The 56,028-nt window shown below is 68.8% G+C and carries 53 protein-coding genes, 1 pseudogene and 1 riboswitch (1 of these 55 running past the window's edge); of the genes and pseudogenes, 15 read left to right on the plus strand and 39 right to left on the minus strand.

The window, feature by feature from the left end:
• Positions 1 to 114 precede the first annotated feature (114 nt).
• The 8 genes from trxA to ACZ5BU_RS13385 all read right to left on the minus strand — a co-directional run bounded on the left by trxA (position 115) and on the right by ACZ5BU_RS13385 (position 6,232).
• Positions 115 to 450 carry a thioredoxin gene (trxA, locus tag ACZ5BU_RS13350; protein WP_465698519.1) on the minus strand — a complete coding sequence of 112 codons (336 nt, stop codon included), beginning with the start codon at positions 448 to 450 and terminating at the stop codon, positions 115 to 117.
• Positions 447 to 812: a MerR family transcriptional regulator gene (locus ACZ5BU_RS13355; RefSeq protein WP_465698521.1), complete on the minus strand. Its 366-nt coding sequence runs from the start codon at positions 810 to 812 to the stop codon at positions 447 to 449. Before ACZ5BU_RS13355 ends, trxA begins: the two co-directional genes overlap by 4 nt.
• A gap of 87 nt (positions 813 to 899) precedes the next feature.
• Complete coding sequence (locus ACZ5BU_RS13360; RefSeq protein WP_465698523.1) at positions 900 to 1,448, minus strand: nucleosidase; 549 nt, start codon at positions 1,446 to 1,448, stop codon at positions 900 to 902.
• Positions 1,449 to 1,475: 27 nt separating this feature from the next.
• On the minus strand, positions 1,476 to 1,670 hold the full coding sequence (locus ACZ5BU_RS13365; protein WP_465698525.1) for a hypothetical protein: 195 nt from the start codon (positions 1,668 to 1,670) through the stop codon (positions 1,476 to 1,478).
• Positions 1,671 to 1,692: 22 nt separating this feature from the next.
• Positions 1,693 to 2,844: a flavodoxin-dependent (E)-4-hydroxy-3-methylbut-2-enyl-diphosphate synthase gene (ispG, locus tag ACZ5BU_RS13370; protein ID WP_465698527.1), complete on the minus strand. Its 1,152-nt coding sequence runs from the start codon at positions 2,842 to 2,844 to the stop codon at positions 1,693 to 1,695.
• A gap of 21 nt (positions 2,845 to 2,865) precedes the next feature.
• Positions 2,866 to 4,173, minus strand: coding sequence for a M50 family metallopeptidase (locus ACZ5BU_RS13375; RefSeq protein WP_465698529.1), 1,308 nt, complete (start codon positions 4,171 to 4,173; stop codon positions 2,866 to 2,868).
• Positions 4,170 to 5,381, minus strand: a complete 1,212-nt coding sequence (gene dxr / locus ACZ5BU_RS13380; RefSeq protein WP_465698531.1) for a 1-deoxy-D-xylulose-5-phosphate reductoisomerase — start codon at positions 5,379 to 5,381, stop codon at positions 4,170 to 4,172. Before dxr ends, ACZ5BU_RS13375 begins: the two co-directional genes overlap by 4 nt.
• 17 nt (positions 5,382 to 5,398) lie before the next feature.
• On the minus strand, positions 5,399 to 6,232 hold the full coding sequence (locus ACZ5BU_RS13385) for an FHA domain-containing protein (RefSeq protein WP_465698533.1): 834 nt from the start codon (positions 6,230 to 6,232) through the stop codon (positions 5,399 to 5,401).
• A 101-nt stretch (positions 6,233 to 6,333) separates the two neighbouring features.
• Between ACZ5BU_RS13385 and ACZ5BU_RS13390 the strand changes: the two genes are divergently transcribed.
• From ACZ5BU_RS13390 to ACZ5BU_RS13405, 4 genes are all read left to right on the plus strand, one after another.
• Positions 6,334 to 7,026, plus strand: coding sequence for a type 1 glutamine amidotransferase (locus tag ACZ5BU_RS13390; RefSeq protein WP_465698535.1), 693 nt, complete (start codon positions 6,334 to 6,336; stop codon positions 7,024 to 7,026).
• 36 nt (positions 7,027 to 7,062) lie between these two features.
• Positions 7,063 to 7,638 (plus strand): DUF1707 SHOCT-like domain-containing protein, encoded by a 576-nt coding sequence (locus ACZ5BU_RS13395; RefSeq protein ID WP_465698537.1) that lies wholly within the window; start codon positions 7,063 to 7,065, stop codon positions 7,636 to 7,638.
• Positions 7,639 to 7,683: 45 nt separating this feature from the next.
• On the plus strand, positions 7,684 to 8,847 hold the full coding sequence (locus tag ACZ5BU_RS13400; protein ID WP_465698539.1) for an acyl-CoA dehydrogenase family protein: 1,164 nt from the start codon (positions 7,684 to 7,686) through the stop codon (positions 8,845 to 8,847).
• A gap of 69 nt (positions 8,848 to 8,916) precedes the next feature.
• A complete protein-coding gene (locus ACZ5BU_RS13405) occupies positions 8,917 to 9,297 on the plus strand; it encodes a nuclear transport factor 2 family protein (protein ID WP_465698541.1) in 381 nt (126 codons plus the stop codon).
• A gap of 101 nt (positions 9,298 to 9,398) precedes the next feature.
• On the opposite strand, the gene ACZ5BU_RS13410 is transcribed toward ACZ5BU_RS13405, so the two are convergent.
• The 7 genes from ACZ5BU_RS13410 to recA form a co-directional block, all read right to left on the minus strand.
• Positions 9,399 to 9,851: a GNAT family N-acetyltransferase gene (locus tag ACZ5BU_RS13410; protein ID WP_465698543.1), complete on the minus strand. Its 453-nt coding sequence runs from the start codon at positions 9,849 to 9,851 to the stop codon at positions 9,399 to 9,401.
• Positions 9,852 to 9,886: 35 nt separating this feature from the next.
• Complete coding sequence (gene rny / locus ACZ5BU_RS13415) at positions 9,887 to 11,527, minus strand: ribonuclease Y (RefSeq protein WP_465698545.1); 1,641 nt, start codon at positions 11,525 to 11,527, stop codon at positions 9,887 to 9,889.
• 1,018 nt (positions 11,528 to 12,545) lie between these two features.
• Entirely contained in the window at positions 12,546 to 12,905 is a 360-nt protein-coding gene (locus ACZ5BU_RS13420) for an antitoxin (RefSeq protein ID WP_465698547.1), read from the minus strand.
• Positions 12,906 to 13,062: 157 nt separating this feature from the next.
• A complete protein-coding gene (locus ACZ5BU_RS13425; protein WP_465698549.1) occupies positions 13,063 to 13,455 on the minus strand; it encodes an MmcQ/YjbR family DNA-binding protein in 393 nt (130 codons plus the stop codon).
• A 10-nt stretch (positions 13,456 to 13,465) separates the two neighbouring features.
• Positions 13,466 to 13,789 carry a GNAT family N-acetyltransferase gene (locus ACZ5BU_RS13430; RefSeq protein WP_465698551.1) on the minus strand — a complete coding sequence of 108 codons (324 nt, stop codon included), beginning with the start codon at positions 13,787 to 13,789 and terminating at the stop codon, positions 13,466 to 13,468.
• A 123-nt stretch (positions 13,790 to 13,912) separates the two neighbouring features.
• Positions 13,913 to 14,407: a regulatory protein RecX gene (locus ACZ5BU_RS13435; RefSeq protein WP_465698553.1), complete on the minus strand. Its 495-nt coding sequence runs from the start codon at positions 14,405 to 14,407 to the stop codon at positions 13,913 to 13,915.
• Positions 14,408 to 16,073: 1,666 nt separating this feature from the next.
• A complete protein-coding gene (recA, locus tag ACZ5BU_RS13440; RefSeq protein ID WP_465698555.1) occupies positions 16,074 to 17,144 on the minus strand; it encodes a recombinase RecA in 1,071 nt (356 codons plus the stop codon).
• 250 nt (positions 17,145 to 17,394) lie between these two features.
• Between recA and ACZ5BU_RS13445 the strand changes: the two genes are divergently transcribed.
• Complete coding sequence (locus ACZ5BU_RS13445; protein ID WP_465698557.1) at positions 17,395 to 18,186, plus strand: hypothetical protein; 792 nt, start codon at positions 17,395 to 17,397, stop codon at positions 18,184 to 18,186.
• Positions 18,187 to 18,226: 40 nt separating this feature from the next.
• On the plus strand, positions 18,227 to 18,787 hold the full coding sequence (locus ACZ5BU_RS13450) for a GrpB family protein (RefSeq protein WP_465698559.1): 561 nt from the start codon (positions 18,227 to 18,229) through the stop codon (positions 18,785 to 18,787).
• A gap of 34 nt (positions 18,788 to 18,821) precedes the next feature.
• Here the strand turns inward: ACZ5BU_RS13450 and ACZ5BU_RS13455 are convergent, their stop codons facing one another.
• Together ACZ5BU_RS13455 and ACZ5BU_RS13460 are read right to left on the minus strand one after the other, a co-directional pair.
• Positions 18,822 to 19,016, minus strand: coding sequence for a DUF3046 domain-containing protein (locus tag ACZ5BU_RS13455; protein WP_465698560.1), 195 nt, complete (start codon positions 19,014 to 19,016; stop codon positions 18,822 to 18,824).
• Complete coding sequence (locus tag ACZ5BU_RS13460) at positions 19,013 to 20,218, minus strand: LppM family (lipo)protein (protein WP_465698562.1); 1,206 nt, start codon at positions 20,216 to 20,218, stop codon at positions 19,013 to 19,015. Before ACZ5BU_RS13460 ends, ACZ5BU_RS13455 begins: the two co-directional genes overlap by 4 nt.
• 133 nt (positions 20,219 to 20,351) lie before the next feature.
• Here ACZ5BU_RS13460 and ACZ5BU_RS13465 point away from each other — a divergent pair, with 133 nt between their 5' ends.
• The 3 genes from ACZ5BU_RS13465 to ACZ5BU_RS13475 all read left to right on the plus strand — a co-directional run bounded on the left by ACZ5BU_RS13465 (position 20,352) and on the right by ACZ5BU_RS13475 (position 26,339).
• Positions 20,352 to 24,986 carry an ATP-dependent helicase gene (locus ACZ5BU_RS13465; RefSeq protein ID WP_465698564.1) on the plus strand — a complete coding sequence of 1,545 codons (4,635 nt, stop codon included), beginning with the start codon at positions 20,352 to 20,354 and terminating at the stop codon, positions 24,984 to 24,986.
• A 4-nt stretch (positions 24,987 to 24,990) separates the two neighbouring features.
• Positions 24,991 to 25,776, plus strand: coding sequence for an Fpg/Nei family DNA glycosylase (locus tag ACZ5BU_RS13470; RefSeq protein WP_465698566.1), 786 nt, complete (start codon positions 24,991 to 24,993; stop codon positions 25,774 to 25,776).
• Between the two features lie 101 nt (positions 25,777 to 25,877).
• Positions 25,878 to 26,339: a DUF4262 domain-containing protein gene (locus tag ACZ5BU_RS13475; RefSeq protein WP_465698568.1), complete on the plus strand. Its 462-nt coding sequence runs from the start codon at positions 25,878 to 25,880 to the stop codon at positions 26,337 to 26,339.
• 8 nt (positions 26,340 to 26,347) lie between these two features.
• Here ACZ5BU_RS13475 and ACZ5BU_RS13480 read toward each other — a convergent pair whose 3' ends face one another.
• The 10 genes and pseudogenes from ACZ5BU_RS13480 to ACZ5BU_RS13525 all read right to left on the minus strand — a co-directional run bounded on the left by ACZ5BU_RS13480 (position 26,348) and on the right by ACZ5BU_RS13525 (position 35,756).
• Positions 26,348 to 26,638 carry a helix-turn-helix domain-containing protein gene (locus tag ACZ5BU_RS13480; protein ID WP_167213467.1) on the minus strand — a complete coding sequence of 97 codons (291 nt, stop codon included), beginning with the start codon at positions 26,636 to 26,638 and terminating at the stop codon, positions 26,348 to 26,350.
• A gap of 163 nt (positions 26,639 to 26,801) precedes the next feature.
• On the minus strand, positions 26,802 to 27,311 hold the full coding sequence (locus ACZ5BU_RS13485) for a CinA family protein (RefSeq protein ID WP_465698570.1): 510 nt from the start codon (positions 27,309 to 27,311) through the stop codon (positions 26,802 to 26,804).
• Between the two features lie 89 nt (positions 27,312 to 27,400).
• Entirely contained in the window at positions 27,401 to 27,730 is a 330-nt protein-coding gene (locus ACZ5BU_RS13490; protein WP_465698572.1) for a hypothetical protein, read from the minus strand.
• A gap of 48 nt (positions 27,731 to 27,778) precedes the next feature.
• Positions 27,779 to 28,402 (minus strand): CDP-diacylglycerol--glycerol-3-phosphate 3-phosphatidyltransferase, encoded by a 624-nt coding sequence (gene pgsA / locus ACZ5BU_RS13495; protein WP_465698574.1) that lies wholly within the window; start codon positions 28,400 to 28,402, stop codon positions 27,779 to 27,781.
• A complete protein-coding gene (locus ACZ5BU_RS13500) occupies positions 28,399 to 30,222 on the minus strand; it encodes a MiaB/RimO family radical SAM methylthiotransferase (RefSeq protein WP_465698576.1) in 1,824 nt (607 codons plus the stop codon). The genes pgsA and ACZ5BU_RS13500 overlap by 4 nt, the downstream gene beginning before the upstream one ends.
• 98 nt (positions 30,223 to 30,320) lie before the next feature.
• Positions 30,321 to 31,082, minus strand: a complete 762-nt coding sequence (locus tag ACZ5BU_RS13505) for a RodZ domain-containing protein (RefSeq protein ID WP_465698578.1) — start codon at positions 31,080 to 31,082, stop codon at positions 30,321 to 30,323.
• A gap of 129 nt (positions 31,083 to 31,211) precedes the next feature.
• Positions 31,212 to 31,778, minus strand: a complete 567-nt coding sequence (locus tag ACZ5BU_RS13510) for a hypothetical protein (protein WP_465698580.1) — start codon at positions 31,776 to 31,778, stop codon at positions 31,212 to 31,214.
• A 4-nt stretch (positions 31,779 to 31,782) separates the two neighbouring features.
• Positions 31,783 to 34,395 carry an FtsK/SpoIIIE family DNA translocase gene (locus tag ACZ5BU_RS13515; protein WP_465698582.1) on the minus strand — a complete coding sequence of 871 codons (2,613 nt, stop codon included), beginning with the start codon at positions 34,393 to 34,395 and terminating at the stop codon, positions 31,783 to 31,785.
• Between the two features lie 51 nt (positions 34,396 to 34,446).
• Positions 34,447 to 35,214: pseudogene (locus tag ACZ5BU_RS13520) on the minus strand (DUF4184 family protein).
• A 2-nt stretch (positions 35,215 to 35,216) separates the two neighbouring features.
• A complete protein-coding gene (locus ACZ5BU_RS13525; protein WP_465698584.1) occupies positions 35,217 to 35,756 on the minus strand; it encodes a DinB family protein in 540 nt (179 codons plus the stop codon).
• Positions 35,757 to 35,920: 164 nt separating this feature from the next.
• Positions 35,921 to 36,034, plus strand: a riboswitch (SAM riboswitch).
• A gap of 16 nt (positions 36,035 to 36,050) precedes the next feature.
• Between ACZ5BU_RS13525 and ACZ5BU_RS13530 the strand changes: the two genes are divergently transcribed.
• Complete coding sequence (locus tag ACZ5BU_RS13530; protein ID WP_465698585.1) at positions 36,051 to 37,415, plus strand: aminotransferase class V-fold PLP-dependent enzyme; 1,365 nt, start codon at positions 36,051 to 36,053, stop codon at positions 37,413 to 37,415.
• Positions 37,416 to 37,428: 13 nt separating this feature from the next.
• Here ACZ5BU_RS13530 and ACZ5BU_RS13535 read toward each other — a convergent pair whose 3' ends face one another.
• The gene (locus tag ACZ5BU_RS13535) at positions 37,429 to 39,477 is read right to left on the minus strand and encodes a prolyl oligopeptidase family serine peptidase (RefSeq protein WP_465698587.1); all 2,049 of its coding nucleotides are present in this window, start codon (positions 39,475 to 39,477) and stop codon (positions 37,429 to 37,431) included.
• A 121-nt stretch (positions 39,478 to 39,598) separates the two neighbouring features.
• On the minus strand, positions 39,599 to 41,122 hold the full coding sequence (locus tag ACZ5BU_RS13540; protein ID WP_465698589.1) for an alkaline phosphatase D family protein: 1,524 nt from the start codon (positions 41,120 to 41,122) through the stop codon (positions 39,599 to 39,601).
• Between the two features lie 196 nt (positions 41,123 to 41,318).
• Here ACZ5BU_RS13540 and ACZ5BU_RS13545 point away from each other — a divergent pair, with 196 nt between their 5' ends.
• The 3 genes from ACZ5BU_RS13545 (at position 41,319) to ACZ5BU_RS13555 (ending at position 44,393) form a co-directional block, all read left to right on the plus strand.
• Entirely contained in the window at positions 41,319 to 42,398 is a 1,080-nt protein-coding gene (locus ACZ5BU_RS13545; protein WP_465698591.1) for a fatty acid desaturase family protein, read from the plus strand.
• A 75-nt stretch (positions 42,399 to 42,473) separates the two neighbouring features.
• On the plus strand, positions 42,474 to 43,520 hold the full coding sequence (locus ACZ5BU_RS13550) for a fatty acid desaturase family protein (protein WP_465698593.1): 1,047 nt from the start codon (positions 42,474 to 42,476) through the stop codon (positions 43,518 to 43,520).
• Between the two features lie 21 nt (positions 43,521 to 43,541).
• Positions 43,542 to 44,393: a hypothetical protein gene (locus ACZ5BU_RS13555; RefSeq protein WP_465698595.1), complete on the plus strand. Its 852-nt coding sequence runs from the start codon at positions 43,542 to 43,544 to the stop codon at positions 44,391 to 44,393.
• Here the strand turns inward: ACZ5BU_RS13555 and ACZ5BU_RS13560 are convergent.
• From ACZ5BU_RS13560 to ACZ5BU_RS13575, 4 genes are all read right to left on the minus strand, one after another.
• Positions 44,347 to 45,378 (minus strand): LacI family DNA-binding transcriptional regulator, encoded by a 1,032-nt coding sequence (locus ACZ5BU_RS13560; RefSeq protein ID WP_465698596.1) that lies wholly within the window; start codon positions 45,376 to 45,378, stop codon positions 44,347 to 44,349. The two genes, ACZ5BU_RS13555 and ACZ5BU_RS13560, sit on opposite strands and share 47 nt — an antisense overlap.
• A 33-nt stretch (positions 45,379 to 45,411) precedes the next feature.
• Complete coding sequence (locus ACZ5BU_RS13565) at positions 45,412 to 47,106, minus strand: ribonuclease J (RefSeq protein WP_465698598.1); 1,695 nt, start codon at positions 47,104 to 47,106, stop codon at positions 45,412 to 45,414.
• Complete coding sequence (gene dapA / locus ACZ5BU_RS13570) at positions 47,103 to 48,029, minus strand: 4-hydroxy-tetrahydrodipicolinate synthase (protein WP_465698600.1); 927 nt, start codon at positions 48,027 to 48,029, stop codon at positions 47,103 to 47,105. Before dapA ends, ACZ5BU_RS13565 begins: the two co-directional genes overlap by 4 nt.
• Positions 48,030 to 48,245: 216 nt before the next feature.
• The gene (locus ACZ5BU_RS13575; protein ID WP_465698602.1) at positions 48,246 to 49,091 is read right to left on the minus strand and encodes a metal-dependent hydrolase; all 846 of its coding nucleotides are present in this window, start codon (positions 49,089 to 49,091) and stop codon (positions 48,246 to 48,248) included.
• 87 nt (positions 49,092 to 49,178) lie between these two features.
• Here ACZ5BU_RS13575 and argG point away from each other — a divergent pair, with 87 nt between their 5' ends.
• The gene (argG, locus tag ACZ5BU_RS13580; protein ID WP_465698604.1) at positions 49,179 to 50,612 is read left to right on the plus strand and encodes an argininosuccinate synthase; all 1,434 of its coding nucleotides are present in this window, start codon (positions 49,179 to 49,181) and stop codon (positions 50,610 to 50,612) included.
• 160 nt (positions 50,613 to 50,772) lie between these two features.
• On the opposite strand, the gene ACZ5BU_RS13585 is transcribed toward argG, so the two are convergent.
• Genes ACZ5BU_RS13585 through paaA form a run of 6 tightly spaced genes read right to left on the minus strand, consistent with a single transcriptional unit; the run spans position 50,773 to position 54,909 of the window.
• Entirely contained in the window at positions 50,773 to 51,381 is a 609-nt protein-coding gene (locus ACZ5BU_RS13585; RefSeq protein WP_465698606.1) for a hypothetical protein, read from the minus strand.
• 26 nt (positions 51,382 to 51,407) lie between these two features.
• On the minus strand, positions 51,408 to 52,493 hold the full coding sequence (gene paaE, locus ACZ5BU_RS13590; protein ID WP_465698608.1) for a 1,2-phenylacetyl-CoA epoxidase subunit PaaE: 1,086 nt from the start codon (positions 52,491 to 52,493) through the stop codon (positions 51,408 to 51,410).
• Between the two features lies 1 nt (position 52,494).
• Positions 52,495 to 52,980 (minus strand): 1,2-phenylacetyl-CoA epoxidase subunit PaaD, encoded by a 486-nt coding sequence (gene paaD / locus ACZ5BU_RS13595; RefSeq protein ID WP_465698609.1) that lies wholly within the window; start codon positions 52,978 to 52,980, stop codon positions 52,495 to 52,497.
• A complete protein-coding gene (gene paaC / locus ACZ5BU_RS13600) occupies positions 52,974 to 53,708 on the minus strand; it encodes a 1,2-phenylacetyl-CoA epoxidase subunit PaaC (RefSeq protein ID WP_465698611.1) in 735 nt (244 codons plus the stop codon). Before paaC ends, paaD begins: the two co-directional genes overlap by 7 nt.
• The gene (gene paaB / locus ACZ5BU_RS13605; RefSeq protein WP_465698613.1) at positions 53,705 to 53,986 is read right to left on the minus strand and encodes a 1,2-phenylacetyl-CoA epoxidase subunit PaaB; all 282 of its coding nucleotides are present in this window, start codon (positions 53,984 to 53,986) and stop codon (positions 53,705 to 53,707) included. Before paaB ends, paaC begins: the two co-directional genes overlap by 4 nt.
• A complete protein-coding gene (paaA, locus tag ACZ5BU_RS13610; RefSeq protein WP_465698615.1) occupies positions 53,983 to 54,909 on the minus strand; it encodes a 1,2-phenylacetyl-CoA epoxidase subunit PaaA in 927 nt (308 codons plus the stop codon). The genes paaB and paaA overlap by 4 nt, the downstream gene beginning before the upstream one ends.
• Before the next feature lie 162 nt (positions 54,910 to 55,071).
• Between paaA and ACZ5BU_RS13615 the strand changes: the two genes are divergently transcribed.
• A protein-coding gene (locus ACZ5BU_RS13615; RefSeq protein ID WP_465698617.1) for a DUF418 domain-containing protein crosses the window boundary here: on the plus strand, positions 55,072 to 56,028 show its 5' portion. Its footprint extends 228 nt past the window's final position; only the first 957 of its 1,185 coding nucleotides appear in the window; its start codon is at positions 55,072 to 55,074; its stop codon lies off the right edge, out of view.

A 56,028-nucleotide genomic window follows, 5' to 3' on the forward strand; every position in this document is an offset into this window, starting at 1 on the left:
GTGTTTGGGAAGACCGACTTGGGGGGGTGTTTGTTCGCTTCCCAGCAAAGTCCTGCCTTGGTGCCTGGGTTGGAAGTTCCCCCCCCCCTCCCCCCCCCCCCCCCCCCCAGGACACTAGACGGCAGTCAGTAGCGCGTCGTCGAGTTCCTTGAGGAGCTTGTGCTTCGGGCGGGCGCCGACCACCGACCAGATGAGCTCGCCGCGGTGGAAGAGTGCGAGCGTGGGCAGCGCCATCACCCGGTAGTTCGCGGCGATGCGCGGGTTCTCGTCGGAGTTGAGCTTCACCACGGTCAGCTGGTCCTCGCGTTCGGCAGCGATCTGCGCGAGGACAGGCGCGATCTGGTGGCACGGCGGGCACCACTGCGCCCAGAAGTCCACCAGTACGGGCTTCTCGGAACGCAGCACCTCCTGGCGGAAGGTGGTCTCGTCAACGCTACGCAGGTCGGTCATGGTCGGTTCCTCCAACTCTCGGCATCGGACAGGAGGTCGGTCAGCCGCGCCCGCAGGTCGGTCAGCTCGGCGATCCGCCGGTCCACGTCCGCGATGCGCGTCCGGTACGCCGTCAGCGACGCCGGGCAGACGTCCGCACGGTCGTTGCCGGCCCGCAGGCACTCGATGAACGGGTACGTCTGCTCCGCGGTCAGCCCGAGGCTCAGCAACGCCTTCACCTCACGCACCACGACCACGTCGTCCGCGTCGTACGCCCGGTACCCGTTGGACTCCCGCCGCGGCTTGAGCAGCCCCTGCGACTCGTAGTACCGCACGGCCTTCACGGTCACACCGGCCTCGGCCGCCAGATCGCTGATCCGCATCCCGCCTCCTTCACCCCGACGCTAAACCTTGCCCCCAGGGTCAAGGTCAAGCCAGCATAACCAGCTGCCCAGGATCTGGAACGGGTCTCAGCGCGCGTTCTCGCTGACCCACTCCCCCAGCACCTTGGCGCTGGCGTCCACGAGGGCCGGCCAGTCGAGTGCTGCCTCGTCGGCGGAGTCCGACACGTGCTTCACGACGCGTACGGGTACGCCGTACGCCTGGCACGCGTACACCACGCCGTACGCCTCCATGTCCACGAGGTGCGCCCGCGCCGCCAACCGCGCCCGTACGTCGGGATCCGTCACGAACACGTCCCCCGACGCCAGCACCGTCCCGTCCCCACCCTCGACGTGCAACTCGTCCTGCGGATCCAGCCCGATCGCCCGAACCGCTGCCGCGTTCACGTCGTGGTTGATCACGGTACTGGGCAGGAACAGCCCAGACAGTCCGTCCCGCAACGCTCCAGTTGTACCGACATTCAGCACCACAAGATCGCCGACGTCCCGCCCAGCCAACGCCCGACTCACCGCAACAGCAGCCGCCGTCTTCCCCACCCCGGTAACCACCACCGGAATCCCCTCCGGCACATACCGAGCCTCACCAGCCACCGCACTAACCACCAGATACTCCGCCACGCCCAGCAGGCTATCTCGTGCCAGCAGCTAGTCCGTGCTCTCCCGAGCCCGCTCAACGAATCGGCTCAGGTCCCGTCCACCGCCGTACCGCCAGGCGCCGGCCGAGCCGGTGAAGTCCAGCTGCACCTCGTTGAGCGTGGCGATCAGCGCCTCCGCCCGAGCGACCTCCTCGGATGTGGGCGCCGTCACGGCGGCGCCATCAGCTGGCACAGGTGTCTCCATCGGCGCGCTCCTGATCGACCGGTCAGCTGACGCTGACGGTGGGTTCGCCGGATTCGCCGGTGGTTTCCATTTGTTCGGCGATGCGCATGGCTTCTTCGATCAGGGTTTCCACGATGGCGGACTCGGGGACCGTCTTGATGACCTCGCCCTTGACGAAGATCTGGCCCTTGCCGTTGCCGGAGGCGACGCCGAGGTCGGCCTCGCGGGCCTCGCCGGGGCCGTTCACGACGCAGCCCATGACGGCGACGCGCAGCGGGACCTCCATCCCCTCGAGGCCGGCGGTCACCTGCTCCGCGAGCGTGTAGACGTCGACCTGGGCGCGACCGCACGACGGGCAGGAGACAATCTCGAGCTTGCGCTCCCGCAGGTTCAGCGACTGCAGGATCTGCAGGCCGACCTTGACCTCCTCGACCGGCGGCGCGGACAGCGAGACCCGGATCGTGTCACCGATACCGCGCGACAGCAGCGCACCGAACGCAACCGACGACTTGATCGTGCCCTGGAACGCCGGCCCGGCCTCGGTGACGCCGAGGTGCAGCGGCCAGTCGCCGCGCTCGGCGAGCATCTCGTACGCCTGCACCATCACGACCGGGTCGTTGTGCTTGACCGAGATCTTGAAGTCGTGGAAGTCGTGCTCCTCGAACAGCGACGCCTCCCAGACGGCCGACTCGACCAGCGCCTCCGGCGTCGCCTTCCCGTACTTCTCCAGCAGCCGCTTGTCCAGCGAACCGGCGTTCACGCCGATCCGCAGCGACGTACCGTGGTCCTTCGCGGCCTGCGCGATCTCCTTGACCTGGTCGTCGAACTTGCGGATGTTGCCCGGGTTCACCCGGACGGCGGCACACCCGGCCTCGATCGCCGCGAACACGTAGCCCGGCTGGAAGTGGATGTCCGCGATCACCGGGATCTGCGAGTGCCTCGCGATCTCCGCCAGCGCGTCGGCGTCCTCCTGCCGCGGGCAGGCGACCCGGACGATGTCGCAACCGGCCGCGGTCAGCTCGGCGATCTGCTGCAGCGTCTTGTTGACATCGTTCGTCGGCGTCGTCGTCATCGACTGCACCGACACCGGAGCGTCGCCGCCGACCAGCACGCTGCCGACCTTGATCTGACGGGTCTTCCGGCGCGGAGCGAGGGTGGGTGGCGGCAGCGCAGGCATGCCCAGGTTGATGCTCATGTGTCCTTTATCCGTTGACAGCTATCCGTTGAACAGCTTGATGGGGTTGACGATGTCGGCGATGACGAGCAGCACACCCATCACCACGATCACACTGGCCGCGACGTACGCGATCGGCAGCAGCTTGGCCACGTCGACGTACCCGGGGTCCGGCCGGCCGAACAGCTTGGCCAGACCGCGCCGGATGCCTTCCCAGATCGCGCCGATCATGTGCCCGCCGTCCAGCGGCAGCAGCGGGATGAAGTTGAACAGGGCAAGGAACAGGTTCAGCGAGGCAAGCAGCATGATCAGGCTCGCGAACTTCGCGCCGACGTCCAGGTTGCTGGCGGCGATCTCGCCCGCGACGCGGCTGGCGCCGACCACGCTCATCGGGCTGTCCGCGTCCCGCTTGCCGCCGACGATCGACTTCGCGACGCCGACCAGCTTCTCCGGGAACCGGCCGAGGGCCTGCACCGTGGCGACCGTGTAGGTGCCCATCTGGTCGAACGCGTAGCCGACGCTCTGCCGCTCGAGCTTGTTCACCGGGGAGACGCCGAGGAACCCGACCGAGACGTACTTGTCCGACGCGGGCGTGTCCAGCACCTGGTTGACGATCGTGTTGGTGTGCAGGGTGAGCTGCTGACCGTTGCGCTCGACAACGATCGTGGCCGCCTTGTCGGTGTTCGCCCGGATCAGCGGGGTCAGCTGGTCCCAGCTCTCGATCGTGGTGCCGTTGAACGAGACGATCCGGTCGCCGACCTGGAATCCGGCCTGCTTGGCGGGTGACACCTTGTCCCCGTCCTGGCACTTGCGCTCCGGCTTCGCCTGGTTCGCCGGGATCACGCAGTCGGTGACGGTGGAGATCGTGGTCTGCGGAACCCGCGCGCCGTACAGCGTGAACAGGCCGGTGAACAGCACCGCCGCGATCAGTACGTTGACCAGCGGCCCGGACGCCATCACGATCAGCTTCTTCCACCACACCTTCTGGTAGAAGAGCCGGCCGTTGTCCCCGGGCGCGATCGTCTCGTACTCCGCGGTGCGCGCGTTCTCGACCATCGACTGGATCGGGCCGGTGTTCGCCTTCCGCACCTTGGTCGGGTCCTGGCCCTTCGCCGGCGGCATCATCCCGATGATCCGGACGAAGCCGCCGGCCGGGATCGCCTTGATGCCGTACTCCGTCTCGCCCCGCTTCACCGACCAGACGGTCCGCCCGAAGCCGACGAAGAACTGCGTGACCTTCATCCCGAACGCCTTCGCCGGGATCATGTGGCCCATCTCGTGCAGCGCCACGGAGATCAGCACCCCGAGCACGAACAGCACGATGCCGAGGATGGTGAGAAGCACGCTCATGCCTGGTGGATCTCCTGTACGCCCGTGATCTCGCGAGCCCGCTGTCGGGCCCACGCGTCCGCGGCGAGCACGTCGTCGACGGACAGTTCCTCATACGAGGGTACGTCGTGATCGGTCACGACCCGGGCCACCGTGTCGACGATCGCGGTGAACGGCAGCCGGCCGTCCCGGAACGCCTGGACGCAGACCTCGTTCGCCGCGTTGTACACGGCCGGCGCGGTGCCACCGCGGGTACCGGCCTCGCGGGCCAGCTCCACCGACGGAAACTCGGCGTTGTCGACCGGCTGGAATGTCCAGGTGCTGGCCTCGGCGAAGTTCCACGGCGGGGATGCGTCCGCTATCCGGTCGGGCCAGCCGAGCGCGAGCCCGATCGGCACTGTCATCGTCGGTACGCCGACCTGCGCGATGGTGGCGCCGTCGGTGAACTCGACCATCGAGTGGATCGCCTGCTGCCGGTGGATGACCACGTCGATCCGGTCCATCGGGATACCGAAGAGCAGGTGCGCCTCGATCAGCTCCAGGCCCTTGTTGACCAGCGTGGCCGAGTTGATCGTGACGACCGGGCCCATCGCGAAGTTCGGATGGTCGAGGGCCTGCTCGACGGTGACGTTCGCCAGCTCGCTGCGCGGCCTGCCGAGGAACGGGCCACCGCTCGCGGTCAGTACGAGCTTGCGGACCTCGTCCGGGGACCCCCCGCGTAGGCACTGCGCGATCGCACTGTGCTCGGAGTCGACCGCGACGATCTGACCGGGCTTGGCGCGCCGGGTGACGATCGGGCCGCCGATCACCAGCGACTCCTTGTTGGCCAGCGCGAGCGTGTTCCCCGCCTCCAGCGCCGCCAGCGTCGCGTGCAGACCGACCGATCCGTTGATGCCGTTGAGCACTACGTCACACTTCGTCGCCGCGAGCTCGCTGGCGGCGTCCGGCCCGGTGAGGATCTTCGGGATCCGGAACTCGCCCTGCGCGTACCCCTTCCGCTGCGCCTCGGCGTAGAACGCGAGCTGCAGGTCCTGCGCGACGGTGGCCTTCGCGACCGCCACCACCTCGACGCCGAACTCGAGCGCCTGCTCAGCGAGCAGGGCGACGTTGTCGCCGCCGGCGGACAGCGCCAGGACGTGGAAGCGGTCCCGGTTCCGTCCGATCAGCTCCAGCGCCGTAGTACCGATCGAGCCGGTCGAGCCGAGGATGACGACGCTGCGCGGGTTCACGGCGCCATTGTTCCAGGTCAGGCGAGCAGCAGGCGGAACGGGAGCGCCCCGAGGCGGATCTCGTCGCCGTGGCGGACCAGTGCGGTCTGGATCGGTTCCCCGTTCACCGTTGTCCCGTTCGTCGAGCCCAGGTCACGTAGCTCGTAGCTGGTCGCGTCGATCCGCAGGAGCTCCGCGTGGTGCCTGCTGATCTCCTGACGGTCAAGAATCAGGTCACAGTCCGGGGCGCGGCCTATGCGTACCAGATCCAGCAGCGGCACGACGTCGCCGTCAAGGCTGACCAGTGCGGGTTGCGGACCAGTCTCGAGCGCCGCAGCGATCTCTGAAACGCCCGCGGTCCGGATGGACATTGAGACGATCAGGTCGTCTCCCTTGTCCACGTGCAGGTTGTGCTGAGCGCCGTACCCCTGCAGCAGCTCGCCGTACTCGTCTATGACCACCGCGGACACGTGGTAGTACCCCGGGGGCAGCTGTGCGTACGTCGCTGCGCCCAGCGAGGTGGTCAGTACGACAGCGTCGTACTCGCGGTGACTCACGTCGGTGATCGTGACCAGCACGGGGTTGTTCGCCGTGAGGTGCGCCTCGGCACCGGTGTCGCCCGGGGTGAACTCGACGGTGATCATCGGCGCCGGACGGATCTCGTCCAGCCCGACGAGCCGACCGACCGCGGGCACGGTGCCCGTCGGGACGGAGAGTGGTACGTACTGGCCGTGCGACCGGATGAGCAGGTCGACCTGCGGCCGCGTCAACCCGTTGCGCCGGGCGAGCAGGTACGCGGCGACCATGCCCTTGGCGAAGATGAACGCCACATCTCCGACAACGGCGCGCACGAATCCACTGACTGGCTCCATCGGCACCCCCAGTGCATCAGTATCCAGGAATCGCGACTCCGGTAGGCCGGAGCGCAGCGTGTCATCAGTGCCGCCCGTATGCCGCCCGTACCGTTACCGGGGTGACCACCGTCTTGATCATCGAGAACGACCGCGACAGCGGACCGGGGCGGCTGCTCGACTGGCTGGACCACCGTGGGTTGTCTCCTGTCGTCGTCCGGGCCTGGGACGGCGAACCCGTACCCACCGGCGTGGCCGGGCATGCGGCGCTGGTGCTGCTCGGCGGCGGGATGCTGCCCGACGAGGACGAGCGCTCGCCGTGGCTGCCGGATGAGCGCTTGTTGCTGCGGGCGGCGCACGGGCAGGTGCCGGTGCTCGGGATCTGTCTCGGGGCGCAGTTGCTGGCGCATACGTTCGGTGGAGAAGTGCGGGGGAAGTACGGGCTGCCCGAGAAGGGTGTGACGTCGCTGACAGTGCTGCCGGCTGCCGGGGATGACGTACTGCTCGCTGGGCTTCCGTCGGTAGTACGAGCTGTGGAGAGTCATCAGGACCAGATCACGCGGTTGCCGGACGACGGGGTGTTGCTGATGTCCAGTGAGCGCTGCCCGAACCAGATGCTGCGGATAGGGCAGAGCTGGGGTGTGCAGTTCCATCCAGAGGTTTCAGCGGATCGCGTACGGCGGTGGGACCCGGAGCGGCTGCGTTCGCTGGGCTTCGACCCGGACGAGGTGGTGGCCGACGCGGAACGGTACGCCGTCGAACTCGACAAGACCTGGTCGACGGTCGTCGGGCGCTTCCTCGACCTCGTCGGGTAGTACTCCTCGGACCTGTAGCGGCGCTACCTTTGGGGAATGAGTCTGGAGCAGCCGCCGCCATCACACCGGGCATCCGACAACGACCGTGAGCGTGCCGCCGCCGTGGTCCAGGAAGCACACACCGACGGGCGGCTGGACTTCGAGGAACTCGACGAGCGGCTCACCCAGATCTACACGGCCAAGACCCAGCTCGAGCTCCGCAACGCGACGGCCGACCTGGTGCCGGTAGCGCACGGCAGCGCCCAGGAACTCACCCTTCGAGCCCGGCACAGCGCGCAGAAGCGGGAGGGCGCGTGGGTCGTTCCTGAACGGCTCACCGCGATCGCGGAGCACTCCTCGGTCAAGCTCGACTTCACCGACGCTGTCGTCCACTGGCCCGACATCCACGTCGACGCCCAGGCCATCCACAGCTCGGTCGTGATGATCATCCCCGAAGGCTGGAGCGTCGACCTCGACCAGGTGGAGGCCAACCACAGCAGCGCCAAGAACCGCGCCGTAGCCCCCCGCCCCGGCGGAGTCCGCCTCCACATAACCGGCCGGGCCCACCACGCCAGCGTCATAGTCCGCCACCCCCGCAAACACCACTGGTGGTGGCCCTGGTACCGCAAGTGAGCTGCTGCACAGCCTCGTCGGTGTTGCAGCCGTTAGCGTGAGCACATGACCGTTTCGCTGGATCTTGTGGACGTTGACTCGCTGCTGACTTCGGAGGAGGTCGACGTGCGCGAGGCGGCTCGACGGTTTGCGGATGAGCGGTTGCGGCCTTCGTTGCCGGAGTGGTTCGAGACGGCGTCGATTCCGGCGCGGGGGCTGGCGAAGGAGCTGGGTGCGCTCGGGTTTCTCGGGATGCACCTGACCGGGTACGGGTGCGCGGGGCTGGGGCCGGTTGCGTACGGGCTCGCCTGTCTGGAGATCGAGGCGGCCGACTCGGGGATGCGATCGCTGGTGTCCGTGCAGGGTTCGCTCGCGATGTACGCGATCTGGAAGTACGGCAGCGACGACCAGAAGAACGAGTGGCTCCCCCGGATGTCCGCCGGTGAGGCGATCGGCTGCTTCGGCCTGACCGAGCCCGACTTCGGTTCGAACCCCGCGGGCATGCGGACCAACGCGCGCCGCGACGGTGCCGACTGGGTGCTCAACGGCTCGAAGACGTGGATCACCAACGGTTCGGTCGCCGACGTCGCCGTGGTCTGGGCGCGGACCGACGACGGCGTCCGCGGCTTCGTCGTACCGACCTCGACGCCCGGTTTCTCCGCGCCCGAGATCAAGCAGAAGATGTCGCTGCGCGCCTCGGTCACGTCCGAGCTGGTACTGGACGACGTACGGCTCCCGGCCTCCGCGATGCTCCCCGAGGCGCGCGGCCTGTCCGGCCCGCTCGGCTGCCTGAACGAGGCCCGGTTCGGCATCATCTTCGGCGCGATGGGCGCGGCCCGGGACTGCCTGGAGACGGCGATCGCGTACGCCGGCGAGCGGATCGTGTTCGACAAACCGCTGACGGCGTACCAGCTGACCCAGGCGAAGATCGCGGACATGGCCGTCGAGCTGAACAAGGGCATCCTGCTCGCCGTCCACCTCGGCCGCCTGAAGGAGAAGGGCGCGCTGCGTCCCGAGCAGGTGTCGGTCGGCAAACTCAACAACGTCCGCGAGGCGATCGCGATCGCCCGCGAGTGCCGGACGATCCTGGCCGCGAACGGCATCAGCGGCGAGTACCCGATCATGCGGCACGCCAACAACCTCGAATCGGTCCTCACCTACGAGGGAACGTCGGAGGTCCACCAACTCGTCATCGGCCAGGCCCTGACCGGCCAGTCCGCCTTCCGCTGACGCATACCGGTTCCCCGGACGGATCTTTGAGCAGGTAGTCGCGCTCGCCGGCCGGGTGCACCATGAGGTATGGACCGCAACCGCGAACTGCTCGAACGCCTGTGGCCGTCCGACGACCGGCTCGCGCTGTCGGCCGAGGCGGAGCACGACGTTCGGGCTGACGACTACGTCCTGGAGATGCCTCAGTCGGGTGAGCGCATCGTCGGGCGCGACGCGATGCGTGCGATGCAGCAGGAGTACCCCGCGCCGCCGTCGATCCAGATCATCCGGATCACCGGCGCCGGCGACCATTTCGTGGTCCTCGGCCGCTCGGAGTACGGCGACGACGTCTACTACGTGGCGAACATCGTCGAGTTCCGCGACGGCCGCATCGCCCGCGAGACACGCATCTACGGCGCCCCCTTCGAGCCACCCGCGTGGCGCGCGAAGTACGCCACGTCGCACGAATGACATCTGCTCGGCCTGGGCACGGGGAGCAAGCAACTAGTGCTGCCGCAGGAACGTATCGCCGACGAGCCGATCGACGTCACGCCGCTGCAGCACCGCGCGGGTCACAGGCGCTTGAGAAGATAGTCGCACTCGTCGGCGTAACTGCGGACAACTGTCCCGTCGGCCGCCTGCTCGGTCCATCGATCGATGACCCGCGGCCCGGACCACAGCACGTACCCGAGCCGCTCGTACAGCTCGCGCGCCCGCGCGTTGTCGAGCGCAACACCGAGCCCGATCGCCGTCCGCCCCCAGTCCACCGCGACCCCCTCGGCGGCCCGGATCAGCGCCGTACCGATGCCCTTCCCCGGTACGAAGGCGTGCAGCGCGTTGATCTCCGCGGGATCGGCAGCCGCGCGCACCTCGTCGTACTTCGAACTCCGCAACACCATGGTCCGCCCAACGAAGTCGCCGTCCTCGACGGCAACCAGGAGCAGACCCTCGTCTCGTTGTTGGACATCCCAACGATTGCGGACGTGGTACTGCGCGGCCGGCTCCCCCGCCAGCTCCGCGATCATCCGCTCGAAGTCGGCGTCGACGGCTGTCCTGACGTCTATTTCGCGACCTCGGTGGCGCGGGACTCCCGGACGACGGTGACTCGGATCTGACCCGGATACGTGAGCTCTTCCTCGACCTGCTTCGCGATGTCGCGGGCCATCACCTGTGCGGCGATGTCGTCGACCGCGTCCGGGAGCACCATCACGCGGATCTCGCGGCCGGCCTGCATCGCGAACACCTTCTCGACGCCGTCGTGGTGCATCGCGATCTCCTCGAGCCGTTCGAGTCGCTGTACGTACGCCTCCAACGACTCCCGCCGCGCACCCGGCCGGCCGCCGCTGACCGCATCCGCCGCCTGCGTGAGAACGGCCTCCACGGTACGGACCTCGACCTCGTTGTGGTGCGCCTCGATGCAGTGCACGACGTCGTCGTTCTCGCCGTACTTCTTCGCCAGCTCCGCCCCGACGATCGCGTGACTGCCCTCGGACTCGTGCGTGAGCGCCTTCCCGATGTCGTGCAGGAACGCGCCGCGCTTGCACAGCTTCGGATCCAGCCCGAGCTCGGCGGCCATCATCCCGGCGATGTGCGCCGACTCGACAAGGTGCTTCAGTACGTTCTGCCCGTACGACGTCCGGTACCGCAGCAGACCCATCGTCCGGATCAGCTCCGGATGCAGATCGGTGATGCCAACGTCGGCCATCGCGTCCTCCGCGGCACGCTCGCACAGCTCCGCGACCTCGCCCTTGGAACGCTCGTAGATCTCCTCGATCCGGCTCGGGTGGATCCGCCCGTCGAGCACCAACGAGTCCAGCGTCAGCCGTGCCGTCTCCCGCCGTACCGGGTCAAAGCAGGACAGCAGCACCGCTTCCGGGGTGTCGTCGATGATCAGGTTCACGCCGGTGGTCTGCTCGAACGACCGGATGTTGCGGCCTTCGCGCCCGATGATCCGGCCCTTCATGTCGTCACTCGGCAGGTGCACGACCGACACCACCGACTCACTCGTCTGCTCCGACGCAAGCCGCTGCACCGCCCCGGTGATGATCTTGCGCGCCTTCGTCTCGCCTTCGTCGAGCGCCTGCCGCTCGATGTCGCGGACGATCGCGTGCGCATGCCGCTTCGCCTCGTCCTCGATCGACGCGACCAGCTCGGCCTTCGCCTGCTCGCTGGTGAGGTTCGCGACGCCTTCGAGGATCCGGCGGCGCTCGTCCTCGAGGTCCTTGATCTGCTGCTTGCGCTGCTCGAGTTCGGCGAGCTGGGCGGCCAGCTCGGTCTGGCGTTCCTCGATCGCGCGGTGCTGCTCGTCGAGCCGCTCCTCGCGTTCGGTCAGCCGGTGGTCGCGGCGCTCCATCTCCAGGCGCTGCTCCCGCAGGTCGTCCCGGATCGACTGCGCCTCCGCCTCGGCCTCCCGCCGTACGTCTGACGCCCGCTGCTCCGCGTCCCGCCGTACCTCCGACGCCCGGTCCTCCGCGGCACGGCGGATCTCCTCGGCGCGACGCTCGGCCGCCTCGGCACGGGTCCGCAGCAGCCCGGCGTCCTCCTCGGCCTGCCGGCGGACCAGCTCGGCCGCGGCCTCGACCTCGTGATGGGCGGTGGCGGTGTCGACGGCCTTCCGGCGGGAGAGGGTGAGGCCGATCCAGGCCAGCAGTCCGGCGATCAGCAGTCCGATCAGGGTCAGGCCAACGTACATCGCGGTCATCGGCGTCTCCCCTCTCCTTCGAGTCCCACGGCGGGACTTTGGCCATCGGTCGAAGGGAATCCGGAGACGGTACGGCGAACTGGGTGCGGCTGTGCCGGACTGAACGGCGGAACCACACCGATGATTCGGGGTACGCACGATCCGCGGACCCCCGTCCGCCGACGCGCCTACTTGCGCAGTGTGCGTCGCCGCTGAATCCTCGGCGACCACCACGGCCCCGCCCACTTCTCGCTGCGCGGGTCCTGCCTATTCGACGGCGTTCGCGGCGCCGTCGCCCTTCCTCCAGCTCGGTCGAGCGTGTTAGCGATCTGTTCCCGGCCGGCCGTCTCACCGGCCCGCCGACCCGTATGTCCGCCACCGAAACGGTGGATTCGTCCCTTCCTGATGCCGAGGCTAGGCGCGCCCCACCACCCGGTCAAGACGGACACTCGTGCACGCCCACGCCGATACCACTCCACAACCTGGTCCAGTCCACCGAACCCCAGGACCCGGCTCCCGTTCAGCCCCTACCCACCGTAAAGACCTTTCCCCTGCGCCAGCCGATACCGGTACAACCTACCCTCCGCCAACCACACCGCCCCGTCCGCCGACAAGGCGGCCTGGTCAGCGTTGGTCCGCACCACTGGGTTCCGCCAACACTCGTTGCACCAGCACTGGTCCGCTCAGCGCTCGTCGCGTCAGCGCGCTGGTCCGGTCAGCGCAACGTTCCGCCAGCATTAGTCCGCTCAGTGCTGGTTCTTGTCAACGCCGGGTCCGGTCAACGCCGGATCCCGTCAGCGCGGTCCCGTCAGGACTGCGCTCCGCCAGCACTGGTCCGGTCAGCGTTCATCCCACCAACGCTCGTTCCGTCCTCGCTCGTCCTGTCAGCGCTGGGTTCCGTCAGCACTGGTCCGGTCAGCGCCGGGTCCCGTCAGCGCTGGCTCCGGCCAGCGCTGGCTCCCCGTCAGCGCGGTCCCGTCAGCGGTGCGCTGCGCCAGCACTGGTCCGATCAGCGCTCGTCCGATCAGCGCTCGTCCCGTCAGCGCTGGGTTTCGTCAACGCTCGTCGCGTCCGCACTGGTGCTGGGGGCGCTGGTGCCAGGGGCGCTCGATCCGGCGGTGTCTGTGCTCGATGCCGCGTCCGGCGTGGTGCTGCCCGTGGCAGCATCGGTGGTTCCGCCCGGCTCGGTGGATTCCGCGGCGGGCGTGTCCTCGGAGGTCTGCTTGTCGACGAACGTACCGACCTTCTGCTGGACCGCGTCGACCTTCTCCGCGTACTTCCCGCCGGTCTGCTTGTCGATCAGGTCGCCGGCCTTCTCGACGCCGGCCTTGATCTTGTCCGGGTTCTGCTTGACGACATTCCGGAGCCAGTTCTTCGCCTGTTCCTGGAAATCGTTCATTGCACCCTCCGCGGTGTCTGGGGCGGATCGACGGAAAAATCCCAGCGTACGGACCGGCCCAAGTACCGGTCCTACTTCGGATAACACACCGTCACGCCCCACCCGTCAACGCCCCTCGCCGCACCCCACCCCCGGAATCCGGTAACGCTCCGTAGCGCTAACTGTTCTCCAGGTGCGCTTTCGCGACGGCAGCCGGCGCATGAACCAACCACGCGTCGAGCAACACTTCCTGCAAAACACTCTCGGACAGCTTGTCCAGCTGCACGAGTACGGCGGCGTACCCGTTGAAATGCGGAATCGTGAAGAACCCGTCCCCCACCCGCGCCGCGAGCACGGCCTCCTTCTCCGCCAGGTCCTCCACCGACAACGCGAGGATCGGCCCGTCCGGCGGCGTCTCGTCCCCGAACCGCTTCAAATCCGCCTTACTGAACGGCCGCACCCACGCGTACGCCTTCCCCCCAACCTTCCACGTCTGCAACCCGTGCCGAGACGTCTCCTCAGTCTCCGGCAACCCCGCAACCACCCGCTCCACATCCCCCAAACTCACCATGCGGCCCACGCTACTCCCGCACCGTCGCAGTGCCGGCCCACGACCACGGGCCGACGCAACGTGTGAACCCGCGACGCACGTAGAACTCCGCGGCCTCCTCACCGACCGCCGACACGAACACCACCTCGGCCCCGGCCTGCGCCAGCCATGTTCGGCACTCGTCAAGCAGGGTCGCCCCGATCCCAGCTCCACGTCGCCCGGGCGCCACCACCAGTTCCTCGACCATCCCGTACGGCTCATGCCCGTAATCGACACACGTCCCGACCACGACTCCAACTACCTCGCCGTCATCGACGGCGACAAATGTCTGTGCTGCCTGTCGGACGTAGGGCAAGGTCGTAGCGTCAGCCGCCACACCGTGCAGCTCGCGCAGCAGCCGCCGTATCCCCGCCCGGTCCTCCGCCGCACCGCGACGAACCTGCGCCTCGCCAGCAGGACGGTGTTCCACCGTGCTCGCTTACTCGGGCCCGAGACCCGACGAATCGAGGAGTGGGAACTCGTCGTGATCGGCATCGAGTTCTTGTTTGACGATGGTCATGGCCAGGCCGCCCGGATATCCCTTGCGGGCAAGCATTCCAAGCAGCCGGCGCATCGCCACCTGGCGGTCGAGCGAACGCATCGAGCGCAGCTTCCGCCGTACCAGCTCCCGGGCCGTCTGCTCCTCCTGCTCGGGATCAAGCTCCTCGAGCGCATCCCGCGCCAACTGGTCGTCCACCCCACGCCGCCGAAGCTCCTGCGCCAGTGCCCGCTTCCCCAGCCCGCGCCCGCGGTGCCGCGACTCCACCCACGCGTTCGCAAACGCCGCGTCGTCGATCAACCCGACATCGGTGAACCGGTCCAGCACCTCATCGGCAACCTCGTCCGGAATCTCGCGCTCGGCCAGCACATCAGCCAACTCCGCCCGCGTCCGCGGCTGCCCCGTCAACTTGTCCAGCAAGATCGTCCGAGCCACCGAATACGGATCAGCCTCCTGATCCACGCCCCGATCGAACTCAGGCTCATCACCGGTACGCGACTTCCGCCGCCCAAACCCCCCACCAACCCGCCGCCCCGAAGCCTGCCGCCCCGAGGCCCGCCGCCCACGCGGCCGCTCCACCCCGGCGTCCTCCCCCGCCGAACCCGCCGAACCCGCCGAAGCACGGTCGCCACGCGTGATGAGCTGGTCAACAGGCGTCCCGCATACAGGATCTGCGGCTCGAGCCGGCTCTTCCGCAGCCGACCCGTAGGTCAGCTCACCGGTCGCCGACGCAGACCTCTCACCACGAGCCCGGCGCTCACCGGTCACTGAGGGGCTCGATGAACCGTGGCCCACAGCCGCATCATCCGAATCCGCCCACGGATCAAACGCCGACTCAACCGCCCCATCGCGCGCCCCGCCGGCCTGCCCATCACGCCCGCGGCTCTCGTCAAGCCGGTCACGTCCGTCGGCAGACAGCCCACCCGCAGCCGTTCCAGTGGAATCGTCGACCTCCGCCCATGGATCGACGGGGTCGGAAACGATGCGACTGGTGCCTCCGGGCTCGCCTTCGACGCCGGCGGACGACGACTCGCCTTCGGACGCCCCCGGGGAACCCGCGGCACCAGCGCCAACCGACGCACCCCACGCCCCATCAGCAGACGTGGTCCCAGGCGCAACAGACGTGCCCTCGAGCTCAGCGGACGCGCCGTCAGACTCGACGGACGTGACCGCAGGCTCAGCTGGGGTCGCCTCGAACGAGGCGGACGTAGCCGCAGGCTCAGCGGCGGTCGCCTCGAGCGAGGCGGACGTGGCCTCGTGCTCAGTGGGCTCCCTGTAGAAGGAACGGTTGCTGGGCAACGGTTGGTCATCGGCGAAGGCGCGGGCCGCGGCCAGCCGGTCCTCGGCTTGTGCCTTGAAGGTTCGTACGGTCTGAGCGTCGTCGTCGCCCCACGGGTCAGTCGGATCTGCCTCCGGCACGACCCGACGGCCCGTCTCCCGAACCTGCTCATGCTTCGACGGCGACCCCCAAACATCCCGGCCTTCTGGGTCCTCGCTACCCGCCCCAGCATCCTGACGGGCAGAGTTCTCAACAGGCTGCTCAGCACGCCGGCGTACAGAATCCTTGCCGGGCCGCGGCTCAGCAGTCTCACGGGAAGAACCGGTGCGACCCTGGGACTTCTGTCGACCGCGCTCACCCGGGTTTTGAGGCTGGTCCGATGAAGGCTCGTCCCACGGGTCGACGTTGCCGGCCGTTCGTTTGATGGAGCCTGGGCGCGGGCGTGCGTTGTTCCGGTCGCCGTCCTCCAAGAAGTCCTCGGAGTCCGACCGGGCCGCGCCACGACCGCGTGTACTACGTGCGCTTCGCCGCCTGGCGGACGGCTCGTCGTCCGATCGCGCCGACCGACCCGCCGAGGCTCTTGACGGATCGTCGTTCTCGCCCGCGGTGATGGACCCCGGCGTGCCCCGTTCCTCGGCTGCTCGTTGAGTTGTCGTACGGCGGAACGATGTCCGCTCTCCAGCGGGAGCCGCCGACGTGCCGTCAGCCAGGAGTTTGCGGGCCAGGGCGAGGCGTTCGTCGTGGGGCAGGGACAGCGCCGCGGGGGCAGCGTCGTCGGCAGCTGAGAGCTGCCGGGGGACGCTGCCGTCCGCGGAGGGTCGATCAGAAGTCGACATCGACCTCGGCCGCGGCCGCGTCGGCCGGCTGGTCGAGCGTCGGGCCGATGCCCATCTTCTCCTTGATCTTCTTCTCCAGCTCGTTGGCCAGATCGGGGTTGTCGCGGAGGAAGTTCCGCGCGTTCTCCCGGCCCTGGCCGAGCTGGTCGCTCTCGTACGTGAACCAGGCGCCGGCCTTGCGGACGAAGCCCTGGTCCACACCGAGGTCGAGCAGGCTGCCCTCACGGCTGATGCCCTGGCCGTAGATGATGTCGAACTCGGCCTGCTTGAACGGCGGGGCCACCTTGTTCTTCACGACCTTGACGCGGGTCCGGTTGCCGACCACGTCGGAGCCGTCCTTGAGCGACTCGATCCGGCGAACGTCCAGCCGCACCGACGCGTAGAACTTCAGCGCCTTACCACCGGTCGTCGTCTCCGGGGAGCCGAACATCACGCCGATCTTCTCGCGCAACTGGTTGATGAAGATCGCGGTCGTGTTCGTCCCGCTCACCGCACCGGTCATCTTCCGCAGCGCCTGGCTCATCAGCCGGGCCTGCAGACCGACGTGACTGTCGCCCATCTCGCCCTCGATCTCGGCGCGAGGCACCAGCGCGGCCACCGAGTCGATCACGACGATGTCGATCGCGCCGGAGCGGACCAGCATGTCGGCGATCTCCAGCGCCTGCTCGCCGGAGTCGGGCTGCGAGACCAGCAGTGCGTCGGTGTCGACGCCCAACTTCCGCGCGTACTCCGGATCGAGCGCGTGCTCGGCGTCGATGAACGCCGCGATGCCGCCGGCCCGCTGGGCGTTCGCGACCGCGTGCAGGGCGACCGTCGTCTTACCGGAGGATTCCGGGCCGTAGATCTCGACCACGCGGCCGCGCGGCAGACCGCCGATCCCGAGCGCGATGTCGAGCGAGATCGAGCCGGTCGGGATGACCTCGATCGGTGGCCTGTTCTGCTCCCCGAGGCGCATCACCGATCCCTTGCCGCACTGCCGCTCGATCTGCGTCAGCGCGGTCGCAAGCGCCTTCTCGCGATCGGCCACCGCGCGCTCCGCACTCGCTGCACCCGCCATGTGACTGCCACCTGACCCATCTGATAATCCGGGGCAGCGCACCGGCCGCCCGAAGGAACTTCGTTGTCGCCAGAGAAGGTATTCGTTGCCTCCGACAGTTTTCGCCGCCACTTCGAATCTGTGGACAACTCGGCCGTCGTGACACCTTCCGGAGACCAAAGTATCCCGAACACGTGTTCGAATCACAACTGACACGCCGAAGCCTGACCGGACAGCCGTCCTGCCCCATCGGATCCCTACCCTTGCGGGTGTGACAGACCGGCCCGACGTCCCCGATTCCGCCGTGGTCCTCGCGATCAGCCGCGTCGAACTCGGCATCGACCACGTCCTCGACGCGCTCCGTACCCAGGACCCCTTCGGCATCCGCAGCTACCTCACCGAGTACTCCGAGCAGGAGCAGCCGAACCTCGCCGAGAAGGGCCTGATCCTCGCGATCGACCGCCTCCTGCAGATGAAGGTACCGGGTCACGAGGAGTGGCCGACGCTCCCGCTGGCCAAACGCTGCGACTGGTGGGTCGAGCGTCTCGGCGGGTTCGCCGCGGTCGTCGCCGGACTCCCCCGGCTCAGCGGCGCGGCGGCGGACCGGCTGCCGATGAAGGACACCCTCGGCGCCGCGGTACAGGCGATGGTGATCGGGGCGGTCTGCCGCGAGTACGGCGTGGAGGAACACGCCGACCGTACGGCGATCATCGCCCGGGTACTCACCGATCGGCCGATCACCCCCGACGAGGTCTTCAAGTACGACGATCCCGAGGTCGCCGGCAAGGACGTCGCCGAGCAGCTGGGCCTCGACGAGGTTTCGAAGGACATGGGCCTGCGCAAGGGCGTCCGGTTGGTGTGGCGGCTCAGCAAACTGTTCGGCGGGCTCAGCGAGGTGTTCGAGGAGCGTCCGCGGGGCAGTCTCGGCGCCAGGTTCATCGGGAAGTTCCCGGGCGTCGGGGTCGTCGGCGGGTTCTTCGACGAGCGCAAGGGGATCAAGAAGGCGGCGTACGAGGCGGCGGACCTGCTTACCGACAGCACGTTCCGGGTCAAACCGATCTGACCGCTGGGCCGCTCACCTCACTCCTGAGATGATTCTGAGCATGACTGGGATCGTCATCGTGCGGCCGGACGAGACCTGGCCCGCGCAGTACCAGAAGACCGCGTACACGATCGGTGGTGTGCTGGGCGACCTGGCGCAGCGGATCGACCACATCGGGTCCACCTCGGTGCCAGGCCTGCCCGCCAAGGACATCCTCGACATCCAGGTCACCGTCGCGACCGAGCCGGAACTGGACGACGTGGCGCAGCGGATGGTCGCCGCTGACTGGGAGCTCCGCCCGCCGCGGCGCGATCACCCGGTACCGGGCCTGCCCACGGACGAGGGCCAGTGGGTGAAGCGGATGCTCGTCGAACCGATGTACCGGCGCAGGGTCAACCTGCACATCCGCGTGGCCGGCCGCGCCAACCAGCGGTACGCGCTGCTGTTCCGCGACTACCTGCGCAGTCATCCGGAGACGGCCCGGGCGTACGGCGCGTTCAAGCAGTACGCGGCCACGCTCCGGCTCGAGATCGGTGACTACAGCGACCTCAAGGACCCGGTCTGCGATCTCGTCTATCTACCTGCCGAGGAGTGGGCCGCCCGCACCGGATGGACCGGCTGACGGGCGGCACCCACCACGTTCGTTGCCTTGGGCATCAGCGTTCGCTGGGCGGAAGGTTCAGGTGCGCCCACACAGCGCGCCACACCACCTTGGCGGTCTCACCGTCGGCCAGGGCCTCGACGACCGTACGGCCGTTGAGCTCCTGGACCACCTGGGTCTCTGCCCAGGTCCGTGCGTACGCGGGACCGAGATGGTGATCCATCCGTGCCCAGAATTCCGTCAGTCTCATGCCTGCCCGTCGTCATCCTTCGGCGGTCCCCAGCCGCCCTGCTGCCCCTGCTGAGGCGCCGACGGACCACCCTGCTGTTGCTGACCCCAACCACCTTGCTGCGGCGGCTGCCCCTGCTGAGGTGGCTGCCCCTGCTGCGGCGGCTGCCCCTGCTGAGGTGGCTGCCCCTGCTGAGGTGGCTGCCCCTGCTGAGGTGGCTGCCCCTGCTGAGGTGGCTGCCCCTGCTGCGGCGGCTGCTGCTGAGGCGGACCCCACTGCCCCTGCTGAGGCTGCCCAGGGTACTGCGGCCGGCCAGGCTGACCAGGCTGACCGCCGTACGGCGGCTCCCCCTGCTGCGGCTGGCCCGGGTACTGCCCCGGCTGGCCCTGCGGTCCGCCGTACTGCCCCGGCTGGCCCTGCGGTCCCCCGTACTGCCCAGGCTGACCCGGGTACTGCCCGCCAGGGCCTGGCTGACCGTACTGCTGCTGGCCGTACCCCTGCTGGTACTGCCCCTGCGGACCCCCGTACTGCCCAGGCTGGCCCGGGTACTGCCCTGGGAACGGCTGGCCGTACCCCTGCTGCCCCTTGCTCTTGCGGCTGCGCAGAACGAAGAACACGACCGCGGCGATCACCAGCAACAGCACCACGATGATCAGGATCAGCGCCCACGCCGGGAACCCGCTGCTGGCCTCGGAGGTCAGCGAGATCTTCGCGAGCTTGTCGAGGCTGTCGTACGTCGCCGTCCGGCCGCTGACCTTGGCACCGTCGTCGTGCTCGAGGATCCTGCCCGGCATGGTGATCTTGAAGTTCACCTCAGGCTGGCTGCTGCCCGCCGGCAGGTTGCCGACGTTGCCGCCGTTCACCGAGACCTTGACCTTGTCGCCCTCCTTGCGGAAGCCGACGCCGTCCTCGCTCGCGCCGCCCATCTTGTCGAAGGGCACGTTCGAGAAGGTGCAGTCCGAGCCGACGTACTTGCTGTCCTCGTAGGACTTGCAGGTGACGCCCTCGGTCGCGGACGTCTTGATGCTGCTCTCGATCTCCTGGCGGATCTTGTCCAGGGACTGGCCGCTGGACTGCAACAGCTGCTTGTCCACGCCGATCTTCATCGAGCCCGAAACCGTCTCGTTCGACCCGACCTTCAGGTCCCCGTCGATCTTGACGCACCCGGTCAAACCGACCAGGCAGGCCACGACGACGAGGGCTGCACGTACGCGGTTCATCATGTTGCCGATCATTCCAGACGACGGGGACAAAACGCGCACCGGACGGAAACCGCGTGCTCACGGTCGGCGACGGACGCCCGATCGGGCGGTGGACGGAACCAGCACGTGAAAACTGTCGGAGGCACCCGGCAAGATGGTCGGCGTGAAGAAGACCAGCGCGTTGAGCCGGTTCTCGCCCGCGACCCGGGCGTGGTTCGGCGACGTCTTCGAGGCGGCCACCCCGGCCCAGCTCGAGGCGTGGGACGCCATCACCGCGGGCCGGGACGCGCTGGTGGTCGCCCCGACCGGCTCAGGAAAGACGCTGGCCGCCTTCCTGTGGGCGCTGGACCGGCTGGCGACGACGCCACCACCGGAGGACCCGAAGCTGCGCTGCCGCGTGCTGTACGTGTCACCGCTGAAGGCGCTCGCCGTCGACGTCGAACGCAACCTCCGCGCGCCGCTGATCGGCATCCGCGAGACCGCGCGCCGGCTCGGAGAGGCCCCGATCGACGTCGAGGTCGCCGTTCGGTCCGGCGACACCCCGGCGAACGAGCGGCGCCGGTTCGCCACGCGGCCCTCCGACGTACTCATCACGACACCCGAGTCCTTGTTCCTTCTCCTGACGTCACAAGGCCGCGAGTCGTTGCGCGGTGTCGAGACCGTCATCGTCGACGAGGTCCACGCGGTCGCGGGGACCAAGCGGGGCGCACATCTCGCGCTCACTCTCGAACGGCTCGACGAACTGTTGCCGAAGCCGACGCAGCGGATCGGTCTGTCGGCGACGGTGCGACCGGTGGAGGAGGTCGCGCGGTTCCTCGGCGGCGAGCGGCCGGTCACGGTCGTGCAGCCCAAGTTCGTGAAGCAGTGGGACCTCAGCGTCGTCGTACCGGTCGAGGACATGGCCGAGCTCGCCGCGACCGAGGTGGAGACTTCGGGATCGGCGGCCGGGCCACAGCAGCACGCTTCGATCTGGCCGCACGTCGAGGAGCAGGTCTTCGATCTGATCAGCCGGCACAAGTCCACGATCGTCTTCGCGAACTCACGCCGTCTCGCCGAACGCCTGACCGCCCGGCTGAACGAGATCGCCGCGGAGCGCGCCGAGCTGGAGCTCCCGGAGCTCGGTTCGCCCGCTCAGTTGATGGCCCAGTCAGGCGGCTCGCTCGCGGCGCCGCCGTTGATCGCGCGCGCCCATCACGGCTCGGTGAGCAAGGAGCAACGGGCGCTGATCGAGGCCGATCTGAAGTCCGGCCGGCTGCCGTGCGTGGTGGCGACGAGCAGCCTCGAGCTCGGGATCGACATGGGGGCGGTCGATCTGGTGATCCAGGTCGAGGCGCCGCCGTCGGTGGCCAGCGGGCTGCAGCGCGTCGGCCGGGCGGGTCACCAGGTCGGTGCCGTCTCGCGTGGCGTGCTGTTCCCCAAGTTCCGCGGCGATCTGATCGACACCGCGGTCGTCGTCCAGCGGATGCGCGACGGCCTGATCGAAAGCCTGCACATCCCGGCGAACCCCCTCGACGTGCTCGCCCAGCAGATCGTGTCGATCGTGTCCCTCGACTCGATCAACGTGGACGACCTCTTCGCTCTGGTACGGCGTTGCGCGCCATTCGCGACGCTGCCGAGATCGGCGTACGACGGCGTGCTCGACATGCTGTCCGGCCGCTACCCGTCGGACGAGTTCGCCGAGCTGAGGCCCCGGATCGTGTTCGACCGGGTCAGTGGCGAGATCTCGGGGCGGCCGGGTGCGCAGCGGCTCGCGGTGACGAGCGGCGGCACGATTCCCGATCGCGGTCTGTTCGGTGTGTTCCTGGTCGGCGAGTCGACCAACCATCGCGTCGGCGAGCTCGACGAGGAGATGGTGTACGAGTCACGCGTCGGCGATGTGTTCACGCTCGGCGCGTCCAGCTGGCGGATCGAGGACATCACCCACGACCGGGTGCTGGTCTCCCCCGCGCCGGGTCAGCCGGGCAGGCTTCCGTTCTGGAAGGGCGATGCCGTCGGGCGTCCGGCGGAGCTCGGTGCAGCGACCGGGGCATTCGTCCGCAAGATGGCGTCACTGCCTGCGGCCAAGGCCGTCGAGCGCGCGCGGACCGCGGGCCTCGACGAGTACGCCGCCAACAATCTCGTCTCCTATCTCGCCGAGCAGCGCGACGCGACCAGCCGCGTGCCGGACGACGTGACCATCGTGGTGGAGCGGTTCCGTGACGAACTCGGCGACTGGCGCGTCTGCGTGCACTCGCCGTACGGCGGTCAGGTACACGGGCCGTGGGCGCTGGCGATCGCCGCGCGGCTCCGCGATCGCTACGGGATGGACGCGCAGTCGGTCTCGGGCGACGACGGGATCGTGCTGCGGCTGCCCGAGACGGACGAGGCGCCGCCCGGTGCGGAGCTGGTGTTGTTCGATCCGGCCGACATCGAGGATCTCGTCACCACCGAGGTTGGTGGGTCGGCGTTGTTCGCGGCGCGGTTCCGGGAATGTGCGGCGCGGGCGTTGCTGTTGCCTCGGCGCAATCCGGGCCGGCGATCACCGCTGTGGCAGCAGCGGCAGCGGGCGTCACAGTTGTTGAGTGTGGCGAGCAAGTTCGGCTCGTTCCCGATCGTGCTGGAGACGCTGCGCGAGGTCTTGCAGGACGTGTACGACCTGCCCGCGCTGAAGGATCTGCTGACCGGGATCAGCGAACGCCGGATCTCCGTCGTCGAGGTCGAGACGGCCGAGGCGTCGCCGTTCGCGAAGTCCTTGCTGTTCGGCTACGTGGGCGCGTTCATGTACGAAGGCGACAGCCCGCTTGCCGAGAAGCGTGCCGCGGCGCTCGCACTGGACCAGAGTCTGCTGGCCGAGCTGCTCGGCCGGACCGAGCTACGTGAACTGCTCGACGCCGAGGTCGTACTGCGTACCGAGGCCGAGCTGCAACGCCTGGCGGAGGACCGTCGTGCCCGTGATGCCGAGGGCCTGTTCGACGTACTGCGCATCGTCGGGCCGCTGTCGTTGCCGGAGGCTCTCCAGCGCTGCGTCGACGGCTCGGACGCGGAAACGTGGCTGACGTCCTTGGCGGCAGCGCGCCGCGTCGTGCGGGTGCGGATCGCGGGTGAGCACCGGTGGGCGGTTGTCGAGGATGTTGCGCGATTGCGCGACGCTCTCGGCGTCCCGCTGCCGCCCGGGGTTGCCGAGGCGCATGCCGAGCCGGTCGCCGATCCGCTCGGCGACCTCGTGTCCAGGTATGCACGCACGCACGGCCCGTTCCGGGCGATCGATCTCGCGACGCACCTCGGGATCGGCGTCGCGGTCGTCAGCGAGGCTTTGCGGCGTCTGGGTGCGGCCGGCCGAGTCGTCGAGGGCGAGTTCCTGCCGGGCGGGATCGCGCTCGAATGGTGTGACAGCGAGGTGCTCAGGCTCCTCCGGCGGCGGTCGCTCGCGGCACTGCGCAAGGAGGTCGAGCCGGTCGATCCGTCGGCGCTGGCCCGCTTCCTTCCCGCGTGGCAAGGCATCACCAGCGGGCGCGGCCGTGGCTACGACGTGCTCGTCGCCGCGGTCGAGCAGCTCGCCGGATGCGCCGTGCCGGCGTCCGCGCTCGAGTCGATCGTGCTGCCGTCGCGGGTGCCTGGGTATCAGCCGTCGATGCTGGACGAGCTGACGGCGACCGGCGAGGTGGTGTGGGCCGGCTCGGGTTCGCTGCCTGGGACGGACGGTTGGGTGTCCCTGCACCTCGCGGACAACTGCGACCTGACGTTGCCGGACCCGGATCCGGCGTTCGAGCTGAGCGAGACTCATCAGGCAGTGCTCGACGCCTTGTCGGGGGGCGGAGCGTTCTTCTTCCGGCAGTTGAGCGACGTGATCGGGGCGAGCTCCGGCGTTGTGGACGACGAGGCGCTCGTCACCGTCCTCTGGGATCTCGTCTGGGCCGGGTATCTGACGAACGACACGTTGACGCCGGTCCGATCGCTCGTCAGCGGCGGACGCGGCAGCCATCGGACCCGCCGTACGACGCCACGCGCGCGGCCGGGACGCCCGCGACCGGGGCGTCCGTCGATGCCGTCGCGAAGCGGTCCGCCGACGGCGGGTGGACGGTGGTCGTTGCTTCCGGCCCGCAGTTCGGATGCGACCCGGCGCGCGCATGCCGCGGCCGAGACGCTGCTCGACCGCTACGGGATCGTGACGCGTGGATCGGTCATCACCGAGCGCACGCCTGGCGGGTTCGCGGCCGTTTACAAGGTGCTCAGTGCCTTCGAGGAGTCCGGGCGGTGCAGGCGCGGGTACTTCGTCGCGGGGCTGGGTGCGGCGCAGTTCGCCTTGCCCGGCGCGGTCGACCGGCTGCGCGCGCTGGCAGAATTACCTACGCCCAAGGCCGAAGGGCCGTTCGGGCCACCGGGTCGGTTCGGACCAGGTACCGGCGGAGCGAGTCGCGGCCGGAAGGACGACGAGCTGACCGTGCGTGCCGTCGTACTGGCTGCGTCCGATCCGGCGAATCCTTACGGTGCTGCTCTGCCGTGGCCTGAGCGGGAGAACGCCGGCGGACACCGCCCGGGCCGGAAGGCCGGCGCATTGATCGTGATGGTCGACGGGCAGCTGATCGTGTACGTCGAACGTGGCGGGCGGACCGTGCTGAGTTTCACCGAGGACCCTGACCTCTTGCAGCCGGCCGTCGACGCGCTGGCGCTGGCGATCCGGGACGGTCAGCTCGGCAAGCTGAGTGTGGAGACGGCCGATGGTGAACAGGTGCGGCACACGGCGTTCGGGGATGCTCTGGCCAAGGCCGGCTTCCACGCGACGCCGCGTGGGCTACGGCTCCGGGCGTGAGTAGATGCCCGAGGGAGATACCGTCTGGCGGGCGTGCAAGCGGCTGAACCAAGCCCTCGCCGGCCAGGAGCTCACCCGCACGGACTTCCGGGTGCCCTCGCTCGCGACGACCGATCTGAGCCGGCGAACAGTCCTGGAAGTCGTTGCGCGCGGCAAGCACATCCTGATGCGGCTGTCCGGCGGGCTGACGCTGCACAGTCACTTCCGGATGGACGGCAGCTGGCATCTGTACCGGCCTGGCGAGAAGTGGCGTGGCGGGCCCTCGCACGAGATCCGGGTGGTTCTCGACACTGAGCCTTGGACGGCGGTCGGCTATCGGCTTCCGGTGCTCGACCTGGTCGCTACCGACGACGAGGGCAGCGTGGTCGGGCATCTCGGCCCGGATCTGCTGTCGCAGACGTTCGACCGCGCGACGGCGATCTCGAACGTTGAGTCCGATCCTGGACGGACCGTCAGCGAGGCCCTGCTCGACCAGCGCAACCTGGCCGGAATCGGCAACTTCTACCGGACCGAGGTGTGTTTCCTGCTCGGGCTGCACCCGTGGCGGCCGGTCTCGGCGGTCGACGTACCGGCCGCGATCGATCTGAGCCGGAAGCTGATGAAGGCCAACGTCCGTAACGGCACTCAGGTCAGCACCGGAGTCGACCGCCCTGGCCAGCGCTCCTGGGTGTTCGAGCGGGCTGGCAAGCCCTGCCGCCGCTGCGGCGCGACGATCCTCACTGGTTCGCTCGGGGAACCAACCCGCGAACGCGTCACGTACTGGTGCCCGGCCTGTCAGCCCGAGGCCTGACCGGCTGGAAATTGCCCTGTGGACAACGTCTCCACAGCGGCCGTACGCGGATACCTTCTCTGGCGCATCGAACAACTGTTCGACGCGGAGAGGAGATGGCGATGTGCGATCTGTGTGGCGGCCTGACCGACGAGCAGTACGCCCAGGAGCTCGAGCAGAAGATCCAGACCTACGGCTGGGCGATGGTTTACGTCTCGGGCGACGGCGCCCGAAATCCCGCCTTCGGATACACGCTCGGTCTCAGTCTGTACGAGCATCCGGAAATCATCATCTTCGAGGAGGAGCCGGCGTACGCGCACCTCAGCCTCAAGCCGCTGGCCTGGGCGGTGATGGACGGTGCCGAGTTCGACGAGGGCGACGACCTGTCCTGCTTCTTCCCGCCGCCGGACACCGCCGCGCTACTGCGATTCCCGGACTCGGCCACCCACCTGTTCACGGCGAACACGATGTTCCGGCAGCCCGGCCGGCCTCCGTTGCCCGCGCTGCAGCTCGTCCGGCCGGGGCGGACGCCACTCTTCCGGCCGACCGACATCCGGCGGACTCCGTACGGAGGAGCCCGATGAACCGCGACTCAGGCGGCCGAGGCCACGACCTCGGGCTCGATGGCCGGATGCGCCAGCACCAGTGCCTCTTCGCGGGCCAGATCCTCGCTCACCTCGGCGAAGACCGTCGACAGGGGTACGTCGAGCGCCATGCAGATCGCCGCCAGCAACTCACTGGAGGCTTCCTTCTGGCCACGCTCGACCTCGGACAGGTAGCCGAGGCTGACGCGGGCGTCGGCGGATACCTCGCGCAGAGTGCGCCCCTGGCGCAGCCGCTTACGCCGCAGCACGTCGCCCAGCAGGCCACGAACCAGCACCATGAGGTTTCTCCCTTCCGCCTGTCCGGCCGTGTCTACCCGCACGGTAGCTCGGCCGTAGGAACCAACGGTACCTGCTGCTGGGTCACTACTTCCCGCAATGTCCACCTTCGGTGCGCCGTGCCAGTCTTCCTTACCTGTCACCATGCTGGTACCAACACCCCGTTCAGTCGAGTTCTTCCGCCACAACCGCGGCTCCGAGTTCCAGGACCGCCTGCACACTCCCCCGCCGGACAGCCGTACGATCTCCGGCCAGTTGCAGCTTCCGCACCTTCACCGAGCGCGGGCCGGCCGCCGCGACGTACACGGTCCCGGCTTCGACACCGGCCTGCGGGTCAGGACCGGCCACACCGGTCGTCGCGAGGCCATAATCCGCCTCCAGACGCTCCCGTACGCCGCTGGCCAAGGCGGCGGCCGTGTCCGGATGCACCGGCCCCACAGCGGCCAGCAGGTCCTCCGGCACCCCGGCGAGCTTGGCCTTCAGGTCAGTCGCGTACACCACGACACCGCCCCGATACACAGCCGACACCCCCGGCACATCAGTCAGAACCGCACCCACCATCCCACCCGTCAACGACTCAGCCGTCGCCAGCGTCACGCCGCGTTCCAACAACAAGCCGACGAGTCGGCCGACCGCCGCATCAAGCCCGTCCCCAGCCACCCGGCACCTCCACATCGCAACCAGTACCTGTACTCAACACCAGGAGCTGGCTGACACGCACGGCGACGGGCTGCGCGGCTGCTCGCCGTACCGGACGGTGCCGGTCAGTAGCCGGCAGACACGGTGCGGTCGGCGAGACGTTCGAGATCGGCGATGAGTTGCTCGGCGTCGTGCGGTTCGAGGCAGTCGGAGGCCGCCGCGGCATCGCTGATGGCCTCGAGACGGTTCCGGGCCTCGCGGCCGAGAGCGGTGAAGCTTTGCTGGGAACGCGAAAAGTGGTGGCGCGGGCGGTCGCTCGCGCGGGTGTACCGGCGATTCGGGGAAGGCGAGGGCGCGAAGCTTTCGCCGGTGTACGGGCGCGTCGCGGTTGCGTTGAGTGAGTCAGCCAAGGCGCTGCAGGTCATCGAGTCCGGTCCGGCTCTGACGTCCCGCAACGCTGATCCCCCGGTAGCTCTGGGCTCCTGGCGCGCGGCTGAGCGCGTTTACGGGAGGGGGCGTTTGGCGGCGGCTCGGAGGTGGAGGGCTCGGGACAGGTAGTCGACGCCGGTGACGACTGTTACCAGGACTGCGGCGGCCATAATTGCTACGGCAGGCCAGTGGACTACGGCGAGGTGTTGCCATGGGAGTAGGTAGAGGCCCAGGGCGATGGCCTGAAGGACGGTTTTGAGTTTGCCGCCTCGGCTGGCGGGCATGACGCCGTGGCGGATCACCCAGAAGCGGAGCGCGGTGACACCCCATTCGCGGACCATCACCAGGATCGTGACCCACCACGGGAGTTCGCCCAGGTAGGAGAGGCCCAGGAAGGCGGCTCCTGTGAGGGCTTTGTCGGCGATCGGGTCGGCGATCTTGCCGAAGTTGGTGACCAGGTTCCAGCGACGGGCGATATCACCGTCGAATCGGTCCGTGACGATCGCGACCACGAACGCCCCGGTCGCGAGGAGACGGTCGCCGGTGGCGTGACCACCGTCGCGGAGCAGGAGCCAGACGAAGAGCGGGACCAGAACCAACCGCAGGACGGTGAGCGCGTTCGGCAGGTTCCAGGCGCTGGGCGCGTGGAGTTGTCCGCCTGCTGCGCGCGGCGCCGGGTTGGTCGGCGGGTTGGTCACGCGGTCAGATTAGCTGCCGGGCGGGTGTCTGGCGTGTCCACGAGTGCCGCGAACTCGGCGATCAGGTCGACACCGTCGCTCGCCACCACCTTCGCGGACACCAGATCGCCTACCCGGATCCCCTCCGGAAGTCCCGTCACCGTCGTCGTACCGTCCACCTCGGGACCCTGGTGCGCCGCCCGCCCCTCGGCCGTCAGCCCAGCGGACGTCGGCGCGGCGGAAGTCGTCGCGGCGTCTATGGGGTCGGCGGGGGGTTCGATGGTTTCCACCAGGACCTCGATGAGTTCGCCGATTCGGGATTCGGCCCGGGCCGAGGTGAGGTCCTCGGCCAGGCGGGTTACCCGGTCGAGGCGGGCGGCGATGGTGTCTTCGTCGAGTTTGCCGTCGTACGTTTCGGCTTCGGTGCCGTCCTCGTCGGAGTAGCCGAAGACGCCGATCGCGTCCAGGCCGGCGCGGCTGAGGAAGTCGCAGAGGATCTCGACGTCCTCCTCGGTCTCACCGGGGAAGCCGACGATGACGTTGCTGCGGATGCCGGCGGTCGGGGCGGCGGCGCGGACCTGGGCGATGAGCTCCAGGAAGCGTTCGGAGTCGCCGAAGCGGCGCATGCGGCGCAGTAGCGGACCGGAGGCGTGCTGGAAGGAGAGGTCGAAGTACGGGACCACGCCGGGAGTGGAGGTCATCGCGGCGATCAGCGTCGGGCGCATCTCGGCGGGTTGCAGGTAGGAGACCCGTACGCGGGTGATGCCGGGCACCTGGGCGATCTCGCCGACGAGGGTTTCGAGGAGGCGGAGGTCGCCCAGGTCCTTGCCGTACGAGGTGGAGTTCTCGGAGACGAGGAACAGCTCGCGTACGTCGTTCTCGGCCAGCCACTCGGCTTCGCGGAGTACTTCGGCGGGGCGGCGGGACATGAACGCGCCGCGGAACATCGGGATCGCGCAGAACGCGCAACGGCGGTCGCAGCCGGAGGCGAGTTTGAGCGGGGCCATCGGGCCGCCGTCGAGGCGCCGGCGCATCACCCGCGGTCCGCTGGCGGGAGCGGTCGCGAGGTCGGGCGCGTCGATCTTCAGCTCTTCCGGAGCGCCGGTGACGAACCGCCCCTTCAACCCGCTCGCCGCCGCACTACCCACAGGCCGCAGCGCCTCCGGAATGTGCTCCCCAATCCCAGCACCCCCGGTTGCCACAGCGCCGGGCGTTGCGGCGGGGCCGGTCGTCCCGGTGGCGGTACCCGCGGCGGTGGCGCCGGTGGCGGTATCTGTCGAGGTTGCGGAGGTGCCCGTGACGGTGGTGGCGCTATCTGCGGAGGTGGCGGCGCTACCGATGGTGCCGGTGGTGGGGGTTGTGGGGGTGTCGCCGTGGCCGGGGAGGGAGATGGCGGGGGCTGTGTGCCGGTCGGCGGGGGCCAGGGGGAGGAGTTTGCGGCGGTCTCGGGGGGTGTGGGGGTGGTGTTTGTTGCCGGCGAGGATCGCTCGTAGGCGGTCCGAGATGTCGGTGTAGTCGTCGAAGCTGAGGACTGCGTCGGTCTCGGGGAGGGCTTCGGCGAGTTGTTCGCCGTAGCGTTCGGCCAGGCAGCCGACTGCGACTACGGCTTGGGTGCGGCCTGAGTCCTTGTAGTCGGCGGCGGCCAGGAGGGTGTCGACCGAGTCCTTCTTGGCGGCTTCGACGAAGCCGCAGGTGTTCACCACCACTGTGTCTGCCTCGGCGGCGTCGTCGACGAGGCGGAAGCCGCCGGCTTCCAGGCGGCCGGCGAGTTCTTCGGAGTCGACATCGTTGCGGGCACAGCCCAGCGTGACCAGGGCGACGGTGGTGGGTGGCGTGTTCATCCCCACGAGTATGACGCGCCGTACACGTCGGCACCTAACTCAGTACGTCACACACCCGCAGCCCACGAAGCGCTCACACAGGACGCTGGAGGGTGGGTTCAGGAGTTGGGGGTGGTTTTGGTGAGGGTGCCGTTGGGGTGGGCGGTGAACTTGGTGAGGGTAGTGGGGATTCGTTTGCCGTTCAGGACGACGATCAGGTTGTTGGGGTTGGCGACCTGGACGCGGATGTCGCCGGCGCTGGTGACGGACTGGGCGATGCCGGGGCTGAGGCGGCCCTGGAAGAGCTTGCGGTTGGTGCGGTCGCGGACCGTCAGGTAGGTGCCGTCGTTCTTCGCCGTCATGGTCAGCTCGGCCTTGAGGACCGGCGGCTTGGCTGACGGCTTCTTGGTGGGCTTGGCGGTCGGCTGCGGCGCCGGCTTCGGGGTCGGCGTCGTCACCGTGGCGGTGGTGGTCGTGGTTTTCGACGCGTTCGCCTCGATGTCGCTGGGGAGCGTGAACAGGCGGACCATCCCCCAGCCCATCAGGCTGACCAGGATCGCGCCGACGACGACGGCCCAGCGGGGACGGGCCGGGTTGAGCTTGGGTTTCCGGATCGCGGCGCGTTCCTCGCGGCGGGACTTCTCCTCCTCGGCGGCGTGTTCGGCGTCGAAGGTGGCGAGCAACGGAGCAGGGTCGGCCTTGACCACGCGGGCGATCGAGCGGATGTGGCCGCGGGCGTAGAAGTTCCCGCCGCAGCGGGAGAAGTCGTCGGCCTCCATGGCGATCAGCAGCCCGGTTCTGATCCTGGTCGCGGCGCTCAGCTGCTCGATCGTCATGTCGGCCCGTTCACGGGCCGCCCTGAGATCGCTGCCGATGCTCACGTCCCACCGTCCTCTCCTGGTCGTCCGAGCTGCAGGTCATCGGTCATCGGACCGCCGACACCATGTCCCTGAGGGTCCATCAGGGGTCCAACAGGTCAACGGTCTCGGTACGGCGGGGTCACGCGCGGGTCAGAGTTGCTCTCTGACCGGGCACCGGGCATCCGCGAGCATGTGCAGCGCCTGGACCACTTCCCCGTTCGACGGCCGGGCCGTCAACCCGAACGGTATCGCGAGTGAGGACCCAGTCAGTCGGCGGTTCGCGTCGGTCGTCTTGCGGGCCGAACTCGGCATCGCACCGAGGATCGGCCCGGGGTCCTGCAGATGTACGGCGATCCGCCCGTCGTCGAGCGGGTGCCGGCGCTGCAGGACCGTCACCTCTTCGATGTCCTCCCACCGGGTACCCACCCACTCGTCCCCGATGCGCAGCCGGATGCCGACCTGGTCGGCGACCAGCATGTCCCCCACGGTCAGCGCCCGCGCGCAGACCACCGCGAGGACCGCGAACGCGGCCGCCACGATCCAGCGCAGGATCCCGGCCGGGCTGGTGGATCCCGACGCGGCGAAGCCGATCGCGACCAGCGCCGCGCCGACGGCCAGCCCGCCGTGCACCTTCTGGGACGCGCGCACGGTGAATGGCAGCGGCTCGGGATCCAGGTCGAATCGGTCCTGCCTGGGCAGTGCGCTCGCGGCGGTCACGGTCTCACTCTCCTCGGAGGGTGCTGATGAAGTCCTCTAGATCGTCGGGTTTGACCAGGACGTCCCGGGCCTTCGAACCTTCGCTGGGACCGACGACGCCGCGGCTCTCCAGGATGTCCATCAGCCGACCGGCCTTGGCGAAACCGACGCGGAGCTTACGCTGCAACATCGACGTCGAGCCGAACTGGGTGGAAACGATCAGTTCGGCAGCCTGCACCACCAGGTCGAGGTCGTCGCCGATCTCGTCGTCGAGATCCTTGCTCGGGCCGGCCGCGACCGTGACGTCCTCGCGGTACGTCGGCTCGAGCTGCGTCTTGCAGTGCTCGACCACTCCGCGGATCTCGGATTCGGTGACCCAGGCCCCCTGGATCCGCATCGGCTTGCTCGCGCCCATCGGCAGGAACAGGCCGTCACCCTGACCGACCAGCTTCTCCGCGCCGGGCTGGTCGAGGATGACCCGGCTGTCAGCGAGCGACGAGGTCGCGAACGCGAGCCGGGACGGGACGTTCGCCTTGATCAGACCGGTGACGACGTCCACCGACGGCCGCTGGGTGGCGAGCACCAGGTGGATGCCGGCGGCCCGCGCGAGCTGGGTGATCCGGACGATCGAGTCCTCGACGTCGCGCGGTGCGACCATCATCAGGTCGGCGAGCTCGTCGACAATCACCAGCAGGTACGGGTACGGCGTGAGCACGCGCTCCGACCCCGGCGGCGGCTTCACCTTGCCGCCGCGCACCGCCTTGTTGAAGTCGTCGACGTGCCGGAACCCGAACGCCGCGAGGTCGTCGTACCGCATGTCCATCTCGCGGACGACCCACTGCAGCGCCTCGGCGGCCTTCTTGGCGTTGGTGATGATCGGCGTGATCAGGTGCGGGATGCCCTCGTAGTTGTTCAGCTCGACCCGCTTCGGGTCGACCAGGATCATCCGTACCTCGTCGGGCGTGGCGCGCATCAGGATCGAGGTGATCAGCGAGTTGACGAACGACGACTTGCCGGAACCGGTCGCGCCGGCGACCAGCAGGTGCGGCATCTTCGCCATGTTCGCGACCACGAAGCCGCCCTCGACGTCCTTGCCCAGGCCGGCCACCATCGGGTGGTGGTCGTTGCGGGCAGTCGCCGAGCGGATCACGTCGCCGAGGCTGACGATCTCCTTGTCGGTGTTCGGGATCTCGATACCGATCGCGGACTTGCCCGGGATCGGCGACAGGATGCGTACGTCGGCCGACGCCACCGCGTAGGCGATGTTCTTGGACAGCGCGGTGACCTTCTCGACCTTCACCGCGGAGCCGAGCTCGACCTCGTACCGGGTGACTGTCGGGCCACGCGTGTAGCCGGTGACCTGGGCGTCGATGCCGAACTGGTCGAACACCTCGGTCAGCCGGTCGACGACCTGGTCGGACGCCTTGGTACGGGCCTTGTGCACCGAGCCGGGCTTCAGCATCTGCCCGTCGGGCAGCGTGTACGTGATGTCGCCGGACAGGCTCAGCTGTTCGACGCGCTGCGGCAGCGGGGTGTGCGGCGGCGGTTCCGGCGGCGCGGACGGCTTCTCGGGCGCGGCGGCCGGGGCCTCGAAGGACGGCTCGAAGGGGGCGTCGGTGGCGCCGTCGACGTCGTACGGCTCCTCGTCGGCAGCCTTGGACTTGGTCTTGCGGCCACGCTTGGGCGCTGCCTCGAGGACGGGCGAGTCGTACGGCTTGACGGTCGGGTCGTTGTCGTCCTCGAGCTCGGCCTTCGCGCGGCGCTGCTTGCGGGTGAGGCGGACCGTGTCGTCGGTCGGCGCGCCCTGGACAGACGGCGCGTCCGCCGGCAGCTCGGTGCGGCCCATCAGTACGTCGAAGGCGGCGCGGAAGCGCAGCGGGATCGCGTACACCGGCGTACCCGTGATCACCAGGGCGCCGAAGATCGACAGCAGCACCAGCAGCGGGGCGGCGACGTACTGCGTGAGCAGGTCGGAGAGGAACGAGGAGATGAAGTACCCGATGGCGCCGCCGGCGTCGCGGAGCGGGCCGTCGGCCGGGTTGTTCGGCCGGGGCAGGCCGTTGGCGATGTGGATCAGGCCGAGGACGCCGAGGCAGACCGCGGTCCACCCGATCACCTGACGACCGGCGGGACCGTTGCGGTCCGGGTGCCGCAGGGTGCGGACCGCGATCACCACGAGCATCAGCGGCAGCGCCCAACCGAGCATGCCGATGCTGCCGCCCACCACTGTCCGTACGGCGTTGCCGACCGAGCCGGGCAGGTCCCACCAGATCGCGGCGGCCACCACGACGGCCAGGCCGATCAGGAACAGGCCGGCGCCGTCACGGCGGTGTTCCGGCTCCAGGTCGCGGGCGCTGTGGCCGATCCCCCGCACCATGCTGCCGAGCAGATGGGCGATGCCGATCCAGACCTTCACGACCCCGCGGCCGAGCGCGAGCATGGCGGCCGCGAACGGTCCTGGTCCGCTGTTCTTGGGCGTGCTGGTCCGCGCCGCGGATGATCCGCCGCGCTTGGAGCTCTGCCCACGCTTCTGGGCGCCTGACGGACGGGAGCGTCCACCAGCAGCCGAACGGGCCGTGCTCGGCCGTTTGGCTGCCGACTTCTGCGCCCGCGCCGGGGAAGACGTGCGGGTCGCCATGTTGATCAGGCTACCCCGATTACCCCACGAGTCCCACGTGTCACACGCCGATCACACCGGCTCATCCGTAGCATCACGGCCAGGACGCAGCCGCCCCAGGTGCCACAGCACGACGTACCAGCCGAGTGCCGCCAGGCCGCCGGAGACGAGCCCGGACAGGGCGAGCCGTACGGCGGGCTCGCCGCCGAGGCCTCCGTCCGCCCGGCTGAGCTCAACGACTGCACCTACTACGGCGAAGAGCACGAGCACGCTCAGCACGAGATACCGCACCCAGCCAGGGGCCGCGTCACGTTGGGTGATGACAGGAGGCGTACGGCGGTACCAGCGGTACAGCCAGACCGCCAGGATCAAGCAGCCGCCGACTGTGCTGACGTACTGGAGGATGCGGTTCACGCTGGCGAGCGCCGCGAACTCGCGGACGAAGTAGCCGTCGCCGTGGGTGAACGAGTCCCACACCACGTGGGTCAACGAGCCAACGACAGCCGACACAACCAGCTAGACGACGTTGGGAAAGCCCTGGGGAGCAGGCAGGCGCGCTGCGAGACCAGGAGGCGCAAGAGCGACCAGTGGCCGCTTCAGGAGCACGTTGAACACGGCAACGAGTAGCAAAGCCAGCAACGGGTCCAGCCAGAACGCAGACGTGAACTTGTGCGTCAGCGTCAACGTGAAGTTGCCGTTGATGTACTTCGTGGCGATCCGGTAGAGCACGTCGACGTACAGCAGGTCAGGTGCCACCGCACCGGCCACCAGCGCCGATACAACGAACGGCCGCCGGACCAGCGGCAGCACGGCCGCCGGATGGGCGAGTGTGAAAGGCACGGTCAGGCCCCTGTAACGCCGTCCAGCTGCTCGCGGAGCAGGTCTGCGTGGCCACAGTGCCGTCCGTACTCGCCGATGAGGTGGATGTAGATCATCCGCAGCGTCGACTCGGTACCACCGAAGGTGAACCGGTCGTCCAGCGAGTGCCCGGCGGCCGCGTCGTCGGACAGCTTCCACTCGGCGATCAGACCGTCGTACGCCGGCTGCGCGTCGGCCGGGTCGATCAACTCGAAGTCGGCGTCCTTCCCGAGCTCGGGCGCGAACAGCGGCTCAGCGGCCTCGGCAGGGTCGGCGGCGAAGTGGATGCGGAACCAGATCCGCTCGACCTTGGTCAGGTGGCGGATCAGGCCGAGCAGTGAGAGGTTCGACGGCGGCGAGGGGCGCGCGGCCAGCTGTTCCGCGGTCAGGCCGGCGCACTTGTACAGCAGCGTGGTCCGGTAGAAGTCGAGATATCCCTGCAGCAGTTCACGTTCGGGGGCGGTCAGCGAACCGTCGGGCCGCTCGACATCGGGGGCGGTCCACACCGCAGCGTTCGTCGTCACGGGCTTATCCAACACCAGCCGCGAGTCAGCACGGGCCACTCGCGCGGATCCGGGTCCGACCGACCCGACTCCAGAATGTTGCTGTCTCACCCCTTGTGCGGTGGTCTCAGATCGTGGGATTCGCACTGGCGTGAGCCGTGGCCCGTTCGTTACCGTTCTCGGCAGGTCATGAGTGTCAGCGACAAGCCCCGGCTCGCTGGCCGGCAACCCTCCTCCGCGGTGGGGTGCCCCGGGTGAAGACCAGGCCGTGCGGATACCCCGTTCGGCAAGCGCGGACTTCCTGGGAGCAGCACCATGTCGATTCTCTCCATCCTCGAACCGGCCAGCGCGACGGCTCAGCGGCCGACAGTGACCCGCCAGGTGACCGGAAACATCCCCACCACCGTCGGCTCGGACCTGCTGGTCCCGCTCGCCGACGGCCGCGTCACCGACTACGCGAACTTCGACCACGGTGCGAGCGCCCCGTGTCTGGAGTCCGTCCGGGCCAGCGTCGAGGCCGCGCTCCCGTCGTACGCCTCGGTGCACCGCGGCAACGGGTACGCGTCCCGGATCACCACCCAGTGGTATGAGCGGGCCCGCGCCGAGGTGCACGCGTTCGTCGGTGCGCGCGACGACGACCAGGTGATCTTCACCCGGCAGACCACCGACGCGCTGAACCTGCTGGCGCACGCGGTACCGGCGGACGCGACCGTGATCGTGTTCGAGTCCGAGCACCACGCCGCGCTGCTCCCCTGGGCGGCCGAGCGGACCGTCCGGCTCAAGGCGCCGGCCAGCCCGGCCGAGGCCGTCACGAACGTCGCCGACGCGCTCCGGCAGGCGCCTGAAGGCCCGCGCCTGGTCGTCGTCACCGGCGCGTCGAACGTGACCGGTGAGATCTTCCCGATCGCGGAGATCGCCAACGTGGCCAAGGCGCACGGCGCGCGGGTCTGCCTGGACGCCGCGCAGCTCGCACCGCACCGCCCGGTCGACATCGCCTCCCTGGACGTCGACTGGGTCGCTCTGTCCGGTCACAAGCTCTACGCGCCGTACGGCGCCGGCGCCCTGATCGGCCGCTCCGACTGGCTCGACGCCGCCGACCCGTACCTGTACGGCGGCGGCGCGACCCACGCGGTCACGAGCGACACCGTGGTGTGGACAACCGGCCCGGCGCGGCACGAGGGCGGCTCCCCCAACGTCATCGGCGCCATCGCGCTGGCAAGCGCCTGCGCCGCGATCACCAGGCACCGCGACGCGATCGAGCAGCACGAGCGCAGCCTGCTGGCCCGCCTGCGCACCGGCCTCGCCCAGATCGACGGCGTCACGACGTACTCGATCTTCGGCGCGGACGCGGACCGGGTCGGCACGGTCTGCTTCACGATCGAGGGCCTGACCTCGACACTCGTGTCCGCCGCACTGAGCGCGGAGTACGGCATCGGCGTCCGGGACGGCAAGTTCTGCGCCCACCCGCTGGTCGGCCACCTGCTCGCCGGCTCCCCCGAGCACGGTACGGCGGTGCGCGCCAGCCTCGGCCTCGGTACGACCCGTGAGCACGTAGACCGGCTCGTCAACGCCGTACGCACGCTGGCCACCACCGGCCCGCGGACGGAGTACGCGGAGACCGCGCACGGCTGTCAGCCGTCCGACGATCCCCGCGACCTCCACGCTCCGCGCATCTGGTAGAGCAGCAGCCCTCCTACTGCTCGGGAGGTACGAGACCTACGTGGTGAGCAGCGAACGCCAGTAGGTCGGCCCACTCCGACGCGATCATCGCGGCAGGTTTGCCGAAGCCATGGCCGGTGTTGACCTCCACCCGGGTCAAGACGGGCTGCGGACCGGACTGGGCGTGCTGCAGCGCAGCGATGAACTTGTGGCTGTGCAGCGGAACCACGCGGTCGTCGTGATCACCTGTGACCACCAGAGTCGCCGGGTACGCCGTGCCGTCGCTGACTCGATGTAGTGGCGAGTAGGCCAGCAGGTCCTCGAACTGATCCGGGTCGTCGGGCAGGCCGTAGTCGGACGCCCACGCAGCTCCCACGGTGAACAGATGGAACCGCAGCATGTCCAGCACGCCCACACCGGGCAGTGCGACCGCGAACAGATCCGGACGCTGCGTCATCACCGCACCAACCAGCAGACCGCCGTTGCTGCGGCCGTGGATCGCCAGCTGTGCCGGTGTCGTCACACCGGTGTCCCGCAGGTGCTCTGCGACCGCGATGAAGTCGTCGAAGACGTTCTGCTTGTTCTTGAGCCGCCCTGCGTCGTGCCACTCGGCCCCGTACTCCCCGCCACCACGGAGGTTCGTGATGACCAGCACTCCCCCGGCAGCGAGCCACGCCGGCCAGCCGGGCCGGTAGTCGGCCTGGATCGGGATGCGGAAGCCGCCGTACCCCCACATGAGAGTCGGGCGCGGTGTGTCGAACCCCAAGTCGGCCCGGGTGACCAAGAAGTACGGCACTGGACCCTGCACGCGGGTAATGGTCACTGACGGTGGGGTGAAGCCGCCCGAGCCGCGGACAAGTTCCGGCAGCGCGCGTACGTCGCCTGACCCGGTGGATACGACATACGACAGCGTGGGGTCCGTCGTGGTCGACAGACCGATGAAGAGCTCGTCGTACTTCGGTCCCGCGTTGAAGCCGACCACACCGCCACCAGGTACGTCGACAACGCGTCCGCCGGACCCGTCCAACGCGTAGAGCGTAAGAACGGACTGGGCGTCCACCAGCGTCACTGTGGCGAGGCCGTCCGCCGTAGCGCGCACGGCCTGCAGGGTGGACTCCCCCTCCGGGATGAGGTCCGTGAACGAGCCCTCGAAGTCCGACAGCACCACGCGGCCGCGGGGCGCGTCACGGTCGGTCCGCAGTACGAGCTGGTCGCCGGACATCCGTACGAACGCGATCTCGTCCGCGAACTCGTCGACGACCTTCACCGGTTCGCCAATGCCGTCGCTGGTGATCGGGTACGCCCAGAGCCGCGTGCTGCGATCAGTGCCCTCGGTGATGTGTACAACGAGGTACCGGTCGTCGTCAGAAACCTCAGGGGCGATGAAGAACTGGTCCTTGCCCGGGAAGCTCAGCACGAGCTCGTCCTCGGACTGCGGTGTGCCGACGCGGTGCAGCATCAGCCGCCCACCGGTCAAGGAGGTGGTCGCCGTACCCTCGGCGCGCCCGCTGGCCGGGTAGTGCAGGTACAAGTACGCCGAGCTGTCCGGGAGCCACGTCGCCTCACTGAACTTGGCCTCCGACACCAGGTCGTCGACCGGAGTACCAGTGGCGATGTCGAGCAGCCGGAACGTCGTCCAGTCGCTGCCGCTCTCGTTGATGCCGTACGCGAAGTACTTCCCGTCCGGGCTGACCGTGAACGTCCCGAGCGAGTCCGTACCGTCCTCGGACAGCGTGTTCGGGTCGATCAGCACCCGGCCGCCGGACAGCAGCTCGTCGAGCGACTCGGCCACGTAGATCACGTCCTGCGCGCGGGTGCCGTCGTTGCGGCCGACGAAGTACCAGCCCGCCTTCTTCTCGGGTACGCCGGCGCGTGGGCGGGCCAGGATCGCGGACATCGTCTTCTGGAACCACTCACGCTCCGGGTAGCCCGACAGCTCGGCCTCGGTGAACGCGTTCTGCCGGTCGACCCAGTCCTGGGTGTCGGCGGAGTCAGGGTCTTCCAGCCAGCGGTACGGGTCGGCGATCTGGCGGCCGTGCAAGGTCTCGACCACGTCGTCGCGGCGGCTCTCCGGGTAGGTCATGCCGACAAACTTATGCAATCGCCGGTCACACTGCGACCGCGATTGCACGTCGTCCGCACCGGCTCCGGTGGGCGGCATCCCGCACAGGCGCCGGAGCCGGTGAGGTCGACGGACCCGGCTGTTACCGGGTCGGGGTGAGGTCCTTCGTCCAGAGCACCTCGCCGAACAGGTTCCGCAGCGACACCGTGAACACCCCGGTCCGCGGGTCGATCCAGGTGTGCCCGAAGAACTGGTTGCCGGCCGCCGGCGACTGGCTCGGGAAGTCGGCCGCCTTCGACCACACGACCTCCGGACCGAAGGTGCTGTCCAGCACGTTCGGACCGAACGTACCGGCGTTGATCGGACCGGCGACGATCTCCCAGAACGGGTCGAAGTCGGTGTATGCGGCCCGCGCCGGGTCGTAGTGGTGCGCGGCCGCGTAGTGCACGTCGGCGGTCAGCCAGATCGCGTTCCGCACCTTGTGCTTCTTGAACTGGCTGAGCACCCACGCGATCTCGTGCTCGCGACCACCCGGCGCGCCCGGCAGACCGTTCGCGACCGCCTCGACCAGGTTGCCGTCCGGTACCAGCAGGCCGAGCGGCATGTCGCTGGCGATCACCTTCCAGGTCGCCCGCGACGCGGCCGCCTCACGAACCAGCCAGGCGGCCTGTTCGGCGCCGAGCATCGCGACCGGCCCGGCCGTCGACGGCGCGGGGTTCGCGCCGCGGTACGTGCGCATGTCCAGGCAGAACACGTCGAGCAGTGGCCCGTAGCTCACCTTGCGGTAGATGCGGTCGCGGTCCCCGAGGTGCTCCATCGGCAGGTACTCCAGGAACGCCTTCTTCGCCCGCGCCGCGAGTACGTCGACGCGCCGCTCGACGTACCGTGCGTCGTCGAGGATCTGGCCCGGGTACCAGTTGTTGTGCGTCTCGTGGTCGTCCCACTGCGCGACCAGGGGTACGTCGGCGTACAGCGCCCTGACGTTCTCGTCGAGCAGGTTGTACTTGTACCGGCCGCGGTACTCGGCCAGCGTCTCGGCGACCTTCGAGACCTCCTCGGTCACGACGTTCTTCCAAACGGTGCCGTCGGCAACCTTCAGCTCGGCCTGGATCGGGCCGTCGGCGTAGATGTTGTCGCCGGAGTGCAGGAAGAAGTCCGGCCGGGTGTCGTGCATCGCCTTGTACGCGATCATCCCGCCGAGGTCCGGGTTGATGCCGTACCCCTGGCCCGCGGTGTCGCCGGTGAACACGAACGACACCTCGCGGTTGCGGCCCGGGGTGTGGAACGAGCCGTCCAGCGTCTCGCCGATCCGGCCTCCTCCGTCCTCGAAGCCGAGCCGGTAGTCGTAGCGCTGCCCCGGGCGCAGACCGCGCAGCGGCAGCCGTGCGGTGAAGTCGTCGCCGGCGTCCGTCTTCGGGCCGCGCAGGCTGATCGCCCGGTCGAAGCGGCCGTGGCTGGTCAGCTGTACGACGAGCCGTCCGGGCCGGTCGGCGCGCGCCCAGACGACGGCCGAGTTCGGCGTCACGTCGGCGCTCGCGATCCCCGACGGCAGCGCGACGCGATCACTGCGGACAAGGTTCGGAACAGCAGACGCCACACCCGGCACGGCGAGAGACGCACCGGCAGCAGTGGTGGCGGCAAGGAGTTGGCGGCGACTCAGTTTCATGACCCGAAGGTGCTCCCCGCTGATGGCGGTCAGGTGAAGGCCCGGCGAACTGGGCGCCAAATCACCCGCGGCCCGGACGCGAACTTGTGTACGGCCACTCGACGTGGTTCCGTTGAGCCACAGCACCTTCTCGTGACGCTGCCCTGGACCTGGTAGCGCATCGGCCGATGCACTACTTGGAACCGGGGCCCTTCTCATGTCACAACTGCTTGCCGAAGACCACGACCCGTTGCGAGCTCAACAGAAGTACACGAACCTGTACACCGACCTGCTCCGCACCGTCCGCGAGCTCGGACTGCTCCGCCGGCGCCGCGGTTACTACTTCGTTCGGATCGGCCTCGTGGTGGCCGCGTTCGCCGGGGTCTGGGTCGGATTCGGCTTGCTGGGCAACTCGTGGCTGCAACTGTTGATGGCAGGTGCGCTGGCGCTCGTGCTCACCCAGGTCGCGTTCCTGAGCCATGACAGTGCGCATCGGCAGATCTTCGACTCCGCCCGCTGGAACGACTGGACCGCGCGGCTGCTCGCCGGCGGGCTGGTCGGCATGAGCGCGAGCTGGTGGCGGTCGAAACACAGCCGGCATCACCAGGCGCCGAACCAGCTCACGAAGGACCCGGACATCGACATCGGCGTCATCGCGTTCCACCCGGAGCACGCGGCCCGGCGTACCGGCGTGCTGGCCTGGCTGACTCGTCGCCAGGGCTGGCTGTTCTTCCCGCTGCTCACCCTCGAAGGCCTCAGCCTCTACGTCGCCAGCGTGCAGCACCTGCTCCGCCGCTCGGCCACCAAGGTCGAACGGATCGAGGCCGCGATCGTGGTCACCCGGCTGGCCGGCTACCTGACCGTGCTGTTACTGCTGTTGCCGATCGGTAAGGCAGGGGCGTTCCTCGGGCTGCAGCTCGCGATCTTCGGCATCTGCCTCGGCGGTTCCTTCGCGCCGAACCACAAGGGCATGCCACTCGTCCCGAGGACGATGAAGCTCGACTTCCTGCGCCGTCAGGTGCTGATGTCGCGCAACATCCGCGGCGGCGTGTTCACCGACTTCGCGATGGGCAGCCTGAACTACCAGATCGAGCACCACCTGTTCCCGAACATGCCGAGCCCGACCCTGCGACGGGTCCAGCCGATCGTCCGGGAGTACTGCGAGCTGCACGGCGTCAAGTACACCGAGATGGGCCTGTTCTCGTCGTACCGGATCGTCGTCGGCTACCTGAACAACGTCGGCCTGCGGGCGCGCGACCCGTTCGACTGCCCGATCGTCGCGCAGTACCGGAATTAGACCTTTGCCGAGCCGACCTCGCCCCGCCATCTGGCCGCACACCAGGCTTCATGCCGCGTCTTCACCCTGGCCGACATGAGCGCACAGCAGCAGTACGCGAGCACGTACACGGAGCTCCTCCGGACCGTGCGCGAACTCGGTCTGTTCCGGCGCCGCCAGGGTTACTACCTCACCCGCATCGGCGTCGTCGGCTTCGCCCTGCTCGCGGTTGTCACCGGCGTGCTGCTGCTCGGCAACTCCTGGCACCAGCTGTGGCTCGCCGCCGCGCTGGCGCTCGTGCTGGTGCAGGTCGCGTTCCTGAGTCACGACAGTGCACACCGGCAGATCTTCGACTCGAACGCCCGCAACGACTGGACCGCGCGGATCCTGGCCGGTTGCGTGCTCGGGATGAGCGTCAGCTGGTGGCGCAGCAAGCACAACAAGCATCACGCGGCGCCGAACCAGGCCGACCGCGATCCCGACGTACAGCTCAAGGTGCTCGCGTTCACCCCGCAGGCGCTCGCCGGTCGCGGGCAGCTCGGCCGCTGGTTCGCCGCGCGGCAGGGCTGGCTGTTCTTCCCGCTGCTCACGCTCGAGGGCGTCGGGCTGCACGCGTCCAGCCTCAAGCATCTCCTCCGCCGGGACGCGAGCCGCGCCGACCGCATCGACGCCGCGATCGTCCTGGCCCGGATCACGACGTACGTCGCCGCGCTCTACCTGCTGCTCCCGGTCGGGAAGGCGACTGCGTTCCTCGGCCTGCAGCTCGCGATCTTCGGCGTGTGCCTCGGCGCGGCGTTCGCCCCGAACCACAAGGGCATGCCGATCGTCGCGGCCGGTACGAAACTCGACTTCCTCCGGCGCCAGGTGCTGATGTCGCGGAACATCCGCGGTGGCGTCCTCACCGACCTCGCGATGGGCGGGCTCAACTACCAGATCGAGCACCATCTGTTCCCGAGCATGCCGCGGCCGACGCTGCGGCAGGTGCAGCCGATCGTCCGGGAGTACTGCGAACTGCACGGCATCCCGTACACCGAGGTCGGCCTGTTCGCGTCGTACCGGATCGTCGTCGAACACCTCAACGACGTGGGTCTCGGCGCCCGCGACCCGTTCCAGTGCCCGCTGTTGTCCCAGTACCGCCTCTGACCTTGTCCTAAGGTGGCCGTCATGTGGTGGGGTCTGGCGGGCGCGTTGGCGGCAGCTGTCGCGTACGGTCTGGCGTCCGTCCTGCAGGCATCGGCTGCTGGAGGCTCTGGCGACACGAGCGCGCACGACGTTGTGCTCAAGCCGCGCTTCGTGCTGGGGATGGGATTGGATACCGTCGGCTTCGGCGTGCAGGTCGCCGCGCTGCAGGTGCTTCCGTTGTTCGTGGTGCAGTCCGCGCTGGCTGCCAGCTTGGCCGTTACTGCGGTGGCGGCGCGAGTCCTTGGTGTTCGCCTCGGTAGACGCGAATGGCTCGCGGTCGGCACCGTCTGTCTCGGGCTCGGCCTGCTGGGCGTGTCGGCCGGGACCGAGGGCAACCCGGCGGCCGGGCACGGCTTCCGCCTGGCGCTGGGTGTCGCGGTGGTACTGCTGGCTCTCGCCCGGTTGTCGATCCGGCTGCTGCCGCGTCGGCTGCACGGTCCGTTGCTGGGCCTGATCGCCGGCCTGGGGTTCGGGGTGGTCGCGGTCTCGGCGCGGATCATTCCCAGCCTGCGACCGGCTGATCTGATCACGGAACCCGCCGCCTACACCGCGGTCGCGAGCGGCGCCCTGGCGATGCTGTGCTACGCGGCGGCCCTGCAGCGCGGAGGCGTCACGACAGCTACCGCGATGCTGGTCGTCGGAGAAACTGTCTTTCCCGCCCTCGTCGGGCTCCTGTTGCTGGGCGATCGCGCGCGACCGGGCTACAGCGCGGTGGCCGGTTGCGGATTCGTGCTCGCCGTCGCTGCCGCGTTGGTGCTGGCTCGGTTCGGTGAGCCCGGGCACGTGGTCAGCGCGGAGGCGGGATCTCCCCCGAGCCGCGGATCGTCAGTTTGACCGGGACCCGGACCGTACGGCCGGGGCGGTGCGGTTCCGGGAGCCGCTCGGTCATCAGCTGGATCGCGGTCCGGGCCATCACGTCGGCCGACTGCGCGACCGCGGTCAGCCCCGGGCTCAACAGGTCGCCCAGGGCGAGGTCGTCGAAGGACACCAAGGCGACCCGGTCCCGCCGGCCCGCGAGGCCACGCAGCACCTCGGCGGTCGTCATGTTGTTTGCCGACAGCAACGCCGTCGCGGGCTCGGCGCGGTCGAGGACGGCCGAGAGCGTGATGCCGATGCCCTCGGTGGTCGGCTCGGACAGGTGCACGAGATCCTCGTCGACAGCGATCCCGTGCCGGGCCATCGCCGCCCGGTAGGCGACCACGCGCTCGCGGGCCGTGAAGATCCGCTCGTCGTCGCCGAGGTAAGCGATCCGGCGGTGACCCTGCCGGACCAGGTGGTCGATCGCCTGGTCGATCCCGCCCGCGTTGTCCGCGAGTACGGCGTCCGCCTCGATCCCGTGCGCCGGCCGGTCGATCGTGACGACCGCCATGCCGGCGTCGACGTGCGGGGCCAGGTAGTCCTGGGTCTCGCCGATCGGCGCCATGATCAGCGCATCGGGGCGGCGGGCAACGAACTCCAGGCAGACGTCCCGCTCGCGCTCGGGGTCCTCGTCGGTCAGCCCGATCATCACCACCGAGCCGGACGACCGCGCCCACAGCTCGACCGCGCGGCCGAGCGAGGCAAAGAACGGGTCGCCGATGTCGCGGATCACCACCGCGATCGTGCCGGTCCGGCCGCGGCGCAGCATCCGGGCCGACTCGTTCGGGGTGTAGTTCAGCTCCTTGATCGCCGCCTGCACCTTGGCGGTCAGCTCGGGGCTGACGTTCGGTTCCTCGTTCACCACCCGGGACACGGTCTTCAACGCGACCCCGGCCCGGGCAGCGACCTCCTTCATCGTGGGCCGGCGCTGGCCCGTCCCGTTCACCCCGCTGACACTCATCGCCGGCCCATCCCTTCGCTCGCGCTGAGGGTACTAGCTTTCGACGACGACCGGAATGATCATCGGGCGGCGGCGGTGGGTGTCGCTGACCCACTTGCCGACCACCCGGCGGATCACCTGCTGCAGCTGGTACATGTCGTCGAGGCCGCTGCCGATCGCCTTCTCGATCTCGGCCTCGATCCGCGGCTTCAGGTCGTCGAACACGGTGTCGTCCTCGGCGAACCCGCGGGCCTGGATCTCCGGGCCGGCGGTCAGCTTGCCGGTCACCGAGTCCATCACCGCGATCACCGAGATGAAGCCCTCGTCGCCGAGGATCCGGCGGTCCTTCAGCGAGGTCTCGGTGATGTCGCCGACGGTCGAGCCGTCCACGAACACGTACCCGCAATCGACCTTGCCGGCCACCACGGCCCTGCGGTCGATCAGGTCCACCACCACGCCGTCCTCGACCACGACCACGTTCTCCCGCGGTACGCCGGTCTGGATCGCCAGGTCCGCGTTCGCGTGCAGGTGCCGGATCTCGCCGTGCACCGGCATCACGTTGCGCGGCTTGACGATGTTGTAGCAGTACAGCAGCTCGCCCGCGCTCGCGTGCCCGGACACGTGCACCAGCGCGTTGCCCTTGTGGATCACGTTCGCGCCGTGCCGGATCAGGCCGTTGATCACCCGGTACACCGAGTTCTCGTTACCGGGGATCAGCGACGAGGCCAGTACGACGGTGTCGCCGGGCTGCAGGTGGACGACGTTGTGGTCGTTGGCGGCGATCCGGGACAGCGCCGACATCGGCTCGCCCTGCGAACCGGTCGAGACCAGCACCACCTGCTCCGGCGGGTAGTTGTCCAGGTCGCGCATGTCGATCAGCGTGTCGCCCGGCACGTTCAGGAAGCCGAGGTCGCGGGCCACGCCCATGTTGCGGACCATCGAGCGGCCGACGTACGCCACCTTGCGGCGGTGCTTGACCGCGGCGTCCATCACCTGCTGGACGCGGTGCACGTGCGAGGCGAAGCAGGCCACGATGATGCGCTGGTTCTTCGCCTTGGTGAACACCCGGTCCAGCACCGGCGCGATGTCGCGCTCGTGGGTGGTGAAGCCGGGCACCTCGGAGTTCGTCGAGTCGACCATGAACAGGTCGACACCCTCCGCACCGAGCCGGGCGAACGCGCGCAGGTCGGTGATCCGGTTGTCCAGCGGCAGCTGGTCCATCTTGAAGTCGCCGGTGTGCAGTACGACACCGGCCGGCGTCTTGATCGCGACCGCGAGCGCGTCCGGGATCGAGTGGTTGACCGCGACGAACTCGCAGACGAACGGGCCGATCTGGAGCTTCTCGCCCTCGACCACGGTCTGCTGCGGCACGTTGCGGTGCCGGTGTTCCTTCAGCTTGCCCTCGAGCAGCGCGAGCGTGAGCTGCGACCCGATCACCGGGATGTCGCCCCGCTCACGCAGCAGGTAGGGCAACCCGCCGATGTGGTCCTCGTGGCCGTGCGTCAGGACGACCGCGACCACGTCGTCGAGGCGGTCCCGGATCGGCTCGAAGTCCGGCAGGATCAGGTCCACGCCGGGCTGGTTCTCGTCCGGGAAGAGTACGCCGCAGTCGACGATCAGCAGCTTGCCGTCGTACTCGAACACGGTCATATTGCGGCCGACCTCGCCGAGGCCGCCGAGCGGGATGACCCGCAAAGCGCCCGGAGCCAGCGGTCCGGGCGCGTCGAGATCTGGATGGGGATGGCTCATGCAATCAGTCCTGCCTGTTTGAGGTCGGTGGTGAGCCAGTCCACTTGCTCCGCCGTCGCCTCGACCAGCGGCAACCTGAGGGCCGCGTGCTCGATGACGCCGGCCAGCTTCAGCGCGGCCTTCACCATGATGGCGCCCTGGGTCCTGGTCATGATCGTCTCGACGGCGGGCACCAGCCGTCGATCAATTTCCTGTGCGGTGGCAAGGTCGCCGGCCACCACGGCGTCGATCAGCTGCCGGTACTCCCGGCTCGCGACATGGGCTACCACGCTCGCGATGCCGACCGCGCCGATCGCCAGGGAGGCGAGGTTCAGCTCGTCCGCACCGCAGTAGTAGAACAGATCGGTGTTCGCGAGCACCTTGGTGGTCCCGGCCAGGTCGCCCTTGGCGTCCTTCACCGCGACGATCCGCGGGTGCGCGGCGAGCGCGATCAGCGTGTCGGTCTTGATCTCCACCCCGGCGCGGCCGGGGATGTCGTACAGCATGTTCGGCAGGCCGGTGGCGTCGGCGACCGCGGTGAAGTGCGCGCGCAGCCCGTCCTGCGGAGGCTTGTTGTAGTACGGCGTGACGACCAGCAGGCCGTCCGCACCGGCGGCCTCGGCCTGCTTGGCGCACTCGATCGTGTGCGCGGTGTCGTTGGTACCGACCCCGGCGACGATCTTCGCCCGGTCGCCGACGGCCTCGCGGACCGCCTGGATGACCTGGACCTTCTCCTGGTCCGAGGTGGTCGGCGCCTCGCCGGTGGTCCCGTTCAGCACCAGGGCTTCGTTACCGCCGTCGACGAGGTACGTCGCGACCTTCTGGGCGGCATCCAGGTCGAGAGAACCGTCGGGCCGGAACGGGGTGATCATCGCGGTCGTCAGACGGCCGAAGGGCAGCGCCGTCGACGAGGTCTGCGAGGGCGTGGATGCTGGCGAGGACATGTGCCTCAGATTACCGCTCCTGGCCCCTCAAGAAATGGGTAGGCCTGGTGGCTGTCCGCTCGGGGGTCCGGGCAGCCACCAGGCTCACTCGTCCTATCGGGCCACACCGTGGAGTCGTTACAGCTTCCGCCAAAAAAGTCCGGAAAAACTTCTGCGGATACTTTCCGTGAGTTGGACATCGCGTTCTGTAGCATTTCCTGGGCTTTGATTTCGTCTTCAGGACCGGCCGGCGAGCCAGATGCTCGTCGCGTCGAACAGGTGCTGGACGAGGTGCCAGGCGCCGGGGAGGAGCAGTACGCCGCCGATCGTGAGTGCGGGGACGATGATCGCGTGTTCGAACCAGTGACCGGTGCTGAAGCGGAACGGCTTCGGGAGGCGGAGTTCGTACCAGGTCTCGCCGCGGATCGGGAGCGGCCAGAGCCACGGGCAACCGGACCGGGTGAGGCTGTCGCCGAGGCAGTGGACGAACATGCCGACGGCCACTGCGGCACCGATCCAGCCGCCGATCTGGCTCAGACCGGTCTGCAGTGCATCGGCTGCCGCAGTGCCCGGCAGGACGGTGCCGGCGTCTGTGGCACTGAGGACCGACCAGCCTGCCGCCGCGAGCACGGCGACCACAATCCAGTCACCTAGTGCGTCGGCCGCGAGCACGAGTCCGGTCACAGCTACTGCAAGTACGGCCCATTTGCCGCGGTCGCCGAGGGTTGCGGCGAGGAAGCCGAGGAGTACGGCGGCGACCAGGGTGTGCGTGGCATGGCGGTGCTTGCCAGTGCCCTCCTCGTCGCGCGGGCCCTTCGTCAGGTTGTAGAGCACGCCGGAGAACGCTCGTACGGCTCCTGAGACGAGCCTCGTGATCGGGCCCAGTAGGCGTGAGGCGCTGGCGCCTGGGTGGTCGAGGTCGGGCAGCAAGGCGTACCCAGCCGTCGCCGCCGCGAACGGCACCACCTGCGCCACCGTGGTCAGCCCGACCAGCGGAGCCACCGCCAACCCGGCACACCACCCCGACAAGGCATGCGACCGCCCCATCATCCTGCGCCTCACTCCCCTCCAGTCGACACCCATCCTCCCCCACCGGCCCCACCAACCTCCCCAGCCACGCAGGAGACAGCCCGCTTTGCATAATCATTCAGGGGGGTGCATACTCTTCCTGTGTCTAAGGTGCTTACTTCTTTGCCGGTTGGTGAGCGGGTCGGGATCGCGTTCTCTGGGGGTCTCGACACGTCGGTCGCGGTTGCGTGGATGCGGGACAAGGGGGCGGTGCCGTGTACGTACACCGCGGATATCGGGCAGTACGACGAGCCCGACATCGCCTCGGTGCCCGAGCGCGCGAAGGCGTACGGCGCGGAGATCACCCGGCTGGTGGACTGCCGCGCGGCGCTGGTCGAGGAAGGGCTCGCGGCGCTCGCCTGCGGCGCGTTCCACATCCGCTCCGGCGGACGGACGTACTTCAACACCACCCCGATCGGCCGGGCGGTGACCGGCACGCTGCTGGTCAAGGCGATGCTCGACGACGACGTCCAGATCTGGGGCGACGGGTCGACCTTCAAGGGCAACGACATCGAGCGCTTCTACCGGTACGGCCTGCTCGCGAACCCGCAGCTGCGGATCTACAAGCCGTGGCTGGACGCGCGGTTCGTCCACGAACTCGGCGGCCGTAAGGAGATGTCGGAGTGGCTGGTCGCGCACGGCCTGCCGTACCGGGACAGCACCGAGAAGGCGTACTCGACCGACGCCAACATCTGGGGTGCGACACACGAGGCGAAGACGCTCGAGCACCTCGACACCGGGCTGGAGACGGTCGAGCCGATCATGGGTGTCGCGCACTGGGACCCGGCCGTCGAGATCCCGGCCGAGGACGTGACGATCGGGTTCGTCCAGGGGCGGCCGGTGACGATCAACGGCAAGGAGTTCGGTACGGCGGTCGACCTGGTGCTGGAGGCCAACGCGATCGGCGGCCGGCACGGGCTCGGGATGTCCGACCAGATCGAGAACCGGGTCATCGAGGCGAAGTCGCGGGGCATCTACGAGGCACCGGGGATGGCGCTGCTGCACGCGGCGTACGAGCGGCTGGTGAACGCGATCCACAACGAGGACACGCTCGCGAGCTACCACAACGAGGGGCGCAAGCTCGGCCGGCTGATGTACGAAGGTCGTTGGCTCGACCCACAGTCGCTGATGCTCCGGGAGTCGCTGCAGCGGTGGGTCGGTACGGCGGTCACCGGCGAGGTCACGCTCCGGCTGCGGCGCGGTGAGGACTACTCGATCCTCGACACCACGGGTCCGGCGCTGAGCTACCACCCGGACAAGCTGTCGATGGAGCGGATCGAGGACTCCGCCTTCGGCCCGGTCGACCGGATCGGCCAGCTGACGATGCGGAACCTCGACATCGCCGACTCCCGCGCGAAGCTGGAGCAGTACGCGGGCCTGGGCATGTTCGGCTCCGCCAACGCCGCCCTCGGCTCCTCCACCGACCTCATCGGCGAACTCCCCAAGGGCGGCGCCGAAGCCATCGCCTCCCGCGGCGAAGCCCCCGAAGAGGAAGCCCTCCTCGACCGGGCCGCGATGGAGTCCGGCACCGACTGATCGCTACTTCTGTGCCGGCCGCTGCGCGGTCGGCACGAAAGCCGCGCGGCGTGCGCGGGAGAAACGCGCCGGTGTGCGGGATGCTTCCGCGGTTGGCAGGAGGTGCTGGCCGCGGCGGTGTGCAGGGCGCCGACTGCGAGGCGCGGGGCGGCAGCTGCCGTCAGCCTCGGGCGGGTGGTTGGCGGCGATCGTTGGTTCGATCGACTGGTCGTGCGGTGGTCGTGGCAGCGGTGGGTGACTCGGTGGTGGACTCGGGTTGAGGGCGGGGGCCGGCTGGGGTCAGGCCGGCGCCGGCGCCCCGCTCGATTTGTTCCATGTGGACGAAGCGGACGCGGTTGATGGCGCCACCCAGGACGAGACCCGCTTGGCCGCCTGCAGTGTGGGCCAGGCTCTCGTACTGGCCACGGAGCAGGCGGTCCGCGGCTTTGCCGGCCAATTGACCTAGGCGGCCGTCGGAGGCTTCCACGGTCAGCTTGCCGTCGAGCGACTTGGCGGCGGCCAGGGCGGCCTGCTGGGCGGCCGCGGACCACTCCTCCGCCGGCAGGGCGTCGAAGTGACGGCTCGAGTTCATGCGAGCCTCGATGACCGTCTGCAGACGTTCGCCCGGTGCCGCGGCGGACATTTGCTCCGCCATCTCGGCCGCCGACCGGTCAGCCGGGCGGAACTCCTCGGCGATCGCGTGGAGGAAGGCAGGGCGCAGCGTCTCCTCGACCTTCGCGATGAACTCGCGGTCCGCCGGCGAGATCGGCTGTGGCGCACGAATGGTCATGCGGTTGAGTGAACCAGTCCGCGGGGTCAGGCGTCGTAGTCCAGGGTGACGGTGGGTGTGGTCGGGTGCGACTGGCAGGTGAGGACGTAGCCGGCTCGGATTTCGTCCGGCTCCAGGGCCCAGTTGGTGTCCATGCGGACGGTGCCTTCGAGGAGCTTGGCGCGGCAGGTGCCGCAGACGCCGCCTTTGCAGGCGAAGGGGGCGTCGGAGCGTACGGCCAGGGTCGCGTCCAGTACCGCCTTCGAGTGCTCGCCGAGTGCGAACGTCGAGCGTCGGCCGTCCAGGATCACCGTCACCTGGGCCGCGTCCTCGTCGACGGCGGCCTCCTCGACCGGGGCCTTCGGGGCCTCGTCGCCGACGTGGAAGAGTTCGGCGTGCACGTGTTCGCGCGGGACACCTTCGGTCAGCAACAGGTCCTGCGTGCCGACGACCATCGCGTACGGGCCGCACAGGAACCACTCGTCCACCGAGTCGAGCGGGAGGATCGTCGCAAACATCCGCCCCAGCCGGTCGTTGTCGATCCGCCCGTTGAACAGCTCCACCTCGGTCGACTCGCGCGACAACACATGGACGAGGTGGAACCGCTCGGCGTACCGGTCCTTCAGGTCGGCGAGCTCGTCCGCGAACATCACCGAGCCCGCGGTCCGGTTGCCGTACAGCAACGTGACCCGGCTCTCCGGCTCGACCGACAGGATCGTCGCGACCAGCGACAGCACCGGCGTGATTCCGCTGCCCGCGGCAACGAACGCGTAGTGCTTCGCGTTCGCGGCGTCGAGCGTCGTACCGAACCGGCCGAGCGGGGTCATCACCTCGAGTTCGTCGCCGACCTTCAGGTCGTGGGCGGCGTACGCCGAGAACTCGCCGCCGGGGATCCGCTTGACACCGATCCGCAGTACGCCGGACCCGGCCGGCGAGCAGATCGAGTAGCTGCGGCGGACGTCTTCTCCGGTACGGCGGATCGTCAGGTGCTGGCCGGCCGCGAACTCGTACTCGTCCGTCAGGTCGGGTGGGACGGTGAAGGTGATCGCGACGGCGTCGTCGGTGATGGCGTCGATCGCGGCGACCTTCAACGGGTGAAAGGTGGCGCGGCGTCTCGGGGCGATAGTCGTCATCTCAGATCGCCTTGAAGTGGTCGAAGGGTTCTCTGCAGTCGTTGCAGCGCCACAAACTCTTGCAGGAGGTGGAGCCGAAGTGGCTGAGCTCTGTTGTGTTCGGGGATCCACACAAGGGGCACCGAACGCTCAACTGCAGCAGGACCGGGCTGTTGGATCGGGACTGGTGTGACGTCGGGGGTGGGGCGATTCCGTAAGCAGTTAGTTTGGCTTTGCCGGAGTCGGTCATCCAGTCGGTCGTCCAGGGCGGGGACAGGACTGTCTCGACTCGGCCGTCCACGTTCAACGACCGGAGCGTCAGTTCTACCTCGTGGCGGATCAGGTCCATGGCGGGACAGCCGGAGTACGTCGGGGTGATCGTCACGATCACTTCCTCGCCTTCGTGCCGGACGCCACGCAGTACACCGAGATCCGCGATCGTCAGCACCGGGACCTCGGGGTCGGTGACCTCGCCGACTGCTTCGAGGATCGCTTCGTCGGTCACCATGTCGCACCTGGGTGGGATCTGGCGATGTGCTGGAGTTCGGCGAGGAGGTAGCCCAGGTGTTCGGTGTGCTCACCTTTGCGGCCGCCGGTGTGCTGGTACGTGGACGAAGGTCGCTCGCAGGTCGACTCGTCAACAATGCCTAATACTCTGTTGAGCCATTCGTCGTGCAAGCCGGCCGGGTCGACAGCAACCGGCAGGCGCTGAACCAACGGGTCCGACTCGAACATCTCGCCTGTGTACGGCCAGAGTGCGTCCAGGGCTGCCTGCATGCGGCGGTGACTTTCTTCGGTGCCGTCGCCCAGGCGCAGGACCCACTGGGTCGCGTGGTCGACGTGGTACGCGACCTCCTTGACCGCCTTTCCCGCCACCCCGGCCAGGGTCTCGTCGGCGCTCGACCGGAGTTCGTCGTACAGCAGATGCTGGTACGTCGCGAAGTACAGCAACCGCGCCATCGCGAACGCGAAGTCGCCGTTCGGGAGCTCGCACAGCTGGAGGTTGCGGAAGTCGCGCTCGTCGCGGAAGTACGCGAGGTCGTCCTCGGTACGTCCGTCCAGCGACCCGGCGTACTGCAGCAACGACCGGGCCTGCCCCAGCTGGTCCAGCCCGATGTTGCCGAGGGCAACGTCCTCCTCGAGCTGCGGCGCCGCCGCGATCCACTCGCCGGTGCGCTGCGCCGCGATCAGCGCGTCGTCGCCGAGCCGGAGTGCATACTCGAACAGATCCTTCACAGGTGCTCGACACCTTCCGGAACCTCGTAGAAGGTCGGGTGCCGGTACACCTTGTCCCCGGCCGGGTCGAAGAACTCGTCCTTCTCGTCCGGCGAGGTCGCGGTGATGTCGGACGAGAGCACCACCCAGATCGACACGCCTTCCTGGCGCCGGGTGTACACGTCCCGCGCGTTCCGCAACGCCATCGTCGCGTCGGCGGCGTGCAGGCTACCGACGTGCGTGTGCGACAGCCCGCGCCGCGACCGCACGAACACCTCCCACAACGGCTCGACACTCATGCGGCCGCCTCCTTGCGAGCAGTCTGCTTCGCCGCATACGCAGCCGCGGCCTCACGTACCCAGGCACCGTCCTCGTGCGCCTCGACCCGCTTCGCGAGCCGCTGCTGGTTGCACGGACCGTTGCCCTTGACAACTTCGTACAGCTCCGCGTAGTCCGGCTCGGTGAACCGGTAATGCCCGGTCGACGAGTCGTACGACAGACCGTCGTCCGGCACCCGGATCCCGAGGACGTCGGCCTGCGGAACGGTCATGTCGACGAACCGCTGCCGCAGCTCGTCGTTGCTGTGCCGCTTGATCCCCCACGCCATCGACTGCTCCGAATGCGTGGACGCCGAGTCCGGCGGACCGAACATCATCAGCGACGGCCACCACCAGCGGTTCAGCGCGTCCTGCGCCATCGCCTTCTGCGCGGGCGTGCCGTTGCACAGCGTGTGCAGGATCTCGAACCCCTGCCGCTGGTGGAACGACTCCTCCTTGCAGACCCGCACCATCGCCCGCGCGTACGGCCCGTACGAGCACCGGCACAGCGGCACCTGGTTGACGATCGCGGCGCCGTCGACGAGCCAGCCGATCGCGCCGATGTCGGCCCAGGTCAGCGTCGGGTAGTTGAAGATGCTGGAGTACTTCTGCTTCCCGCTGTGCAGCAGATCGAGCAGGTCGGCGCGATCGACACCGAGGGTCTCGGCGGCGGCGTACAGGTAGAGACCGTGGCCGGCCTCGTCCTGAACCTTGGCCATCAGGATCGCCTTGCGGCGCAGCGACGGCGCGCGACCGATCCAGTTGCCCTCCGGCTGCATGCCGATGATCTCGGAGTGCGCGTGCTGCGCGATCTGCCGGATCAGGGTCTTGCGGTACCCCTCGGGCATCGCGTCCCGCGGCTCGATCCGGCCGTCGGCGTCGATCGTCGCCTGGAAGCTGTCCATGGGCACAGCATATGTGACACTTTTTCCCAGAATCAACAACAGGTGTCACAAAGGTGGTGCTGAGCCCACCCTCGAAGTGGGCTTGACGCACTGGGGAGCCGGGCCGCCCGAATCCAGGATGGAGTCATCCGTTCAAGGGCTGAACAGTTTCCGGAGGATCTCGTGACCACCACTCTGAACCCGACGACCGACCACCGAGGTCCCGTCACCGGCCGCGAGCGAGCGCTCGCGCCGGACCTGATCCGCGGTGCGATGCTGCTGCTGATCGGCCTCGCGAACAGCGCGAACTTCGCGTTCGCCGGCCAGCCCGGCGCGGAGAGCGCGCCGCACGGCTTCGAACGCGTCCTGAACTTCCTCAAGCTCACCTTCGTCGATGCCCGCGCGTACCCGGTGTTCGCGGTGATGTTCGGCTACGGCCTCGTCCAGCTGGCCCGGCGACAGCAGTCGGCCGGCGCCACCCCCGGCGCCGTACGGCGGATCCTGGTCAAGCGCAACGCCTGGCTGATCGCGTTCGGCCTCGCGCACGCGACACTGCTGTACTTCGGCGACTTCCTCGGCGCGTACGGCGTCGTCGGGATCGTCTGCACGCTCGTACTGCTCAACCGGGGCGACAAGTTCCACCGGATCGTGGTGGCCCTCTGGGCGTTCATGGCCCTCGAGGTCCTCTTCTTCGCCGCCAAGGGCGCCCTCGCGATCGTGAACAGCGAAGGCCCCGCACACGCGCTGACGAACTCCCCGAACCCGTCCTTGGCCGCGACGTCGTACCTGGGCAGCCTGGTCGGTCGGCTGCACGAGTACCCGCTGCACCTGGCCAGCGTGCTGCCGTTCATCATGATCGTCTGGCTCGGTATCTGGGCTGCCCGCAAGCAACTCCTGGAGAACCCGGCCGCACACAAGACCCTGCTGTCCCGCGTCGCGGCTGTCTGCCTCGGCATCACGTTCGCCGGTGGCGTACCGCTCGCACTGGTCGGCGCCGGCTGGCTGCACGTCGACCAGGCCGCGGTGGATTCGCTGGACCTGCTGTCGAAGGTGAGCGGGATGTTCGGCGGACCCGGGTATGTCGCTCTGTTCGGTCTGCTCGTGGCGCGGATCGGGAAGCAGTCGCTGCCGGTCCGGGCG

The sequence above is a fragment of the Kribbella sp. NPDC031520 genome, assembly GCF_055580825.1.

Coding starts and splice junctions, on each gene's coding strand:
- trxA (WP_465698519.1), bottom strand. CDS start 450: ATGACCGACCTGCGTAGCGTTGACGAGACCACCTTCCGCCAGGAGGTG.
- ACZ5BU_RS13355 (WP_465698521.1), bottom strand. CDS start 812: ATGCGGATCAGCGATCTGGCGGCCGAGGCCGGTGTGACCGTGAAGGCC.
- ACZ5BU_RS13365 (WP_465698525.1), bottom strand. CDS start 1,670: ATGGAGACACCTGTGCCAGCTGATGGCGCCGCCGTGACGGCGCCCACA.
- ispG (WP_465698527.1), bottom strand. CDS start 2,844: ATGAGCATCAACCTGGGCATGCCTGCGCTGCCGCCACCCACCCTCGCT.
- ACZ5BU_RS13375 (WP_465698529.1), bottom strand. CDS start 4,173: ATGAGCGTGCTTCTCACCATCCTCGGCATCGTGCTGTTCGTGCTCGGG.
- ACZ5BU_RS13385 (WP_465698533.1), bottom strand. CDS start 6,232: ATGGAGCCAGTCAGTGGATTCGTGCGCGCCGTTGTCGGAGATGTGGCG.
- ACZ5BU_RS13395 (WP_465698537.1), top strand. CDS start 7,063: ATGAGTCTGGAGCAGCCGCCGCCATCACACCGGGCATCCGACAACGAC.
- ACZ5BU_RS13400 (WP_465698539.1), top strand. CDS start 7,684: ATGACCGTTTCGCTGGATCTTGTGGACGTTGACTCGCTGCTGACTTCG.
- ACZ5BU_RS13405 (WP_465698541.1), top strand. CDS start 8,917: ATGGACCGCAACCGCGAACTGCTCGAACGCCTGTGGCCGTCCGACGAC.
- ACZ5BU_RS13410 (WP_465698543.1), bottom strand. CDS start 9,851: ATGATCGCGGAGCTGGCGGGGGAGCCGGCCGCGCAGTACCACGTCCGC.
- rny (WP_465698545.1), bottom strand. CDS start 11,527: ATGACCGCGATGTACGTTGGCCTGACCCTGATCGGACTGCTGATCGCC.
- ACZ5BU_RS13420 (WP_465698547.1), bottom strand. CDS start 12,905: ATGAACGATTTCCAGGAACAGGCGAAGAACTGGCTCCGGAATGTCGTC.
- ACZ5BU_RS13425 (WP_465698549.1), bottom strand. CDS start 13,455: ATGGTGAGTTTGGGGGATGTGGAGCGGGTGGTTGCGGGGTTGCCGGAG.
- recA (WP_465698555.1), bottom strand. CDS start 17,144: ATGGCGGGTGCAGCGAGTGCGGAGCGCGCGGTGGCCGATCGCGAGAAG.
- ACZ5BU_RS13450 (WP_465698559.1), top strand. CDS start 18,227: ATGACTGGGATCGTCATCGTGCGGCCGGACGAGACCTGGCCCGCGCAG.
- ACZ5BU_RS13455 (WP_465698560.1), bottom strand. CDS start 19,016: ATGAGACTGACGGAATTCTGGGCACGGATGGATCACCATCTCGGTCCC.
- ACZ5BU_RS13460 (WP_465698562.1), bottom strand. CDS start 20,218: ATGATGAACCGCGTACGTGCAGCCCTCGTCGTCGTGGCCTGCCTGGTC.
- ACZ5BU_RS13465 (WP_465698564.1), top strand. CDS start 20,352: ATGGTCGGCGTGAAGAAGACCAGCGCGTTGAGCCGGTTCTCGCCCGCG.
- ACZ5BU_RS13470 (WP_465698566.1), top strand. CDS start 24,991: ATGCCCGAGGGAGATACCGTCTGGCGGGCGTGCAAGCGGCTGAACCAA.
- ACZ5BU_RS13475 (WP_465698568.1), top strand. CDS start 25,878: ATGTGCGATCTGTGTGGCGGCCTGACCGACGAGCAGTACGCCCAGGAG.
- ACZ5BU_RS13480 (WP_167213467.1), bottom strand. CDS start 26,638: ATGGTGCTGGTTCGTGGCCTGCTGGGCGACGTGCTGCGGCGTAAGCGG.
- ACZ5BU_RS13485 (WP_465698570.1), bottom strand. CDS start 27,311: ATGTGGAGGTGCCGGGTGGCTGGGGACGGGCTTGATGCGGCGGTCGGC.
- ACZ5BU_RS13500 (WP_465698576.1), bottom strand. CDS start 30,222: ATGAACACGCCACCCACCACCGTCGCCCTGGTCACGCTGGGCTGTGCC.
- ACZ5BU_RS13515 (WP_465698582.1), bottom strand. CDS start 34,395: ATGGCGACCCGCACGTCTTCCCCGGCGCGGGCGCAGAAGTCGGCAGCC.
- ACZ5BU_RS13530 (WP_465698585.1), top strand. CDS start 36,051: ATGTCGATTCTCTCCATCCTCGAACCGGCCAGCGCGACGGCTCAGCGG.
- ACZ5BU_RS13535 (WP_465698587.1), bottom strand. CDS start 39,477: ATGACCTACCCGGAGAGCCGCCGCGACGACGTGGTCGAGACCTTGCAC.
- ACZ5BU_RS13540 (WP_465698589.1), bottom strand. CDS start 41,122: ATGAAACTGAGTCGCCGCCAACTCCTTGCCGCCACCACTGCTGCCGGT.
- ACZ5BU_RS13545 (WP_465698591.1), top strand. CDS start 41,319: ATGTCACAACTGCTTGCCGAAGACCACGACCCGTTGCGAGCTCAACAG.
- ACZ5BU_RS13550 (WP_465698593.1), top strand. CDS start 42,474: ATGAGCGCACAGCAGCAGTACGCGAGCACGTACACGGAGCTCCTCCGG.
- ACZ5BU_RS13555 (WP_465698595.1), top strand. CDS start 43,542: ATGTGGTGGGGTCTGGCGGGCGCGTTGGCGGCAGCTGTCGCGTACGGT.
- ACZ5BU_RS13560 (WP_465698596.1), bottom strand. CDS start 45,378: ATGAGTGTCAGCGGGGTGAACGGGACGGGCCAGCGCCGGCCCACGATG.
- ACZ5BU_RS13565 (WP_465698598.1), bottom strand. CDS start 47,106: ATGAGCCATCCCCATCCAGATCTCGACGCGCCCGGACCGCTGGCTCCG.
- dapA (WP_465698600.1), bottom strand. CDS start 48,029: ATGTCCTCGCCAGCATCCACGCCCTCGCAGACCTCGTCGACGGCGCTG.
- ACZ5BU_RS13575 (WP_465698602.1), bottom strand. CDS start 49,091: ATGGGTGTCGACTGGAGGGGAGTGAGGCGCAGGATGATGGGGCGGTCG.
- ACZ5BU_RS13585 (WP_465698606.1), bottom strand. CDS start 51,381: ATGACCATTCGTGCGCCACAGCCGATCTCGCCGGCGGACCGCGAGTTC.
- paaE (WP_465698608.1), bottom strand. CDS start 52,493: ATGACGACTATCGCCCCGAGACGCCGCGCCACCTTTCACCCGTTGAAG.
- paaD (WP_465698609.1), bottom strand. CDS start 52,980: ATGGTGACCGACGAAGCGATCCTCGAAGCAGTCGGCGAGGTCACCGAC.
- paaB (WP_465698613.1), bottom strand. CDS start 53,986: ATGAGTGTCGAGCCGTTGTGGGAGGTGTTCGTGCGGTCGCGGCGCGGG.
- paaA (WP_465698615.1), bottom strand. CDS start 54,909: ATGGACAGCTTCCAGGCGACGATCGACGCCGACGGCCGGATCGAGCCG.